This window comes from Faecalibacterium sp. An58 (assembly GCF_002161515.1).
In the GTDB taxonomy this organism is placed as follows: domain Bacteria; phylum Bacillota; class Clostridia; order Oscillospirales; family Ruminococcaceae; genus Faecalibacterium; species Faecalibacterium avium.
The window spans coordinates 1-54,486 of the sequence record NZ_NFHX01000016.1 but is presented as its reverse complement, the minus strand read 5'-3'; the positions used below and the strand labels follow the sequence as shown (position 1 = coordinate 54,486).

The 54,486-nt window shown below is 58.2% G+C and carries 40 protein-coding genes and 1 pseudogene; 25 read left to right on the top strand and 16 right to left on the bottom strand.

What is annotated here, in order from left to right; genetic code table 11:
• Nucleotides 1–37: 37 nt before the first annotated feature.
• Genes B5G12_RS10035 through B5G12_RS10025 form a run of 3 tightly spaced genes read right to left on the bottom strand, consistent with a single transcriptional unit; the run spans nt 38 to nt 3,339 of the window.
• The gene (locus tag B5G12_RS10035) at nt 38–1,378 is read right to left on the bottom strand and encodes a DNA primase family protein (RefSeq protein WP_087324829.1); all 1,341 of its coding nucleotides are present in this window, start codon (nt 1,376–1,378) and stop codon (nt 38–40) included.
• Nucleotides 1,362–2,936 carry a relaxase/mobilization nuclease domain-containing protein gene (locus B5G12_RS10030; protein WP_087324828.1) on the bottom strand — a complete coding sequence of 525 codons (1,575 nt, stop codon included), beginning with the start codon at nt 2,934–2,936 and terminating at the stop codon, nt 1,362–1,364. The genes B5G12_RS10035 and B5G12_RS10030 overlap by 17 nt, the downstream gene beginning before the upstream one ends.
• Nucleotides 2,899–3,339 (bottom strand): plasmid mobilization protein, encoded by a 441-nt coding sequence (locus tag B5G12_RS10025; protein WP_087324830.1) that lies wholly within the window; start codon nt 3,337–3,339, stop codon nt 2,899–2,901. Before B5G12_RS10025 ends, B5G12_RS10030 begins: the two co-directional genes overlap by 38 nt.
• A gap of 275 nt (nt 3,340–3,614) precedes the next feature.
• On the opposite strand from B5G12_RS10025, the gene B5G12_RS14725 reads away from it, so the two are divergent.
• Nucleotides 3,615–3,782: a hypothetical protein gene (locus B5G12_RS14725; RefSeq protein ID WP_162614088.1), complete on the top strand. Its 168-nt coding sequence runs from the start codon at nt 3,615–3,617 to the stop codon at nt 3,780–3,782.
• Nucleotides 3,783–4,117: 335 nt separating this feature from the next.
• On the opposite strand, the gene B5G12_RS10020 is transcribed toward B5G12_RS14725, so the two are convergent.
• Genes B5G12_RS10020 through B5G12_RS10000 form a run of 5 tightly spaced genes read right to left on the bottom strand, consistent with a single transcriptional unit; the run spans nt 4,118 to nt 12,565 of the window.
• Complete coding sequence (locus tag B5G12_RS10020) at nt 4,118–5,128, bottom strand: Abi family protein (protein WP_087324827.1); 1,011 nt, start codon at nt 5,126–5,128, stop codon at nt 4,118–4,120.
• Between the two features lie 6 nt (nt 5,129–5,134).
• Nucleotides 5,135–6,637, bottom strand: coding sequence for a class I SAM-dependent DNA methyltransferase (locus tag B5G12_RS10015; protein WP_087324826.1), 1,503 nt, complete (start codon nt 6,635–6,637; stop codon nt 5,135–5,137).
• Entirely contained in the window at nt 6,634–8,643 is a 2,010-nt protein-coding gene (locus B5G12_RS10010; RefSeq protein WP_087324825.1) for an AAA family ATPase, read from the bottom strand. The genes B5G12_RS10015 and B5G12_RS10010 overlap by 4 nt, the downstream gene beginning before the upstream one ends.
• Nucleotides 8,633–9,811 (bottom strand): restriction endonuclease subunit S, encoded by a 1,179-nt coding sequence (locus B5G12_RS10005; protein WP_087324824.1) that lies wholly within the window; start codon nt 9,809–9,811, stop codon nt 8,633–8,635. The genes B5G12_RS10010 and B5G12_RS10005 overlap by 11 nt, the downstream gene beginning before the upstream one ends.
• Before the next feature lie 15 nt (nt 9,812–9,826).
• On the bottom strand, nt 9,827–12,565 hold the full coding sequence (locus B5G12_RS10000; protein WP_087324823.1) for a type I restriction endonuclease subunit R: 2,739 nt from the start codon (nt 12,563–12,565) through the stop codon (nt 9,827–9,829).
• 227 nt (nt 12,566–12,792) lie between these two features.
• On the opposite strand from B5G12_RS10000, the gene B5G12_RS09995 reads away from it, so the two are divergent.
• Complete coding sequence (locus tag B5G12_RS09995; RefSeq protein ID WP_242956005.1) at nt 12,793–14,913, top strand: recombinase family protein; 2,121 nt, start codon at nt 12,793–12,795, stop codon at nt 14,911–14,913.
• Here B5G12_RS09995 and bilQ read toward each other — a convergent pair.
• Nucleotides 14,876–15,175: pseudogene (bilQ, locus tag B5G12_RS09985) on the bottom strand (bilirubin utilization transcriptional regulator BilQ); the annotation flags it as partial. The gene B5G12_RS09995 and the pseudogene bilQ sit on opposite strands and share 38 nt — an antisense overlap.
• A gap of 181 nt (nt 15,176–15,356) precedes the next feature.
• Between bilQ and B5G12_RS09980 the strand changes: the two are divergent.
• The 16 genes from B5G12_RS09980 (at nt 15,357) to B5G12_RS09905 (ending at nt 36,880) form a co-directional block, all read left to right on the top strand.
• Nucleotides 15,357–15,626, top strand: coding sequence for a hypothetical protein (locus B5G12_RS09980; RefSeq protein WP_191425897.1), 270 nt, complete (start codon nt 15,357–15,359; stop codon nt 15,624–15,626).
• A 277-nt stretch (nt 15,627–15,903) separates the two neighbouring features.
• Nucleotides 15,904–18,735 carry a DNA translocase FtsK gene (locus tag B5G12_RS09975; RefSeq protein ID WP_087324822.1) on the top strand — a complete coding sequence of 944 codons (2,832 nt, stop codon included), beginning with the start codon at nt 15,904–15,906 and terminating at the stop codon, nt 18,733–18,735.
• 29 nt (nt 18,736–18,764) lie between these two features.
• The gene (locus B5G12_RS09970) at nt 18,765–20,807 is read left to right on the top strand and encodes a YgiQ family radical SAM protein (protein WP_087231032.1); all 2,043 of its coding nucleotides are present in this window, start codon (nt 18,765–18,767) and stop codon (nt 20,805–20,807) included.
• On the top strand, nt 20,804–21,955 hold the full coding sequence (locus B5G12_RS09965) for a ComEC/Rec2 family competence protein (RefSeq protein WP_242956004.1): 1,152 nt from the start codon (nt 20,804–20,806) through the stop codon (nt 21,953–21,955). Before B5G12_RS09970 ends, B5G12_RS09965 begins: the two co-directional genes overlap by 4 nt.
• Before the next feature lie 162 nt (nt 21,956–22,117).
• Entirely contained in the window at nt 22,118–22,801 is a 684-nt protein-coding gene (locus B5G12_RS09960; RefSeq protein ID WP_087231029.1) for an amino acid ABC transporter permease, read from the top strand.
• A gap of 14 nt (nt 22,802–22,815) precedes the next feature.
• On the top strand, nt 22,816–23,559 hold the full coding sequence (locus B5G12_RS09955; RefSeq protein ID WP_087231026.1) for an amino acid ABC transporter ATP-binding protein: 744 nt from the start codon (nt 22,816–22,818) through the stop codon (nt 23,557–23,559).
• Between the two features lie 22 nt (nt 23,560–23,581).
• Nucleotides 23,582–24,430, top strand: a complete 849-nt coding sequence (locus tag B5G12_RS09950) for a transporter substrate-binding domain-containing protein (protein WP_087231023.1) — start codon at nt 23,582–23,584, stop codon at nt 24,428–24,430.
• A 125-nt stretch (nt 24,431–24,555) separates the two neighbouring features.
• Complete coding sequence (locus B5G12_RS09945) at nt 24,556–25,188, top strand: DUF4830 domain-containing protein (RefSeq protein ID WP_087324821.1); 633 nt, start codon at nt 24,556–24,558, stop codon at nt 25,186–25,188.
• A gap of 263 nt (nt 25,189–25,451) precedes the next feature.
• Entirely contained in the window at nt 25,452–25,709 is a 258-nt protein-coding gene (locus B5G12_RS09940; protein WP_087324820.1) for an HPr family phosphocarrier protein, read from the top strand.
• Between the two features lie 101 nt (nt 25,710–25,810).
• A complete protein-coding gene (ptsP, locus tag B5G12_RS09935; RefSeq protein WP_087324819.1) occupies nt 25,811–27,550 on the top strand; it encodes a phosphoenolpyruvate--protein phosphotransferase in 1,740 nt (579 codons plus the stop codon).
• Nucleotides 27,551–27,681: 131 nt separating this feature from the next.
• Entirely contained in the window at nt 27,682–29,121 is a 1,440-nt protein-coding gene (locus B5G12_RS09930) for a 6-phospho-beta-glucosidase (RefSeq protein WP_087324818.1), read from the top strand.
• 280 nt (nt 29,122–29,401) lie between these two features.
• A complete protein-coding gene (locus B5G12_RS09925; RefSeq protein ID WP_087324817.1) occupies nt 29,402–30,601 on the top strand; it encodes a cation diffusion facilitator family transporter in 1,200 nt (399 codons plus the stop codon).
• Nucleotides 30,602–31,786, top strand: coding sequence for a pyridoxal phosphate-dependent aminotransferase (locus tag B5G12_RS09920; RefSeq protein ID WP_087324816.1), 1,185 nt, complete (start codon nt 30,602–30,604; stop codon nt 31,784–31,786). It begins immediately after the preceding gene.
• A 51-nt stretch (nt 31,787–31,837) separates the two neighbouring features.
• Nucleotides 31,838–33,052 carry an NADP-dependent isocitrate dehydrogenase gene (locus tag B5G12_RS09915; RefSeq protein WP_087324815.1) on the top strand — a complete coding sequence of 405 codons (1,215 nt, stop codon included), beginning with the start codon at nt 31,838–31,840 and terminating at the stop codon, nt 33,050–33,052.
• A 226-nt stretch (nt 33,053–33,278) separates the two neighbouring features.
• Nucleotides 33,279–35,117 carry an NAD(P)-binding protein gene (locus tag B5G12_RS09910; RefSeq protein WP_087230998.1) on the top strand — a complete coding sequence of 613 codons (1,839 nt, stop codon included), beginning with the start codon at nt 33,279–33,281 and terminating at the stop codon, nt 35,115–35,117.
• On the top strand, nt 35,111–36,880 hold the full coding sequence (locus B5G12_RS09905) for a [FeFe] hydrogenase, group A (RefSeq protein WP_087324814.1): 1,770 nt from the start codon (nt 35,111–35,113) through the stop codon (nt 36,878–36,880). Before B5G12_RS09910 ends, B5G12_RS09905 begins: the two co-directional genes overlap by 7 nt.
• Before the next feature lie 80 nt (nt 36,881–36,960).
• Here the strand turns inward: B5G12_RS09905 and B5G12_RS09900 are convergent, their stop codons facing one another.
• The 7 genes from B5G12_RS09900 to B5G12_RS09870 form a co-directional block, all read right to left on the bottom strand.
• A complete protein-coding gene (locus tag B5G12_RS09900; protein WP_087324813.1) occupies nt 36,961–37,584 on the bottom strand; it encodes a DUF47 domain-containing protein in 624 nt (207 codons plus the stop codon).
• Between the two features lie 40 nt (nt 37,585–37,624).
• Nucleotides 37,625–38,677: an inorganic phosphate transporter gene (locus B5G12_RS09895; protein ID WP_087230989.1), complete on the bottom strand. Its 1,053-nt coding sequence runs from the start codon at nt 38,675–38,677 to the stop codon at nt 37,625–37,627.
• Between the two features lie 344 nt (nt 38,678–39,021).
• Complete coding sequence (locus B5G12_RS09890; protein ID WP_087324812.1) at nt 39,022–39,765, bottom strand: carboxymuconolactone decarboxylase family protein; 744 nt, start codon at nt 39,763–39,765, stop codon at nt 39,022–39,024.
• A gap of 155 nt (nt 39,766–39,920) precedes the next feature.
• A complete protein-coding gene (locus B5G12_RS09885; RefSeq protein ID WP_087324811.1) occupies nt 39,921–40,997 on the bottom strand; it encodes a hypothetical protein in 1,077 nt (358 codons plus the stop codon).
• 67 nt (nt 40,998–41,064) lie between these two features.
• Nucleotides 41,065–44,550, bottom strand: a complete 3,486-nt coding sequence (gene mfd / locus B5G12_RS09880; RefSeq protein ID WP_087324810.1) for a transcription-repair coupling factor — start codon at nt 44,548–44,550, stop codon at nt 41,065–41,067.
• 28 nt (nt 44,551–44,578) lie between these two features.
• On the bottom strand, nt 44,579–45,157 hold the full coding sequence (gene pth, locus B5G12_RS09875) for an aminoacyl-tRNA hydrolase (RefSeq protein ID WP_087324809.1): 579 nt from the start codon (nt 45,155–45,157) through the stop codon (nt 44,579–44,581).
• A 104-nt stretch (nt 45,158–45,261) separates the two neighbouring features.
• The gene (locus B5G12_RS09870; protein ID WP_087324808.1) at nt 45,262–46,035 is read right to left on the bottom strand and encodes a DapH/DapD/GlmU-related protein; all 774 of its coding nucleotides are present in this window, start codon (nt 46,033–46,035) and stop codon (nt 45,262–45,264) included.
• Nucleotides 46,036–46,369: 334 nt separating this feature from the next.
• Here B5G12_RS09870 and ppdK point away from each other — a divergent pair, with 334 nt between their 5' ends.
• The 7 genes from ppdK to B5G12_RS09835 all read left to right on the top strand — a co-directional run bounded on the left by ppdK (nt 46,370) and on the right by B5G12_RS09835 (nt 53,731).
• Nucleotides 46,370–49,036 carry a pyruvate, phosphate dikinase gene (gene ppdK, locus B5G12_RS09865; protein ID WP_087324807.1) on the top strand — a complete coding sequence of 889 codons (2,667 nt, stop codon included), beginning with the start codon at nt 46,370–46,372 and terminating at the stop codon, nt 49,034–49,036.
• Nucleotides 49,037–49,299: 263 nt separating this feature from the next.
• The gene (locus B5G12_RS09860) at nt 49,300–49,656 is read left to right on the top strand and encodes a replication initiator protein A (protein WP_087324806.1); all 357 of its coding nucleotides are present in this window, start codon (nt 49,300–49,302) and stop codon (nt 49,654–49,656) included.
• 210 nt (nt 49,657–49,866) lie between these two features.
• The gene (locus B5G12_RS09855) at nt 49,867–50,736 is read left to right on the top strand and encodes a ParB/RepB/Spo0J family partition protein (protein ID WP_087324805.1); all 870 of its coding nucleotides are present in this window, start codon (nt 49,867–49,869) and stop codon (nt 50,734–50,736) included.
• A 91-nt stretch (nt 50,737–50,827) separates the two neighbouring features.
• Nucleotides 50,828–51,205, top strand: coding sequence for a TnpV protein (locus tag B5G12_RS09850; protein ID WP_087324804.1), 378 nt, complete (start codon nt 50,828–50,830; stop codon nt 51,203–51,205).
• A 16-nt stretch (nt 51,206–51,221) separates the two neighbouring features.
• The gene (locus tag B5G12_RS09845; protein WP_144064134.1) at nt 51,222–51,506 is read left to right on the top strand and encodes a DUF6809 family protein; all 285 of its coding nucleotides are present in this window, start codon (nt 51,222–51,224) and stop codon (nt 51,504–51,506) included.
• 220 nt (nt 51,507–51,726) lie between these two features.
• Nucleotides 51,727–53,073, top strand: coding sequence for an AAA family ATPase (locus B5G12_RS09840; protein WP_087324803.1), 1,347 nt, complete (start codon nt 51,727–51,729; stop codon nt 53,071–53,073).
• A complete protein-coding gene (locus tag B5G12_RS09835) occupies nt 53,063–53,731 on the top strand; it encodes an RloB family protein (protein ID WP_087324802.1) in 669 nt (222 codons plus the stop codon). Before B5G12_RS09840 ends, B5G12_RS09835 begins: the two co-directional genes overlap by 11 nt.
• Nucleotides 53,732–54,486 lie beyond the last annotated feature (755 nt).

Genomic DNA, 54,486 nt, shown 5'->3' with positions numbered 1-54,486 from the left:
CGCGTGGGGCGGGAAATTTTCACTTCCCGCCCCAATTTTATTCGAGGGCGCAATCAGGGCGGACATACACGCCCCGATAGCCCCGGTAGCCGCCCTCGATGTGCTTGGAAAAGCGGATATCATACCGGTCCGCGTTCTTGAAAAGATACTGACTGAACTTCTTTTGCGTCGTCGGCTTTTCCAGGTTGTCGGAGCACCACTTGTTGTAGGCACGGAACAGGTAGGTAGACCTGGCCGACTTCTCCGGGTCAAAGCGGACATACGAACTAGCCTGCATGAACTGGTCGAGGTGGCAGCCGTCCTCCATAGCGGCGGCAAGGTTCTGCTTGGCACGTTCGCTCAGAGTGAAACGGTACTGATTCACCAGAAGCTGCTTCAGCCCTTCCAGTGCCCAGAGCAGAATGCCGGGCAGTTCCTCCGACAGCTTGTCGATCAGGTAAGGGTCATCGGCCCGGCCTTCCGGCTTGTCCTTGACCGAGATCAAAATCTGCCGCCGCCAGAAGCCATCGCTGGTGTCGTGAGCGGCCACCAGATTGCCGTTGCCGAAGCAGAGCAGCCGGGCATAGAGCAGGCCCTGGGTGGCCTGCTTGCCCTTGCGTTCCACGCAGATGCGATCCTCGGCCGTGACGATGGACTTGATATTCCGTGTCTCGGGGAGAGCGGTCATGTTCAGGTCGTCGTCGATCATCACCAGCTTGTGTTCCAGATTGGCGCTGGCGAAGCGGTTGGTTTCCAGCCGAAGGACGGCCTCCATGTGGGCGGCCGGCCCGAGCAGTTTCTTCAAGAGCAGCCCGATGCGGGACTTGCCCTCGCCGCCCTTGCCGGTCAAGATCAGCATCTTCTGCGCCTTGGTGGAAGGGATGAGAAGATAGCCGATATATTCCTGCAAAGTCAAAATATCCTCGGAAATCAGCAGCTCGTCCAGAAATTTCAGCCATTGCATGGGAGGTGCGGCATCCGCCTGATACTCCACCGGGAGCCGGTTCAGACAGAGTTCCTTGTCTGAAACAAAACCACGCTCATCCAGATAATAGGTGCCGTTCTTGAGGTGGATACGGTCGAGCTGCGGCTTCCACTCCTCGCGGTATGCCTCGATCTTGAGGGCCTCCACCAAACGTTTGACCTTTTTGGCAACATCATTGCGGGCGTGATAGCGTATCTCCTGGTGAATCTCGTAGATGAGCTTATCCTCGTCCACTTCGCCATCCAGGTCAAATAAGGTCTGTTTCAGGCACATCAGGGGATGCTTTGCGAGGAAGTACTCGCAGAAGGCGGCCTCCAAAATTTTGCCTTTGTCATCCACCCAGGATGGACCTTCGTCTTCCTCCTCATCCTGCTCGTAGATTTCATCGCGGACATTCTCATTTGTCCAGCTCATGCAACCCTCCTCTCGTCATCTCGCGGCGGCTCTCTGCGCGGTGCAGGGCCTCCAGGTTTTGCTGTGCGGTGGAAAGGTCCAGCCAGGCTTTGTGCGCTTCGCGGTACTTTTGGTAGAACTGCGCCTTTTCGGAAATCAATTCCTCGCGCTCGGCTTTCAGCTGTTTCAGGTTGGGCAGTTTGGTGATTTTTTGAGCCTTGAAATAGGCGGCTGCCACCTGATAAGCTGTCAGCTCGGCGCGGTGTGTTTCCTGATACTCGGCGGGATTCCCGGCGTGCTTAGACTGCTGGGCGATCTTTCGGTTTTGGAGGTAGGCCGAAACGTGGCGGCTGAGTTCCCGGTTTTCGTCGATGCGGGTTTCCAGGTCTTTGACCACCTCGAGCGCTTCGCTGTACTGAGATTGAAGTTCGTCGATACGCTGCGCCAACTCGGCCTCGGTGCTTACGCCGTGCTCCGACAAAAGTGCCACCGACTTTGACAGCTGTTTCAGGTTGAACACCTTGGCCCAGCGCTCATAACCAACGCCTTTGCCTGCGGCCAGCTTGGCCTGAATATCGATCAGGCGGCTGACTTTATCAGGGTTCGGGTCAGCACGGTGGAGAGCAGCGGTTTTCTGGCGTTCGGCATTTTCGGCAAGAACCGCCAGAATGTTCTCCTTGGAAAAATCGTCGCCCAGTTTGCGGGAGGTGATGGGCTTGGTCCGGCCGGCGGTGCGGTAACTGAACCGGCCGCGGCTCTCAGTGAGAGCAATGCCATGCTCCTGCAAAAGCCAAGCGGAGAAGTCCTCAAGATTGGTCGCCTTTCGCAGAACGGAACGGATATTTTTGCGCAGGACGGCTTTCTCGGTTTCATATTTGCTTTGCCGGATGGGCAGGCCGGAAGCTGCGTCCTTTGCATTGGCATAGTCGAGGCGGCGTTGGCCGCGTCGCTGCGCCCAATACTCCCGTTCAGTGATGCGGTCGCCGGAACCTTTCAGCAGGTCGATCTGGTAGAGGCCGACGCTTTGGCAAAGCTCCATGACCTCGGCACGGAGGTGCCGCAGCATGGCCGCCGTACAGCGGTGCTTGCAGCCTTCCTGCCAGTCGCAGGGCTTCTCCATGTGGGACTGACGCTCGATGGTACGGATGCGCAAACTGCCAATCACGATGTGAACATGGATATTGCCCACTCCATTGTGGCCGTCCGGGTGGGCGCAGACAATGGCCGGATGGCCCGGAAAGTTTTCCTTGCAGAATTGCAGGCCCAGAGCTTGCGCCATTTCCAGGGTTAGACCATTGTCGGTTGCGTCCCGCGGGTCAAAGCTGATGATATAGTGATGTGTTTTGACATCGCTGGGTTGTGCATTTTTGCCGTATTTGCGGTTGGCTAATAGGCAGGCCATGGCAAAGGTGTTCTCCCCACATTCCAGCGTGTCCAGCAGATAATTTTCACGGAGTTTAGGCCGGCCGCGCTCATCCAGAATGGGCAAACCGGTGTACTCGTTATGCTGGAAGGTGAGGTAGCGTTCCGCCGCCGAGAGATCAGAGTTCTTCGAGCTTGTATGCTTGATGGTTGCCATACAGTTCTCCGATCGTTTTCTCGGCGTCCAGCCGAAACGATGTGAGGGCCGACAGTTCCGTCAAAAGCTGAGCGCGAAGCTGCTCTGTGTCCCGGCCGCCGGTGTTGAAGTGCCGGGCGAGCTGGTTGAGGTTGCCGCCGATTTTGCCGCATTGTCCCAGCAGGTCAGAGAGGATATTCAGAGCATCTTCTCCGCCGCCAGCAACAAGAACGGTGTGCTGGACAGGTTTCCCCAACAGAGATTGACGAATGAGGTTTGACATGCTGATGTTGAGCCGTTTGCAGCAGAGTTCAAGGGTGAGTTTTTCTTTTTCGGTCACGCGGAATTTGATGATGTGGGTGCGATTGTTGAGGTTGTCATTGTGAGTGGTCGGAAGAATTTTTTCGATGTTCTTGGCGAGTATCAGCCTCCAATCCTTTGGGCGGCGCTGTGAAAAAGCCGCACGGAAACGTAAGTCGAACGAGTGCAAACGGTTCAAAACAAAAGCAGGGTTTGGGGAAGGCACTCCCCAACAAGTACGACCGGTCAGTGAGACGCAATTTCAATTTTTGAAATTGCGGCCACAGGTCGATACTTGCCCTCTACCGCTTCGCTCAAAACACATTTCTGGTAATTGTTTCCGAATTGTTAAGACGAAAAAATAAGTAAAGGGTTCCTGCTCGTATATAGAATCGCCGGTTGACCCGAACGAAGTTCCTGCCCCTGTTTGTGCAGCGGCGTTGGCTGGAAAGCCAGTATCACGTTCGGACGGCTCATGAAATTTTCAAGGTGCAGCTTCCCGGAAAAGAAAAAGACCGCTCCGCAGCAGGCGAAGAATTTTGTCGGGGTAAAACGGCGGCAAAATGATCGGGTGTGTTGCGGGGCGGTAAATCTTTTCATGGAGAACAAACCCTCACTGTGTCGCATTTTACTACGAATCCAGTGGGATTTGTGACAGAGAGTATCACGGTTTGCAGAGTGCGTCAAGATGGTTTTGCAAATTTTATTACGATAAAGCGGCAGAAGTAAGACTTATGCTGCTGATTTGGTCTTAGAACAAGTAAGCATAAAACAAAAAGAGCACAGCCATTTATTGACTGTGCTCTTTCCAACATCCTGTACAAAAGAAAATGCAGGCGACGTCAGTGACGGCCCCTGCACAAAAGATAAATCTTTTTAATACCAAATATATTATATGCGTATCAAATCAGATTGTCAACAACTTTTTTCAAAAAATCAAAAGATGTTGCGACCAATTTATTTCCTGTTGGACCGTCAAAGTAGTCCATGTGCTTTTGCAAACGGCCATGAATCAGCTCTGATAGTTGCGCCATCCGCCGCTTTTTGACAGCAGGACTTACAATTTTTGTATAAGCAAACAGCAAACAGACGATCTCAAACATCGGGCGGCTTGTCAACTTGCTACGTCGTTCACCGGCTGAAATATTCTCAAAGGAGGCGACAAATGCCGAAACTTCAGGCGATGGCTTTGTCGTGCTCGTCCGAGAGAGCACATTCAGAAGGCAGTTATTATGTGCACAAGCGTTGCGCAGACTTTTGACCGGATTCAGAACACGTTGATTCATCAGCGGCTTGAACTGCGGGTTCCGCTCGGCATAAAAGCGGTACAATCGCAGAAATTCTCCGAAACCAATCAGCTCTTCCAGAACCCATACCGGGCAATCAACGGAATAGATTCGCGTTGCAAGATACGACCGTGCACCCTGAGCAGAGAATACTGAACAGACGCCAAAGTACTTTTCGATTAGTTCTCCAGTAAAAGATGCATCGGTTTTTCGTTCGATAGAAGATAAGATTTCCGGATTTTGTGCAAGAAAATTCCGGACAATCGCATAGCCGTCCTCGTCTGAATCAGCCTCCAGTTCGCGCAAAAGCGAGACTTTCAGATCGTGCTCTACATCAATACACATTTCCAGCAGGATTTCGCGCAGGTAGAAGTCCAATGTAGAAAGTTCCGTTAAATATGCAAATTCGAGATTGATGTACTTGCCTTCATTCGGACCGGCAATGTGCTTCGGATAGTTTTTGCGATAGGAAGCTGTCCGCAAATAATTGTTTCGCTGTGAAAAATATTCAACGGCCTGTTCTTCTGACATGATATTAAACTGGATTCCCTTTTCGTCCCGGAGCATCTGCACCAGTTCTACCGCTGTTTTCTTTGGTTTATTCCTGAAATTTTCGATCTTGCTCACATCCCATCAATCGTTCTTTTTCAGTTGACCCATCAATTCCTGAAAACTCTCCAGCGCGCTTTGCAGATTTTCAATAATATCTGCCGCAAGCTCATCCGGTTCGGGAAGATTATTCAAATCGGCAAGAGACTTATCCTTCAGCCAGAAAATATCAAGACTGGTTTTATCCCGTGCCAAAATCTCCTCTAAAGAGAATTTGCGCCAACGGCCCTCCGGGTTTTCAGGCGACCATGTTTCTGTACGCTCATGGCGGTTTTCCGGGTGGTAGCACTTGATAAAATCCTGCAAATCAGCGTCCGTCATCGGATGCTGACGCAGAGTGAAATGAACACTTGTGCGAAAATCGTAGATCCAGACTTCTTTCGTCTGGCGTTCCGGACTGGCGGGACGCTTATCAAAGAAGATCACGTTTGCCTTGACGCCCGGTTTATAGAAGATGCCGGTCGGCAGGCGCAGGATCGTGTGCAAGTCGGTCGTTTCCAGCAGCTTTTTTCGGATGATTTCTCCCGCACCACCCTCAAACAGTACGTTGTCCGGCACAACAACTGCAGCCTTTCCGGTGGGTTTGAGAATCGTATTGATATGCTGGATAAAGTTCAGTTGCTTGTTGGAGCTTGTCGTCCAGAAGTCCTGTCGGTTATAAACAAGGTCTTCTTTTTCTTCCTCCTCGGTTTCGTCTCCCTCGTTGGTAAAAGTAATCGAAGACTTCTTACCAAACGGCGGGTTCGTCAGCACATAATCCACGCGGTATCCGGGGTCCGACAACAGGGCATCCCCGCGCGTAACCGGAACTTTTCCATACAGGTCGCCGATGTTATGCAGATACAGATTCATCAGGCAGAGCTTGAACGTCGCAACCACAAGCTCTGTACCGTAAAACGTTTCGTTCTTCAAAAACTCTTTCTGAGGGCGATCAAGCGCATAGTTGTTTGGGTCTGCAAGGAATGCCTGTGCCGCAAGGAAAAAGCCGCCGCTGCCGCAGCAGGGGTCAGCAATGGTCTTATTGGGTTCCGGGCGCAGGCAGGCAACCATCGCCTTAATGAGCGGGCGAGGGGTAAAATACTGTCCTGCGCCGCTTTTTACGTCCTCTGCATTCTTTTGCAGCAATCCTTCGTAAATCTCGCCCTTCACATCAGAGGACATGGAGACCCATTTTTCCTTGTCTATCATCTGCACCACACGGTACAGGATGGAGACATTGCTGATTTTATTGACAGCGCCCTTGAAGATTTGTCCGAGGATGCCGCCTTCTTCGCCCAGCCGCTCCAGCGTAGCACGGTACTGGTTTTCCAGTTCCGCACCCTTGAGGGTGTTCATATCTGCCCACGAATATCCCTTTGGGATACCGGTTTCCCGCTTATAAGGCGGGCGGGAATATTCATCGGACATTTTCAAAAAGATCAGGTAAGTAAGCTGTTCGAGATAATCGCCGTATGATACGCCGTCATCCCGCAGCGGATTGCAAAGTCCCCATACTTTGGAGACGATATTGGTAGATTGTTCACTCATTCGGATTCCTCAAAAATAATCTTCCGTATTAATCTGAAAAGTTCTACAAAGTTTTCAAAAGAGAACGCATCAGGGTGTTGTTGTATATATTCTACAAATTTCATTTTTGGCAATGCAAGATTTGTAGAACAGGTTTCATCATCAAAACGAAAAACGCGTTCACCACTTGTTCCCTCGATTATTGAAATTTTATCAGGCCCGCACACACTCTTTTTTTCACAATAGATTTTAAGTTTATTGCATAGACCAATTTTATTGAACTCATTTCCTATATATAGGCGTCGCTTTACTCCGGAAATGTCTACTTCAGTTTTAATTTCATTGTCGCTATAATAATGTTCTATACAAATTTTAGGTGTACTTTGTCTAATTTCTGGAATCGGGAGCGTTAAAGAGTAGGTATTATTTCCCCAGCATTTAAATCCCTTTTCATTGTCGCCAAGTCTGTTATTTGTTTCAGAAACATCGCAATCCGCAATAAAAATATAGCATCGTTTGTGTGGGATTTTAGCAACATTTTCACACAGAGATCGAAGCGCAACATCGCCCATTTCAAGTTTTAAATCACCTGAATTGCTATTCTTTGGTTCATACTCCAAAAACTCAAACTTCAAATCAGAGAATATAGAAGAATACCGACTGTCATTTGACAAGACGGAGGCTGCTATTTTCATGTGTTTCCAATCTGTTGCTCCCTCGGTGATAATAAGAGGAACGCCGTCTGGCGGAATGGAGGATATAATACTTTGAATGTCTTCGTTAAATTTCCGAGTCTTTTTGAGATAATCATAAGCACGTAAAAACTCTGAATAACATTCGACATCAATTTTTTGTCCTTTAGGCATTTCGTATACATCAAAGGCATTCTCACCCAGTACTTCTTGCATTCCAAGTAGAAACAGAGGGGAATGTGATGTAATAATAAATTGAATTTTAGGGAACATCGCAACTAATTGCGGCAATACTTCCTTCTGTAATTTACTATGAAGATGAAGTTCAATTTCATCAATTACAACAATCCCTGTGATATCATCCAAACGAACGCTCTTTGTTATGTCATTGTTGTCCGCATAATGAACAATGGTAGCAAACATATTAAAAAGGGCACTTTGACCGGTTGACAGTGAGTCTAACGTAGGACAAATCACACGGTTTGTACTCTTATCTACAATGCGAAATCTTGCACCATTTAGGCTTCTGAGGTTCAAATGAAAATATACATCGTTTCCGAGTATTGTACTGAGTATTTTTTCCAAATTATCACGTGCTTGACGCATCAGTAAAAGATCATCAACGGAAATATGCGCCAATGACAATGAGCCTGCTTCACCGGTAATATCACCACGTGAATCAGCAATTACATCAAGCAGCCATTGTAAGTTCACATTTGATACATCATAAACTGAAATCGGATTTTCAAGGTGACCATTAAACCGCCCCTCAACTGTTGGATGCAAATACGAAGAAGTATTATAATAAGAGTTTCCAAGCCAAACAGGACATTCATATCTATCGGGTCCGAAATAGCAAATTACATTATTATCCCAAATGGATTCAACCTGATGGGATGATGCTTTCAAAAACTTTTCATTGCCCTCTTTTTTTCCGGAAATTGAACCTTCGCTAATATTATTTTGCTTTTTAATGTCATCCAAGGTGACTTTTCCTGATTTGAATATATAAACAGGAGCACTTTCTTCGCTCTCCGTTGAGGTGTACTGTAAAAGAGAGTACATATAGGAAGTGCCTTCATGAATTTCATTTGGCAAAATGGCCTTATAAAAATTGTACCCACCATTTTCTCTGAATGTAGTCACATTTGAAAAATGCTTCCTTGACATTTCGTAAAATGAATCAACGATATTGGACAAAATCGTTGATTTTCCGGTTCCATTTTCTCCAACAAGAATTACTGGTTTAGGATTTCCGTTGCTTGAAAATGAAAAATTGATTTTTACACTTTTAAGTGGGCCAACATTTTCATACGCTAGTTTTTCAAGATACATTGTTCTTCCTTTCAAATTTTTCCTCAAACGCCTGTTTCAAAATGCTCTGCCGAATTGCATCGGCTTGCGCAAGAGCGGCATCAACTGTTTTTTCGATGCTATCGCAAACAGAAAGTCTCTCTGCAATTTGATTTACAAGATGTTCCTGCTCTTTTAATTCAGGGACACAAATCGGTAAATTTGCATAGGCCGAAACATTCAGATGACCCTGTGCAGCTCCGCGCTCGTTCTTTTTAACAATAGCTCTTCCCATAGGAGAATTTGTGTACTGTGCCAGAAATTCTGGAATTATTTTTGCCGTATCTGGCACTGCGATAACAACATCGATTGCGTTATACCCATTATATTGTTCAGGGACAACTGCGGCCATACCCAAATTGGCACCTGAACGTGAAATCAATACATCGTTTGTATGAACTTCACTCCGCAAGTTCAATTCATGTCCATCTTTTGAGATTGTCACCCATTCGGTATCGTCAATATATCCTCTACGAACATTTGAATTACGAAAAGCTCGAACGCCATTTTCGGAAACATAATACTGCGTAGGCTTTATAACAATACCGACTTTTATATCTTTGCAGACATCTTTTATCCGACCCGCTTGCCTGGAAATCGAATCAAAAAAATCTTTCAACACTGCCTGCCGGTACACTGTCAGCTGCTCCTTTGTGGTCTTGAGCGTATCAATGGCTTTATCAAGCTCTGAAAAAAGCTCGTCGATTCGGGCAACGATTTTCAGCTGTTCTTTTATAGGCGGCACCGGAACATCAAGATTCTTTATTGTTTTCTGAGTTATAGCCTTGAATGTTGTTCCCGTTCCTTTTGAGGAAAGCTGTGATTCAAAATAACGAAAATAGTAAAGTAGGTATTTCAAATTCAATGAGCTGTCTGGGCGAATGGCCGCAAGGCCACGGCCAATACAAACTTTTCCGGGAGAGAGGTTAGTAGGCCCAACAGGTGCTCGAACCGAAAGCAAAATATCATTATACTGTGCAATCTTTGTCGGATTTGTGCAATAGACACGCGCATTTGGATAAAGTTCTCCAAAATCAGCTTTTCCCTGAAAGAACGGGATACCATCTCCCACAGTATTATAATATTTTGACTCTGGGGATTGTCCAGCAATTATCGTGGCACAATCCTGCAATTTTTTGACTGGATACATCAAATAGTATTCTCCTTACGCTACTAATTCCTCATTCATTTCGTCCAGAATCTCCTGATACTTTTCTCCAAACACCTCATAGAATCCGCCCAGACCGCCTTTGCTGTCGAACGGCGTGTATTCCAAATCCTTTGGCAGAATGCTCAGGGATGTGATGATATGCTCCTTGATGAGCCGCAGCCATTCCATCTGTTCTGCGGTGAAATGGACAGCACCGGTATTGCGGCGGAACGTCCATTGCTTGAAGTTGTAGTTCACCCGGTCAGAAAAAGGAGAAAGAACGTCCGCATACCCCAATTGGAAACGAATGAGCGAAATCAAGTCGGTGATCTGCACCAGCGTACCCTTTTTCACCTTATCTGGCCGTTTGATGGCATAGCAATCCCATAGACGCTCCACCGTAACACCTTTGGCACAGAGCTTCTGGTACAGTTCCGTCAGGCTTTTCAGAACCATCGGACGATTTTTATATTGCTCGTTGTAGATGATGCGCAGGGCCAGAATTTCATCCTTGTTTTCCTCAATAAAATCCTTGAAGGTCGAAATCACCCGGTCGGCATTTTCCTCCCGATTCGCAGAGTACCCGGCAAACAGAACTTTATCCAGATTGACGCTGTCGATGATCTGGTCGTGGCTGCGGCGGACATTCTCAATAAAGTCACGCACTTCCGGCTTCTGGAACGGCTCAACAGCCTGCTTGATCAGTTCTTTCTGCGCTTTGGCGTTTTGCTCCGGCGTGGGAGAGACTGTTCCGTTTTCAGCGCAGGCTTTGGCATGGATAATATCCTCATCAAAGGCGTTCAGCAAATTCTCAGCTACCTGCTCGGCTGACTTTCCAACCGTCTCCCGGAACTGCTTGTGTTCGCTCCGCTCCATTTTGCAGCTGAGACGAATCACACGGTTTGCAAGCGAGGTCAGCGTGTCCTCATCCCGTGCGCCAAGGGCGATGTTCATCATCAGTTCCTTCATGGAAACGGTAGGCTTCCGTTCCAGTGTGCGGGTCTCGGTCTTTTTGGATTCTGTTACACCCACTGCATCCACGATTACAAAATGATCTTTGTTTTCCGTGGCGGAAGGCGTTACTTTTTGCAGGTCGTCTTTGCTCAGAACACGCGTGCCTCGGCCTTTCATCTGCTCAAAGTAATTCCGGCTACGCACATCCCGCATAAAAAGCAGACATTCAATGGGCTTCACATCTGTTCCGGTGGCAATCATATCGACCGTGACAGCAATGCGAGGGTAATAATCGTTACGGAACGAGCTGAGGACAGCCTCTGCATTCTGCACACTGTATGTGATTTTCCGGCAGAAGTCGTTGCCCTCGCCAAACTCTTCCCGGACGATCTGCACGATATCGTCTGCATGGCTGTCTGTCTTGGCAAAAATCAAGGTCTTGGGCACTTCCTTGCGGTGCGGGAACAGCTCGGTATAAAGTTTTTCTTTGAACGTGCGAATCACTGCCCGAATCTGACTTGGATTCACGATATTTTTATCCAGCTGAGACTGGGTATAGAATACATCCTCGTCCATCTGTGCCCACCGCTTTTCGCGGGTCAGGCGATCGCGGTGCTCGATCATCTGCTTCATGATGAATGCACCGTTTTTCGTGACACTGGTTTCGATCAGATAGATGTCCTCGCCGACATTAACGCCATCCAGCACAGCTTGTTCCCGCGTATACTCACTGACTAAGTTTTGGTTGAAGTAGCCAATCGTCCGGGCGTCCGGCGTGGCAGTCAGACCGATGATAAACGCATCAAAATAGGACAGCACCTGACTCCAGACGTTATAAATGGAGCGGTGGCACTCGTCTACGATGATGCAATCAAAAAATTCTGGTGGAATTTTGGCATTGTACACAACTTCTTTGGGGACTTTGCTTTCTGCCGTGACATACTCTGCAAACGGTGTTTCTTCTGCCTTTTCGTCCAGTTCTTCACCTTTGAGGATAGAATACATCCGCTGGATCGTGCTAATGCAGATTTGCGCATCCGAAGAGATATAAGAGCTTTTCAGCCGTTGGACATTATACAACTCCGAGAAATTCCGTGGGTCGTCATTGGGCTTGTATGCCAGAAATTCACGTTCTGCCTGCTCTCCAAGGCTGCGCGTGTCCACAAGAAAGAGGATGTGATTCATTCTGCCGTATTTCAGCAGCCGGTACGCCGCCGTAATTGCCGTAAAGGTTTTTCCTGCGCCGGTCGCCATCTGCACCAGTGCATGCGGACGGTTATTTGCAAAGGAATCGTCCAGTCCATGAATCGCTTTAATCTGGCATTTCCGGAAACCGGTCTCATCCAGCGGCGGAAGCCGTTTCAGATTATTGCGAACCGTATCCGACTCGCCCAGCCACCGATTCAGTGTCTCCGGTCGATGGAATGAAAAGATTTCTCTGGAACGGTATTTAATATCGGCATAGTCGGTGAAACGCACCAGCTTGCTGGTCGCTTCATAGACAAACCGGACTCGGTATTCCTGTTTCACCCATTTGAAGCGGCTGTTTGCATATCGTCCGGACTGGCCCTCAACGCCGGTCAGAACCTCTCCTTTTTCATCTTTTTTTGCCTCAGCAACACCCACCGGCATTCCATCAACGAACAGTGCGTAATCCACAGGTCCAGTACTGGTCGGAAATTCGCACACTGCCACCCCAAGCGCAGCAGTCAGGTTCAGTGTTCTCATATTCTGAATGACCCAGCCGCTTTCCTGCAACTTTTTGTCAATTTGTTCCCGTGCTTTTGCTTCCGGAGTCATGATGCCGCACCTGCCTTACTTTAAAACAAACAATCACTGACCTTTCTATTTTACTAAGAAGGTGAGAATATTACAAGTCTCTTATCCCAGAAATCCAAGGCATTTGAACTTTAGACGATTTTTCTCGAAACCTTGCAATTATTCCAGAATTATGGTATATACATTATACGAAAGTTGATTGAATGAACGCTCTACGGTTCAATAATGTATAAAGTGAGGTGTCCGCCATGACTGCCGTGATCTATGCTCGCTATTCCAGTGACAATCAGCGCGAAGAATCCATTGAGGGCCAGATCCGCGAGTGCACCGCCTATGCTGAGAAGAACGGTATCACAGTGGTCAAGCACTATATTGACCGGGCGATTTCGGCCAAAACGGACAACCGGCCTCAGTTTCAGCAGATGATCAAGGACAGCGAGCGCAAGCTGTTCGACATCGTTTTGGTCTGGAAGCTGGACCGCTTCGCCCGCAACCGCTATGACAGCGCCCGCTACAAAACGCAGCTCAAAAAGAATGGGGTCAAGCTCATGTCCGCCACCGAAATTATCTCGGACGGGCCGGAGGGCATCATCCTGGAGTCGGTGCTGGAGGGCTATGCCGAATATTACTCCGCCGACCTGTCTGAGAAGGTGGTGCGTGGTATGACCGAGAATGCGCTCAAAGGAAAGTATAACGGCGGGGCTGTCCCCATCGGTTACGTCATTGATGCAGAGCAGCGTTTTCAGCCCGATTCCTTTACTGCATCCTTTGTCGCAGAAGCCTTCAAGCGGTACAATGAGGGCGCGACCATGACGGAGATTCGGGACTGGCTCAACGAGCACCATGTTAAAAATCCGCGCGGCGGTCCCATGACCTACAACACCGTCCAGCATATGCTGAACAATCGCCGGTACATCGGGGAGCTGAAATACCGCGATATTTTGATTACGGATGCCATCCCGCCGCTTGTTTCAGCCAAACTGTTTCAGGAGGTGCAGGAGAAGATGGCAAAAAACAAAAAGGCCCCTGCCCGTCGCAAGGCAGAGGACGACTATCTTCTGACGACCAAACTATTCTGCGGTCACTGCGGCGCGCTGATGTTCGGTGAGAGCGGCACCAGCCGTACCGGTGACGTGCACCGCTACTACAAGTGCGCAGCCGCCAAGAAGAGAAAGACCTGCACTAAGAAAACCGTCCGCAAGCAGTGGCTGGAAGACCTGGTGGTCAACGAAACCATGAAGCTGATTCGGGACAACGCAGTCATCGACTCACTCGTCGCGGCAGTCATGGAGTTGCAAAACAAAGAGAGCACCAGCCTGCCCCTCTATGAGAAGCAGCTGCGGGAGACCGAGACCGGCATCCAGAATATGCTCAACGCCATCCAGGCCGGCATCCTGACCAGTTCCACCAAAGAACGTTTGGAAGCCCTAGAGGCGCAGAAGAAGGATCTGGAAACCAAAATCGCCGAGGAGAAACTGGCCAAGCCTGTGATGAAGGAGGAATTCGTCCGCTTCTGGCTGCTGCACTTCCGCAAACTGGACCTGTCCCAAAAGGAACAGCGGCAGGCGCTGATTGACACCTTCATCAATGCTATTTACCTCTATGACGATAAAGTGCTGATTACCTTCAACTACAAAGAAGGGACGGAGACCATTTCTTTCGGCGAGGCTACCGAAGCCGCGACAAAGGAAAAAAGTTCGGATATAGATTGCCTTGCTGCACCAAAAGCCCAGAGCCGCAAGGCCCTGGGCTTTTTGCTGCGCCGCAAAGGCTTGGCAGACAGGCCGCCAAAGCGGCGGCAAAACAAAAACCCTGCGCTTTCCCACAGGAAAAGTGCAGGGACCAAAAGGAGGCGGCGTTCAGCGCAGCTGCTGCCACTGGCTCTTGAGGAACAGCCCGGTGATGCCGGGCACCAGGGCCGCGCCGATCAGGGACATCAGGATAGCGGTGGGAGCGCCCAGCAGCTGGATGTTCTGGGCGGCGCCCACCAGGAACGAGCCCACGGCACAGACGCACATGACCAGATACCCGGCCTTGCGCTGGGCGAACAGCAGCGCGCACAGCCCTGCGATGGACACTACGGCGATGGCCACGGACAGCCAGCGGCCTTCGGACAGATTGAGAGCGGTGGTGCACACGCAGAGCACCAGTGCGAACCACAGCCAGATCTTTGTTGCTTTTTTCATAAGACGGATCCTCCGATGATCGATAGGGAATGGGGGTGCGGGGTCAGTCCCGCGGGGCACAGGGGGGCTGCGCAGCGGGCTGCGGCAGGACCTTTTGGAGCAGCTCCAGCAGGGTCTGCTGCTCCTGGGCGGTCAGGGCGGCCATCCGCTGCCGGTCCCAGTCAAAAAACACCTGGTGGCTGACGGCGAAGGCCTCCTGGCCCTTTTCGGTCAGGTGCAGCCGGTGGCTGCGGCCCTCCTTCTCTTTGGTGAGGAAGCCGCTTTCCACCAGCTTTGTGATGCTCCGCTGCGAGTGTCCCCAGTCCAGGTGCAGGGCCCTGGTCAGCTCTGCGGGAGTGGCGCCCGGGTGCTTGCCTACATAGAGCAGAAAATACAGCAGGCCGAAATGCAGCCCCAGTTTTTCCAGCTTCCCGCTGGTATAGGCGGTGAAATCCCGGTGCAGCATGGCGGCGCAGAGTGCAAGAGTCTGATGCATGGAAAAGCTCCTCTCCTGGACTTGACTCGGTCAAGTATACACGTATAACTTGACTTTGTCAAGTGCAAATACAAAATCCGTTCCCGCCGGCAGTCCCACGATCGCCGGGGCCGTCATAGTATGGGTAAAACCCTGAAAGGAGCTTTTGGTTATGAAACGTGCGACAGCCCTTTTCCTCAGTGCGGCCCTGGCTCTGGGCCTGGCAGCCTGTGAGTTCCCCTGGTGCCCCAGTTCTTCCGGCCCGGGGTCTTCCGGTACATCCTCGTCCCAGCCCGCCTCCTCCGAGCCTGCGTCCTCCGAGCCTGCCTCCTCTGAGCCCGCATCCTCCCTGCCTGCGCCGTCGGAGCCTGCGTCTTCTGTGCCGGCATCTTCGGTCCCGGACTCTGTGCCGGAAGCGGGCAGCGGTTCCCAGGCGGGCTGAGCGGCCGAGGACGCTGGGACTGTAAGAGGGCCTGCCGTCTGTCTGGTACAGGCGGCGGGCCCTTTCACTGCGCAAAAAACGCCCCGCCTCCTGTTTGCCATTTTGCCCGGCCCGTGATACAATAAAAGAATCGATCGGATCGTCAAAAAGTCCCGCCCGGCTGTGCATCCGGGCTGCAGTTCGGACCAAACGGGAGGCTGCGGCGGATGGCCCGGCGTTTTTGGCTTTTTATATAGATGGAGATTCAGATTTTTTGCAAAAGAGGTACTGGGAGAGAATGGCAAAAAGGAAACGAAAATCCGGTGCCCGGGGCAAGAGCGCCCGGGCCAAACAGCAGGTGCGCCGCCGACTGCTGGCCAGCAGCGCTACCCTGTTTGCAGGGATATTGCTGCTGCTGCTGGCGTTTGTGGACGGACAGGCAGCCTGGCACACCGTGCACGATCTCTTGTTCGGGATATTTGGCGCGGGCAGTTTTGTGCTGGGCCCCGCCGTGTGCTATATGGCGGTGCTCACCGCGCAGGACAGGCCCGTGCTGGGCAGCGTGGGCAAGCTGGCGCTGGGACTGGTGTTCCTCAGCGGGGCGGCGGTGGTCTTTTCGGACATCCCGGCCCAGGGGATGACGGTGGCCCAGATGGGGGTGGCCTGCTACGACAACGGGGTCAACGCCTGGTTTGGGGGCGGCTCGATGGGCGGACTGCTGGGCGGCACGCTGCTGCTGCTGTGCGGACGCCCGGCGGCCAACCTGATCGTGGTGGCCCTGGCGGCCTGCGCCAGCTGTTATGTCTTTGACGTGACCCCTGCCGATGTCTGGCAGTGGCTGGCAGGCGTGGCGGGAGGCGCCAAAGAAAAAGGGCTGGAAGTGTATGCCGACGGCCGCGCCGCCGCCCAGGAGCGCCGGGCTGCCCGTCTGGCTGCCCGCGCCCAGGCGGAAGCCGAGGCCGAGGCCATGGAGGATGAGGAGGACAGCGGCTATCTGGACGACGGGGACCTGCCCGGCCCCGACCCGGCCCTGGACCCGGACGCAGGCCAGGGCTTCCACATCGGGATGCCGGCCTGGCTGTCCCACATTTTTGGGCATGGCCGGCTGCCGGATGAGAACGGCAGCACCCAGCCGCCCCAGCGCCCCGAGACCCCGCTGCACTCGGCGGCGGTCAGCCATCCCCGGGCCCCCTTCGACATCGACCTGGGACCCGACCCCGCGGCGGTGTCGGACGGGGGAAGCGAACCCATCGAACCCATCATCACCGGGCCGGGAGGCACCTTTGGGCTCAATCCGCTGCGCAGCGAGCCCCGGCCCGCAAACCATGCGCCCCTGTATGACCAGGACAAGGACGAGGGCACGGCGGCGCCGGCGCAGCCCCAGCGGCCTGTGCCGCCCCCTGCGCCCGCTGTGACACCGGTGGCTCCGCCGCCGGCTCCGGCCGCGCCGGCAGGGCAGGGGACGCAGGCTGCGCCCCCCGCCGCCTGCCCGCCGGAGGAGGCGGAGGAGGACGGCTGGATCCGGATCGACGAGGAGCCTGCGGACGCCGGGGAAGGCGGCGATATCGCCACCCTGGTGGCCGCTGCCATGGAAAAGCCCGCCGACGCGGAACAGGCGGCCGCTGCAGCGGCCCCCGCCCCCGAGGAAGCCGAGGTCCCCGCCACCTATGAGTACCCGCCCATCGAGCTGTTTGACAAGCCCGCCGAGGAGACCGACGAGGGGGCCCAGACCGAGCTGAAGGCCAACGCCCAAAAGCTGGTGGATACCCTCGAGAGCTTCGGGGTCAAGACCCGGGTGCTGGATATCTCCCGGGGCCCGGCGGTCACCCGCTATGAGGTGCAGCCCATGGCCGGCGTCAAGATCAGCCGCATCACATCCCTGGCCGACGACCTGGCCCTCAACCTGGCGGTGGCGGACATCCGGATGGAGGCGCCCATCCCCGGCAAGCCTGCCGTGGGCATCGAGGTGCCCAACCGCAGGCGCGCTTCGGTGAGCATCCGCAGCATCTTTGAGAGCCAGAGCTTCCGCCATATGACCAGCCCCCTCACCATCGCCCTGGGCAAGGACATTGCCGGCGTGGCCCAGGTGGCCGACCTGTGCAAGATGCCCCACCTGCTGATCGCGGGCAGCACCGGCAGCGGCAAGTCGGTGTGCGTCAACAGCATCATCATGAGCCTGGTGTTCCGCTCGGGGCCGGAGGATGTCAAGCTGATCCTCATCGACCCCAAGGTGGTGGAACTGGCCGAATACAACGGCATCCCCCACCTGCTGATGCCGGTGATCACCGAGCCCAAAAAGGCGGCCGGCGCCCTCAGCTCGGCGGTGGCGGAGATGGAGCGGCGCTACCGCCTGTTCGCCGACAACAACGTCCGCGATATCAAGACCTTCAACAAGCTGGCGGCCTCCGACCCCATGCTGGAAAAGCTGCCCTACATCGCCATCGTCATCGATGAGCTGGCCGACCTGATGATGGTGGTGGGCAAGGATGTGGAAGACTCGATCTGCCGCATCGCCCAGAAAGCCCGCGCCGCAGGGATGCATCTGATCGTGGCCACCCAGCGCCCCAGCGTGGACGTCATCACCGGCCTGATCAAGGCCAACATCCCCAGCCGCATCGCCTTCGCGGTGTCCAGCCAGGTGGACAGCCGCACCATCCTGGACGGCGCCGGGGCAGAGAAGCTGCTGGGCATGGGCGATATGCTGTTCATGCCGGTGGGCGCGCCCAAGCCCATCCGCATCCAGGGCACCTACGTCACCGACGAGGAGATCAGCCGGGTGCTGACCTTCATCAAGGCGTCGGGCACCGTCCAGTACGACGAGGCCATGATCCGGGCCATGGAGGAGCACACCATCCAGGACAAGGGCGCCAAGGACAGGGATGACGACGGCGGCGAGGCCGACGATCCCATGTTCAAGGCTGCGGTGGAGGTGGTCATCGATGCGGGCCAGGCCTCCACCAGCCTGCTGCAGCGGCGGTGCAAACTGGGCTATGCCCGGGCCGCCCGCATCATGGACGAGATGGAACAGAAAGGGGTCATCGGCCCCTACGAGGGGGCCAAGCCCCGGGCGGTGCTGATCAGCCGCCAGCAGTGGCTTGAGATGAACCTGAACAGCCCCGACGAACCGTGACCCATACACACCCCGAACAAGGAGCACCTATGAGCAATACGACCACGACGGCCGGGTATCCGGCCTATACCGAATTCCTGCCCATCTGCCGGGCGGACATGGACGAGCGCGGCTGGGACCAGCTGGACTTTGTAGTGGTGGGCGGGGACGCCTATGTGGACCACCCCAGCTTTGGCACCGCCATCATCAGCCGGCTGCTGGAAGCAGAGGGCTACCGGGTGGGCGTGCTGGCCCAGCCCCGCTACACCGACTGCGAGGATTTCAAGCGGTTCGGCAAACCCAAATACGGCTTTTTCATCGGCGGCGGCAACGTGGACAGCATGGTCAGCCACTATTCGGTGGCCAAGATCCCCCGGGCCGAGGATGAATACTCCCCCGGCGGCAGGGCGGGGGCGCGGCCCGACCGCAGCGCCACCGTCTATACCCGGCTGGCCAAGGAGGCATACCCCGACCTGCCGGTCATCCTGGGCGGTCTGGAGGCGTCTCTGCGGCGGTTCGCCCACTACGACTACTGGCTGGACACCGTGCTGCCCAGCATCGCGGAGGACGCGGGCGCCGACCTGATCAGCTTCGGGATGGGGGAACACCAGACCGTCGAGATCGCCCGGCGGCTGGCGGCAGGGGAGGATATCTCCACCATCACCGATGTGGCCGGCACCTGCTACATGACCGACTTTGAGCACCTGCCGCCCCGCTATGTGGAGTGCGCCGGCTTTAAAAAAGTGGCCGCCGACAAGGTGGCCTATGCCCGGGCCTGCCGCATCCAGATGGACAACCAGGACGTGGTGAGCGGGCAGATCATCGTACAGAAACAGAGCGAGCGGTATCTGGTGCAGAACATCCCCGCCAAGCCCCTGGTGCGCTGGGAGCTGGACAAGGTCTACGCCCTGCCCTACACCCGGCGCTACCACCCGGTGTACGAGTCCATGGGCGGGGTGCCTGCCATCCGGGAGGTGCAGTTCTCCATCATCCAGAACCGGGGCTGCTTTGGCGGATGCAACTTCTGCGCCATCCAGCTGCACCAGGGCCGGCGGGTGACCAGCCGCAGCGCCGACAGCATCGTGGCCGAGGCCGAGCGGATGACCCACGAGCCCGACTTCAAGGGCTACATCCACGATGTGGGAGGCCCCACCGCCAACTTCCGCTTCCCCTCCTGCGGGCAGCAGATGACCAAGGGGATGTGCACCGGGGGCAAGCACTGCCTGGCCCCCCAGCCCTGTTCCCACCTGATCGTGGACCACAAGGACTATCTGGACATCCTGCGGCGGGTGCGGGCTTTGCCGGGGGTCAAGAAGGTGTTCGTCCGCAGCGGCATCCGGTTCGACTATCTGATGGCCGACCCCGACGATACCTTTTTCAAGGAGCTGGTGGAATACCATGTGTCGGGTCAGCTCAAGGTGGCCCCCGAACACTGCGCCCCCAATACTCTGGCCTATATGGGCAAGCCTCCCATCGAGGTGTTCGACCGGTTCAAGGACAAGTTCTATGAGCTCAGCCGCCGGGCGGGCAAAAAGCAGTACCTGGTGCCCTACCTGATGTCCAGCCATCCGGGCAGCACCCTGAAGGATGCGGTCTATCTGGCCGAGTACCTGTACAAAAACCATATGCGTCCCGAGCAGGTGCAGGACTTCTATCCCACCCCCGGCACCGTCAGCACCTGTATGTTCTACACCGGGCTGGACCCCTACACCCTCAAGCCGGTGTTTGTGGAAAAGACCGCAGAGGGCAAGGCGCTGCAGCGGGCCCTGCTGCAATACTACGAGCCGCGGAACGCCGAAAAGGTGGTCAAGGCCCTCAAGCTGACCCACCGGGAGGACCTGATCCCCCTGCTGGTGCCTGCCGCAGGCCGGCGGGCGGTGCAGCGCAGCGCCCGAAAGGCCCAGGCCCGGGATGTGACCATCCACCCCGACGGCAGCTACACCGTCCACCCGCCCAGGGGCAGGCAGGGCAGGACGAACGCGGGGGCACAGCGGCAGCCCGCCCCGGGCGCCCGCTTTGCGCCCCGCACCGCCCCCAAAAAAGATCATGCAAAGAAGGAGAGCGGGGCAGGTCCCCGCAAGGGTAAAAAATGATGGAACAGAATCGACACTCCCTCCCGGCCGGGCTGCTGCGCCGCCTGGCGTCTCTGGCTCTGGCGGTTTCCCTGGCCCTCGGCCTGGCGGGCTGCGAGGACGCGCTGGCGGCCCTGCAGGACGCTGCGGCCGCCCCGTCCTCCAGTACGGCGCAGCCGGTCCAGCCCGCGGCGGAAGGGGCCTTTTCGGTCAACTTCATCGACGTGGGACAGGCCCTGAGCGTCCTGATCACCTGCGACGGCCAGAGTATGCTGTACGACGGCGGCAATGTGGAGGACGGCAGCCTGGTGGTGTCCTATCTGCAGAGCAAGGGGGTCAGCCGGCTGGAATACGTCATTTGCAGCCACGCCCACGAGGACCATGTGGGGGGCCTGGCGGCGGTGCTGGCCAAATTCCCGGCGGGGCACGTCTACGCCCCGGTGGCCCAGGCCGATACACAGTGCTTTTCGGACTTCGTCAAGTACGCCCAGCAGCAGGGCCTGGCGGTGGAGGTGCCCTCCGTGGGCACCAGCTGGCAGCTGGGCAGCGCCACCGTGCAGATCATCGGGCCGGTGGCCCAGTATGACGACACCAACGATACCTCCCTGGTGGTGCGGATCGACTACGGCCAGACCAGCTTCCTGCTGACCGGCGACATGGAGCAGGACGCCGAGGACGATCTGGTGGCCTCGGGGGCGCCGGTGGATGTGGACGTGCTGCAGGTAGGCCACCACGGCAGCGAGACCTCCACCGGGTACGTCTTCCTCAATGCGGTGCTGCCCGAGGTGGGGGTCATCTCGGTGGGGACCGGCAACAGCTACGGCCACCCCAGCGAGGCGGCCCTCAGCCGCCTGCGCGACGCCGGGGTGGACGTGTGGCGCACCGACCTGTCGGGCACCATCACCATCTCCAGCGACGGCGCCAACTACACCGTCTCCAGCGAGCGGTATGTGCCGCCCGAGCAGCAGAACCCCACCACCGCCGATGGCAGCGGCCAGCAGAGCAGCAGCCCCCAGACCATCCAGGCCTATATCGGCAACGTCAACTCCAAAAAATTCCATCTGCCCAGCTGCTCGAACCTCCCCGACCCCGCCAACCAGGTGCTGTTCTCCAGCTATGAGCAGGCGGTGCAGGCCGGATATACCCCCTGCTCCAACTGCCTGGGCTGAGGCTGCGCAGATATACCCCATGCCCTAGAAGTATGGTAGGATATACGGGATAGGTATTTGCCTTCCGGCCCGGCCGGTGTTATAGTAGGAAAGCCGGTTTGGGCCATGGGCCGCAGGCCGGCCTGTGGAGATGCATCCCGAAAGAAAAGGTTGTTTTTGTCTATGTTGGAAACGCTATTGCAAAACCGCACCGTTCAGGTGCTGATCGACTCATTCCCCCGCATCCTGGTGCCGGGCCTGGCCGTCACCATCCCGCTGACGGTGCTGTCCTTTGCCTTTGCCATGGTGATCGCGGCGGCGGTGGCGCTGGTGCAGTACGCCCGTGTGCCGGTGCTGCGGCAGCTGGCCCGGGTGTACATCTGGGTGGTGCGGGGCACCCCGCTGCTGGTGCAGCTGTTCATCATCTTTTACGGGCTGCCCAGTATGGGCATCGTGCTGGACGCCTTCCCCACGGCGGTGATCGCCTTTTCCATCAACGAGGGGGCCTACTGCGCCGAGACCATCCGCGCCGCGCTGGAGTCGGTGCCGTCCGGCCAGCTGGAGGCGGGCTACTGCGTGGGGATGTCCTGGGGGCAGGTGATGCGCCGCATCATCATGCCGCAGGCCCTGCGCACCGCCTTCCCGCCCCTGTCCAACTCCCTCATCGGGATGGTGAAGGACACCTCCCTGGCCGCCAATATCACGGTGGCGGAGATGTTCATGGCCACCCAGCGGGTGGCGTCCTATACCTACCAGTTCCTGCCGGTGTACTGTGAGCTGGCGGTGATCTATCTGATCTTCTGCACCGTGCTGACCTGGGTGCAGAAGAAGGGCGAAAAATACCTCAACGCCCACGGATTCAACTAAAGGAGGCCTGACCCATGCCCATGCTGGAAGTAAGCGACATCCATAAATCCTTCGGGGAGCGGGAGGTGCTCAAGGGGGTCAGCCTGTCGGTGGACAAGGGCTCGGTGGTGGCCATCCTGGGGCCTTCGGGTTCGGGCAAGACCACCCTGCTGCGCTGCATCAACTTCCTGGAGAAGGCGGACAGCGGCAGCCTGACCTTTGACGGGGAACCGTTCGACCTGGCCCGCATCTCCCGCGCAGACACCGCCCGCCTGCGCCGCAAGACCGCCTTTGTGTTCCAAAGCTACAACCTGTTCCGCAACAAGACGGTGCTGCAAAATGTCACCGAGGGGCTGGTGGTAGCCCGCCGGATGCACAAGGCACAGGCGGAGGAGATCGCGGTGCAGATGCTGCAAAAGGTGGGGATGGCCGACCGGTGCAGCCAGTATCCCCACCAGCTGTCGGGGGGACAGCAGCAGCGGGTGGCCATTGCCCGGGCCCTGGCCACCAGCCCCGAGATCATCTATTTCGACGAGCCCACCTCCGCGCTGGACCCCGAGCTGACCGGCGAGGTGCTGGACGTCATGCGGCAGCTGGCCGCCGAGGGGATGACCATGCTGGTGGTCACCCATGAGATGGGCTTTGCCCGGGATGTGTCCAGCCATGTCATCTTCATGGAGGATGGCCGCATCGTGGAGAGCGCCCCCTCGGCCCAGTTCTTTGCCGCGCCCCGGCAGGAGCGCACCCGCGCTTTCCTGAGCCGGATCGCCAACCGATAATGCTACAAATGAGGATCGATCTATGAAAAGAAGGAACTTTATTTCGATGATGGCGGTACTGGCCGCCGCAGGTGTGCTGGAGCTGAGCGGCTGCTCGTCTTCCGGCAGCAGCGCTGCCGCAGGCAGCGGCGCCGGGACCGCTTCCAGCGCGCCGGCCGACCGGCTGGAGGAGATCCGCCAGCGCGGCACCCTGATCGTGGCGCTGGAGGGCGCCTGGTCTCCCTGGTGCTACCACGACGATACCGATACCCTGGTGGGCTACGATGTGGAAGTGTCCCGCGCCATCGCCCAGCAGCTGGGGGTAGAGCCCGAATATGTGGAGGGCGAATGGGACGGCCTGTTTGCGGGCCTGGACGCCGGCCGCTATGACATCGTCTGCAACGGCGTGGAGGTGACCGAGGAACGGGCCAAGAGCTACGACTTCTCACAGCCGTACGCCTACATCCATACCGCGCTGGCGGTGCGGTCGGACAACACCGATATCACCAGCTTTGAGGACCTGGCGGGCAAGACCACCGCCAACTCCATCGCCAGCACCTACATGACCCTGGCCGAGAGCTATGGGGCCGAAGTGCTGGGGGTGGACACCCTGGATGAGACCATCCAGATGCTGCTGGCAGGCCGTGTGGACGCCACCCTCAACGCCGACGTCTCGTTCTACGACTATCTGAACGTCCATCCCGACGCGGCCTTCAAGATCGTCGCCCAGACCGATGACGCCTCCCATGTCTGCATCCCGGTGCGCAAGGCGCCCGAGAGCGCCAGCCTGCTGGCCGCCGTCAATGAGGCCATCGACACCCTGCGGGCCGACGGCACCCTGGCAGAGATCTCGGAAAAATATTTCGGCAGCGACATCTCCTCGGAGGCCTGAGCTGCCCCTGCCGCCCCCCTGTGCCTATAAAGGACACAGGGGTTTTGTTTTGCCATGCATAGCCCGGCGTCCCGGGGCATAAGCTGTACCCAGTGAACGAGCACAGTGTGGGGGAGGCGGAACCTATGTTTGTATTGACACTCAACCGGGCGCGGCTGCGCCAGATCGGCGTGGGAGCCATGTGCTGCGCGGTGGTGGTGTGCAGCGCCCTGCTGGGGCGGTATATCAGCACCCGCACCGTCGAGACGGCAGCCAGCCCCGGGGGCAGGATCGAGTCGGCCCAGGACATCCAGACCTGGTTTACCGGGTATGGGCTGGAGGTGGACGGGGCGTCCATCACGGCCGACAAGGTCAAGATACCCCGCAAATGGGACGACAGCTTTTCGGCATTCAACGAGGTGGTGGCCCAGAGCGGATTGGATCTGTCCCGCTATAAGGGCAAGACAGTGGAAAAGTGGCAGGCGCTGATCCCGTCTGCCTCCAACGGGCAGGAGAGCTGCTATGGAGTGCTGCTGGTGTACAAGAAAAAGCCGGTGGGCGCCTACCTGCTCGCCAAGCCTTCGGGCGTGGTGACCGGTCTGGGCGACGCGCAGGCCGCCATGGCCGACGCCCAGCAGGAGGCGGCCGCAGCGGCGGCTTCCCAGGAGGCGGCGGCCAGCGTCCCGGCAGAAGCGGCGGCCCAGCTCCAGGAGGCGCAGGAGAGCACGGCGCCTTACATCGACCTGCCTCTGGATGCCAACGGGTATCCGGTGGAATGAAGGGCCCAAAGGCCCCGCCCATCCCCCAAAAGGGGCCAGATGGGCGGGGCCTTGCGGCTGTTTTGGGAAGGCGCCGGCCGGGACACGGAAAGTTCTGTGAAAAAACCACAAAAAACAAAGTAAAAAATTGGCAAATTGAAAGGGTGAAAAAATCAGGTGCAGGGTTTATAATAAAGATATCCACAGTCGTGCATGCCTGTATGCACATGGTTTGGGGGGCGGGGCGCCCCGCCCTGAGTTTACGTTATAAGGAGAAATGATCTATGAAGGAATTCCAGTATACTATTAAGGATGCCTGCGGCATCCACGCACGCCCTGCCGGCCTGCTGGTCAAGGTGGTCAAGAGCCACGCCAGCACCGCCACCCTGGAGAAGGACGGCAAGAGCTGTGATATGCGCAAGCTGATGGCGCTGATGGGCATGGGCGTCAAGCAGGGCGATACCGTCACCGTCAAGGTTGAGGGCGACGATGAGGATGCCGCTGTGGCCGATATCGAGAAGTTCATGACCGAGAACCTCTAAATCTACACATTTTTAGCCCTCGCGGTTCTCTGCGGGGGCTTTTTTAAAGGCAGGGCGGGCCCATGGAGGGGGCCGCGCTGTAAAGAAAGGATGAGAATGTAATGCAGGTAGGCACTGGTAAAAGCGTATTGAACGGCATTGCCATCGGCAAGATCAAGATCTACAAGAAAAAAGATACCACCATCTCCACCACCCCCGTCACCGACACCGGCGCGGAGCTGCTGCGCTTTGAGGACGCCCAGCAGAAGGCGATCGCCCAGCAGACCGCCCTGTATGAGAAGGCCCTGGAGGAGGCAGGCGAGGACATCGCGGAGGTGTTCAACATCCACGCCATGATGCTGGAGGATGACGACTTTGTGGACGCCATCAAAGAGATCATCACCAAGCAGAAGATGTGCGCAGAGTATGCAGTCAAAACGGCCGGCACCAACCAGGCGGCCGTCTTTGCCGCCATGGACGACCCCTATCTGCAGGCCCGCAGCGCCGATGTGATGGACATCGCCCAGGCCATGCTGGACATCCTGCAGGGCACCGATGTGGACAGCATGCAGGGCACGGAACCCTCCATCCTGGTGGCCGAGGATCTGGCCCCCTCCGAGACGGTGCGGATGGACAAGAGCCTGCTTCTGGGCTTTATCACCCGGGAGGGCAGCACCAACAGCCACACAGCCATCCTGGCCCGCAGCATGAACATCCCCGCCCTGATCCAGTGCAAGGAGATCGACGACAGCTGGGACGGCAAGATGGCGGTCATCGACGGCTACAACGCCTGCGTCTATGTGGACCCCACCGCCGACCTGCTCAAGAGCCTGCAGAAGCGCCAGCAGGAGGACAAAAAGAAACTGGCCCTGCTGCAGGAGCTGAAAGGCAAGACCAACACCACCCTGGACGGCACCACCATCAACGTCTATGCCAACATCGGCGGCATTGGGGACGTGGGCGCTGTGCAGCAGAATGACGCCGGCGGCGTGGGCCTGTTCCGCTCCGAGTTCGTCTATCTGAACAGCAAGGACTATCCCACGGAGGAATACCAGTTCGAGGCATACAAGCAGGTGGTGGAGACCCTGGCCCCCAAGAAGGTCATCATCCGCACCTGCGACATCGGCGCGGACAAGACGGTGGACTACATGAAGCTGGACCACGAGGAGAACCCGGCTTTGGGCTACCGTGCCATCCGCATCTGCCTGACCCGCAAGGACTTCTTCAAGACCCAGCTGCGGGCGCTGCTGCGGGCTTCGGCCTACGGCAACCTGGGCATCATGTTCCCCATGATCACCAGCCTGCGCGAACTCCACGACGCCAAGAACATCCTGGACGAGTGCAAGGTGGAGCTGGCTGCCGAGGGCAAGAAGATGGGCGACATCGAAGTGGGCACCATGATCGAGACTCCGGCCGCCGTGCTGGTGGCGGATGACCTGGCCGAGGAGTGCGATTTCTTCTCGATCGGGACCAACGACCTGACCCAGTACACCTGCGCGCTGGACCGCCAGAACGCCAAGCTGGAGCCCTTTGCCAACCCCCATCACCCCGCCGTGCTGCGTGAGATCAAGATGACCATCGACGCGGGCCACCGCCATGGCATTTGGGTGGGCATCTGCGGCGAGCTGGGCGCGGATACGTCCCTCACCGAGACCTTCCTGCGGATGGGCGTGGACGAGCTGTCGGTCAACCCCAAGAGCATCCTGCCGGTGCGCAAGAAGATCCGTAGCATCGACCTGTCCAAGCCCGCCGCTGCGGTGGTGGACGAGGAGGCCGGCGAGGCCGAACCCCAGGCAGAGGCTCCCAAGGCGGAAGCCGTGCCCAAGGCCAAATCCAAAGCCAAGGCTGAGCCGAAGGCTTAAGGAAAAGAGAATACGGCGTGTCTTTGGAGGTCCGCTGCCCCGCCGGCGGCGGCCGATACACGCCGGCCAGCCGCCCCCAAAGGGCTTTTGCCTTTGGGGGCGTTTTTTGAGATAGGATAAGGAGGTAAACCATGTCTTTGCCGAAGGATTTCTTATGGGGCGGCGCTACCGCTGCCAACCAGTGTGAGGGCGCTTATGACGAGGGGGGCCGGGGCCTGTCCACGGTGGATGTCATCCCCTTTGGGCCCGACCGTATGCCGGTGATGCGGGGCGAGAAAAAGATGCTGGCCTGCGACGCAGAGCACAGCTATCCCGCACACCAGGCCATCGACCTGTACCACCACTACAAGGAAGACATCAAGCTGTTTGCAGAGATGGGCTTCAAGTGCTACCGGCTGTCCATCGCATGGACCCGCATCCTGCCGAACGGGGACGACGACACTCCCAACGAGGAGGGCCTAGCCTTCTATGACAGTCTGTTCGACGAATGCCATAAGTATGGCATCGAGCCGCTGGTGACCATCTGCCACTTCGATACCCCCATCGCCCTCATCAAGAAGTATGGCGGCTGGAAGGACCGCCGGATGATCGGCGCTTACCTGAAATACTGCGCTGCCATCTTTGGCCGGTACAAGAACAAGGTGAAGTACTGGCTGACCTTCAATGAGATCAATATGCTGCTCCATCTGCCCTTTATGGGAGCGGGCATCCTGTTTGAGCCGGGGGAGGACCCCACCGAGGTCCAGTACCGGGCTGCCCACTACGAGATCGTGGCCAGCGCCAAGGCGGTGCGGATGGCCCACGAGATGATGCCGGGGGCCATGGTAGGCTGTATGCTGGCCGCAGGCCAGTATTACCCCCGCACCTGCAGCCCCAGGGATATCTGGGCCGCCCAGGAAGCCGACCGGGACAACTACTTCTTCATTGACGCCCAGGCCCGGGGCGCTTACCCCGTATGGGCCAAAAAGCGGATGGAGCGGGCCGGCATCCAGCTGGACTGCACCCCCGAGGATGAGGCGGATATGCAGGCCGGCACGGTGGATTTCATCTCTTTCAGCTACTACTCCAGCCGGTGCGTCAGCGCCGACCCCGAGATGCTGGCCAAGGAGGGCGCCTCCGGCAATGCGGCCTTCGGCGGGGTCAAGAACCCCTATCTGAAGACCAGCGAGTGGGGCTGGGCCATCGATCCCGAGGGCCTGCGCACCACCATGAACAGCCTGTATGACCGCTATCAGAAGCCCCTGTTCATTGTGGAGAACGGTCTGGGCGCGGTGGACAAGGTGGAGCCGGACGGCAGCATCCACGACAGCTACCGCATCGAGTATATGCGCGCCCACATCCGCGCCCTGATCCAGGCGGTGGATGAGGACGGCCTGCCGGTGATGGGCTACACCATGTGGGGCCCCATCGACCTGGTCAGCGCCTCCACCGGCGAGATGAAAAAGCGCTATGGCTTCATCTATGTGGACAAGGACAACGAGGGCAACGGCACGCTGGCCCGCAGCCGGAAGGACAGCTTCTACTGGTACAAGAAGGTCATCGCCACCAACGGCGAGGATCTGGGGGATTGAACCGAAAGGATAAAATCTGATAAAATATCTGAATAGGAATCGAATCCGGGCGCCCGGCCGCAAGGCTGGGCGCCTTTCTGTGTATCCCGGCCGGCGGGGCGGGGAAGGAAAAAGGGAGAGAAGGGGGCGTTTTTCCCTGCGGGAGGGCAAAAATTTGGCCAAAGCACTTTTCAACAGTAAAGCAACATGTTATACTTAAATCCACAGTCGCGGAAAAAGGCCAAGACTGTCAACAAAAGGTATATTTGTATGATGCCTGTACGGAAGGGAGATCGTTTCATTGACACAGCTGCTGATACGCACCTTTGTCAAGGATTATCAGAACAAGCAGGACCCCGCCGTCCGCCAGCGCTATGGCCGTCTGGCGGGCCTTGTGGGGGTGGTGTGCAATGTGCTGCTGTTTGCGGGCAAGCTGACGGTGGGCACCCTGTTCGGCTCCATCGCCATCACCGCCGACGCCGTCAACAACCTGTCCGACGCGTCCTCCAGCGTGGTCAGCCTGATCGGCTTCAAGCTGGCGGCCAAGGGCCCCGACGCCGAGCACCCCTACGGTCACGCCCGCTATGAGTACCTGGCGGGCCTGGCCGTCAGCACCATGATCATGGCCATCGGTCTGACCCTGCTGAAAGATTCGGCCGCCAAAGTGCTGCACCCCGAGCCGGTGGGATTCAGTCTGCTGACGGTGGCGGTCCTGTGCGCCTCCATCCTGGTCAAGATCTGGATGAGCTTTTTCAACCGGCGGGTGGGCCTCGCCATCGAGTCCGAGACCCTGATCGCCACGGCGGCCGACAGCCGCAACGATGTGATCTCCACCAGCGTGGTGCTGCTGTCGGCGGTGCTGTGCAATGCCACCGGCCTGGACGTCATCGACGGCGTCATGGGCGTGGGCGTGGCCGCCTTCATCCTGTGGTCGGGCTGGGGCCTGGTGCGGGACACCCTGAGCCCCCTGCTGGGGGAGACCCCCTCTCCGGAGCTGGTGGAGGAGCTGGAGAAGAAGGTGCTGTCCTACCCCCGGGTGCTGGGCGTGCACGACCTGATGGTCCACGACTATGGGCCGGGGCGGCAGTTCGCCTCGCTGCACGTGGAGTTCCCCACCGAAGTGGACCCCTTGGAGGCTCACGACCTGATCGACAACATCGAGCGGGATGTGCGGGAGGAAATGCACATCCTGCTGACCATCCACTACGACCCCATCGTCACCTCGGACGCCCGGGTGGGGGTGCTGCGGGCCCGGCTGAACCAGGAGGCCAAGGGCATCGACCCGGCCCTGTCCATCCACGACCTGCGGCTGGTGCCGGGGCCTACCCACACCAATGTGCTGTTTGACCTGGTGTTCCCGGCGGGGTATACCGGGGACGAAAAAGCGGTCCGGCAGAAGCTGGAGGACTTTGTGGCCGGCCAGGACCCGGCCTATATCTGCAAGATCAAGGTGGAGCAGAGCTATGTGGCTGCCCCGCCCGCCAAAAAGGGGGAAGCGTAAATGCTCAATGAGACTTACCGCCGGATGCTGGCGAACAAGAGCGTCATCCGGGAAACAGCCGCCTACGGCCACCAGCGGGCCGCCCAGATCGGCTATGAAAACGTCTTTGATTACTCGCTGGGCAATCCCAGCGTGCCCTGTCCGCCGGCGTTTACGGCGGCCATGCAGGATCTGCTGGCCCACGAGGACCCGGTGAGCCTCCACGGCTACTGCCCCAACCAGGGAGACCCGGGGTTCCGCATGGCCGCTGCCGCCCACCTGAAGGCCCATTTTGGCCTGCCCTATGAGCAGAAGCACATCTTTCCCACCACAGGGGCGGCAGGGGCCATTGCCCACGCCCTGCGGGCCGTCACGGCGCCCGGGGATGAGGTGCTCACCTTCGCGCCCTACTTCCCCGAGTATGGGCCTTATGTGGCGGGCACCGGCGCGGCCCTCAAGGTGGTGCCTGCCCAGCCCCCGGTGTTCCAGCCCAACCTCGAAGCCTTCGAGGCCATGCTGACCCCCCGGGTGACCGCCGTCCTGATCAACACCCCCAACAACCCCACCGGCGTGGTCTATTCGGCCCAGACCCTAGTGCAGATGGCGCAGATCCTCACCCAAAAGAGCCAGGCCTATGGCCATGTCATCTACCTGGTCAGCGACGAGCCCTATCGGGATATCGTCTTTGACGGCAAGACGGTGCCCTATCCGGCGTCCTTCTACCCCCACACCCTGACCTGCTTCTCCTTTTCCAAGAGCCTGAGCCTGCCCGGGGAGCGTCTGGGCTATGTGGCGGTGGCGCCCGGCTGCGAAGGGGCGGATGTGCTGGTGGATATGATGGTGCAGATCTCCCGGTTCACCGGGCACAACTGCCCGCCCAGCATCATCCAGAAGGCGGCGGCCCGCTGCCTGGAGGTGACCAGCGACCTGTCGGTGTACCAGACCAACATGGACATCCTCTACGATGCCCTGAAAAACCTGGGCTTTGCGGTGGAGCGCCCCGGCGGCACCTTCTATATCTTCCCCAGGGCGCTGGAAGCGGACGCCAACGCCTTCTGCCGCAAGGCCAGGGAATTCGACCTGCTGCTGGTGCCCAGCGATACCTTTGGGGTGCAGGGCTATGTCCGGCTGGCCTACTGCATCGAGACCGAAAAGGTGCGCCGCAGCCTGCCCGCCCTGGAGCGCCTGGCGGCTGCATATCAGTAAACGCTCCGTTTAAAACGGCGTGATAGATTACCGAGAGGAAGGGAATGAACCATGGAAAAGATCAAAATGACCACCCCCCTGGTGGAAATGGACGGCGATGAGATGACCCGCATCCTTTGGCGCAGCATCAAGGATGAGCTGATTTTGCCCTTTGTGGACCTCAAGACCGAGTATTACGATCTGGGCCTGCCCAACCGGGACGCCACCGGGGACCAGGTGACGATGGACGCGGCGCTGGCCAACAAGAAATACGGCGTGTCGGTCAAGTGCGCCACCATCACCCCCAACGCCCAGCGGATGGACGAGTACAAGCTGCACGAGATGTGGAAGAGCCCCAACGGCACCATCCGCGCCGTGCTGGACGGCACCGTCTTCCGGGCGCCCATCATGATCGACTGCATCAAGCCGGTGGTGCGCACCTGGAAAAAGCCCATCACCATCGCGCGTCACGCCTACGGCGACGTGTACAAGTGCACCGAATTCCGCGTGCCGGGTCCCGGCCGGGCCGAGCTGCGGTTCACCGGCGAGGACGGCGCTAAGCAGGAAGCGGTGATCTACGACTTCGAGTGCCCCGGCGTGCTGCAGGGCAGCTACAACAAGGATGATTCCATCGCCAGTTTTGCCCGCAGCTGCTTTGCCTATGCCCTGGATGCCGGGCAGGATCTGTGGTTCGGCGCCAAGGACACCATCTCCAAGAAATACGACCACACCTTCAAGGACATCTTCCAGGAGATCTACGACGCCGAATACAAGGACAAGTTCGAGGCTGCCGGCATCACCTACTTTTACAGCCTGATCGATGACATCGTGGCCCGGGTCATCCGCAGCGAGGGCGGCTTCATCTGGGCCTGCAAGAACTACGACGGCGATGTGATGAGCGACATGGTCTCCACCGCCTTCGGCTCCCTGGCCATGATGACCAGCGTCCTGGTCAGCCCCGACGGCAAATATGAGTACGAGGCCGCCCACGGCACCGTCACCCGCCACTACTACCGCTGGCTGAAGGGGGAAAAGACCTCCACCAACCCCATGGCCACCATTTTTGCCTGGACCGGCGCGTTGAAGAAGCGGGGCGAGCTGGACGGTCTGCCCGACCTGGTGGCCTTTGGCCAGGCGCTGGAGGAAGCCAGCCTCCAGACCCTGAACGAGGGCGTCATGACCAAGGACCTGTGCGCCCTGGCCGAGGGCATCACCCCCACCCCGGTGGACAGCGACAGCTTTATCAAGGCCATCCGCCAGCGTCTGGAAGCCAAGCTGGGCGCATAAGCAGAGCGGTCCGTTTTTGGATCCGGAATATACCCGGCCTGTGCGGGCGGGGCTGCCTTTTGCCGGGCAGCCCCGCTTTTTTTGCAAAAACTTGCCTTTGGCAAACTTTTCAGGTACAATAGGGGCAGTTGTCAACTTGCATGATATCCGAGACAGGATAGGAACAAGTTTTGCAAAACCTGCAAAAAGAAAGCCGAACGATAGGACGGATAGGAGGAAAGGACCTTTGAAACGACTGGTGATCGAGACGCCCCGCCAGTCCCAGCGGGTGCTGGAGGGGCTTTACCGGGATATGGAACGCCGGATCGCTTCCAGCCCTCTGGGGCTGTGCCCGGTGGATATGGCTCTGAACTTTCTGCGGCTGTGCCATGCCCAGACCTGCGGCAAGTGCGTGCCCTGCCGGGTGGGCCTGGGCCAGCTGACCCAGATGCTGGAGAACGTGCTGGACGGCGAGGGAGGCCCCGAGCTGATCGACTGCATCGAGAGCACCGCCCAGGTCATCCTGGACACGGCGGATTGCGCCATCGGTTATGAGGCGGCCCGGATGGTGCTGCAGGGAGTGCGCGGCTTCCGGGACGATTATGAGGAGCATCTGCTGCGGGGCCGCTGCATCTGCGGGCTGCAGCATTCGATCCCCTGTACGGTGGTCTGCCCGGCCCATGTGGACGTGCCCGGCTACATCGCCCTGGTCAAGGCCGGCCGGTATGAGGATGCCGTCCGCCTCATCCGCAAGGACAACCCCTTCCCGGCGGTGTGCGGCTATGTCTGCGAGCATCCCTGCGAGGCCCGCTGCCGCCGCCATATGGTGGATGACGCCGTCAACATCTGCGGCATCAAGCGGTACGCGGTGGACCACGCAGGGCCCATCGCCCCGCCTCCCTGCGCAGAGCCCACCGGCAAAAAGGTGGCCGTCGTGGGCGGCGGCCCCGGCGGCCTGACCGCGGCCTACTTCCTGACCCTGATGGGTCACCGGGCCGTGGTGTATGAGCAGCGCCACAAACTGGGCGGGATGCTGCGGTACGGCATCCCCGACTACCGCCTGCCCCCCAAGGTGCTGGACAAGGACATCCAGTACATCCTGGATGCCGGGGTGGAAGTGGTGCTGGACACCGAGGTGGGCGGCCCGGACCTGTCCCTGGAGCAGCTGAAGGCGCAGTATGACGCGGTGTATATCTCGATCGGCGCCCATGACGACAAAAAGCTGGGCATCGAAGGGGAGGACAGCCGCGGCGTGGTCAGCGCCGTGCGGATGCTGCGGGAGTGCGGCGAAGGGAACATCCCCGACCTGGCGGGCAAGCGGGTGGTGGTCATCGGGGGCGGCAACGTCGCCATGGATGCCACCCGCACCAGCCTGCGGCTGGGCGCCGCCCATGTCACCTGCGTGTACCGCCGCCGGGTGGAGGATATGACCGCCCTGCCGGAGGAGATCGACGAGGCCAAGGCCGAGGGGGGCGAGATCCTGCCCCTGCACGCCCCGGCCCGGATCGAGGCGGACGAGAACGGCCGGGTGGCGGCGCTGTGGGCCCAGCCCCAGATCATCGGGCGGGTGGGCTCGGACGGGCGCCCCGGCCCCAAGAAAGCCAACACCCCGCCGGTGCGCATCCCCTGCGACTATGTGATCGTGGCCATCGGCCAGGCCATCCATACCAAGCCCTTTGAGGCGGGCGGCATCGGCACCCGCTGGGGCGCCATCCACGCCGAGAGCTCGTCCTTTGTGCCGGGCAGCGGCAATGTCTTTGCCGGGGGCGACGCGGTGTCCGGGCCGGCCACCGTCATCCGCGCCGTGGCGGCCGGCAAGGTGGCGGCAGACAACATCGACAGCTTCCTGGGCTTCCATCACACCATCACGGTGGATGTGGACGTGCCCGCGCCCCATCTGACCAACAGCCCGGCCTGCGGGCGGGTCAACCTGAGCAGCCGCCACATCGCCCGGATCGCCGGGGATTTCGAGCTGGTCACCCAGGGGATGACCGAGGAGGAATGCCAGCAGGAGTGCGGCCGCTGCCTGCGGTGCGACCACTTTGGCTACGGCGTCTTTAAGGGAGGGAGAAACATCAAATGGTAACGCTGAAGATCGACAACAAGACCGTCTGCGTGCCCGAGGGGACCACCATCCTGGACGCGGCGCTGTCGGCGGGGGTGCACATCCCGCACCTGTGCTACCTGAAAGGGATCAACGAGATCGGCGCCTGCCGTCTGTGCTGCGTGGAGGTGGCGGGAGAGGAAAAGCTGATCCCCGCCTGCAACAACGTGGTATCGGAGGGGATGGTGGTGCGGACCACCAACGCCCGGGTGCGCCGGGCCCGCCGGACCAACCTGCAGCTGATCCTCAGCCGGCACGATGCCAAATGCGCCCTCTGCGTGCGCAGCGGCAACTGTGAATTGCAGACCCTGGCCAATGACCTGGGCCTGAGTGAGAACCCCTTCCAGGAGACCTTGCCCAGCGAAAAGCTGCGCCGGTGGGACCGCACCTTCCCTCTCATCCGGGACGCCACCAAGTGCATCGAGTGTATGCGCTGCATCCAGATCTGCGACAAGGTGCAGAGTTTGAACGTCTGGGATCTGGTGGCCACCGGCAGCCACACCCGCGTGAACGTATCGGACAACCGCACCATCCGCGAGGCGGACTGTTCGCTGTGCGGCCAGTGCATCACCCACTGTCCGGTGGGGGCCCTGCGGGAGCGGGACGATGTACAGGCGGTGCTGCGCGCCATCGAGGACCCCAACACGGTGACGGTGGTGCAGATCGCGCCGGCCGTCCGGACCGCCTGGGGCGAGGCCTTTGGGCTGGAGCCGGAGCAGGCCACCGTCAACCGGCTGGCCGGGGCATTGCGGCAGGTGGGCTTTGACTATGTGTTCGATACCAGCTATTCCGCCGACCTGACCATCATGGAGGAGAGCGCCGAGTTCCTGGACCGGCTGGGCAAAGGAGAGCTGGAGCAGTACCCCATGTTCACCAGCTGCTGCCCGGGCTGGGTGCGGTTCCTCAAGAGCCAGTTCCCCCAGCTGGTGGGGCAGCTGTCCACCGCCAAGAGCCCCCAGCAGATGTTCGGCGCGGTGGTCAAACACTGGTTCGCCAGGCAGATCAAGACGCCCCCCGAGCGGATCTGCTGCGTATCGGTGATGCCCTGCGTGGCCAAAAAGGCCGAGAGCGCCCTGTCCACCATGAAGAGCCCCAGCGGGCTGCCCGATGTGGACTATGTGCTGACCACCCGTGAGGTGGTGCGCCTGCTGCGGGCCGAGCACGTGCAGGTGGCCTCGGTGCTGGAGACCCCCTTCGACCGGCTGCTGGGAGATTACAGCGGCGCGGGCGTCATATTCGGCGCCACCGGCGGCGTGATGGAAGCCGCGTTGCGCACCGCTTACTACCGCGTGACCGGCCACAATCCCCGGCCCGATTCGTTCCGCAGCGTGCGGGAGGCCCGCCGGGGCGACAGCCGGGCCTGGCGGGAAGCCGAGTTCGAGATCGCGGACACCACCGTCCGGGTGGCTGTGGCCAGCGGCCTGGGCAATGCCAGGGCCCTGTGCGAGGCCATCCTGAAAGGGGAGGTGAAGGTCCAGTTCGTGGAGATCATGGCCTGCCCCGGCGGCTGCGCAGGGGGCGGCGGCCAGCCCATCCACTGCGACGACATCGAGCGGGCCCACGAGCGCGGCCAGGTGCTGTACGGGTTGGACCGTTCGAGCGCGGTGCGTTTCAGCCATGAGAACGCCGACGTGCTGGCCCTCTACCGGGACGAGCTGGACCAGCCCCTCAGCCACGAGGCCGAAGCCTGGCTACACACCGACCACTTTGCCTGGCAAATGCCGGACAGCCCTGCCGGCCGGTGAACAAAATACGATCGCGAATAAAAAGAAAGGGACAGCCCTGCGGGGCTGTCCTTTTTGTATGGGTCTTGTTTTCTGTCCACTCAGGAGTTCTTCATCACGATGTTCTCCACCTGGTCGGCGATCTCCTCGCAGGCGTCGGCGCACTTTTCCAGGTAGGTGTAGATCTCCTCCCAGGCCAGCACCTCGCGGATGTCCAGCTGGGTGACGTGCAGCTCGCGCATATTGGCGATGAACAGCCGGTCGCTCTCCTCTTCCAGGGAGTTGATCTTGATGATGTAATCCTTCAGCTTTTTGGAGTGCCTGAAGTCGGCGAACTCCTCCATCAGGTGGCACACTTCCTCGCAGCTGCGGATCACCACATCCAGCATATTCATGGCGCCGGTGCGGATGGACTGGATGTTGTGGATGTACAGCCGGATGCATACCTCCTCCAGCTTGTCCACCAGGGTGTCGATGCTGCCGCTCAGATCGGCGATGTCCTCCCGCTCGATGGGGGTGATGAAGGCCTTGGCCAGCTTGTCGGTCATGGCGTGGCGCTTTTTGTCGGCCGCGTGCTCGATCTCGTGCAGCTGGTCTGCCCACTGGGACATATGAGAGGGGTCAAAGCTGTGGAAGATCTCTTTCAGCAGCTGGGCGGCCTGGCTGGCGTACTGGGCGCACGCGATGAAATTGTCAAAATAAATGGCATCCTGCTTTTTCGACATATCCGTATTTCTCCTTTTTCTTATAACAGGCAGAGGGGGCTTACCAGATCTGCATAAAGATCTTGGCCATAACAAAGCTGATCAGGCCGCAGCCGGGGAAGGTGAAGATCCAGGTCAGCATCATATCCTTGACGACGCCGTAGTTGATGGCGGACAGCCGCTTGACGGCGCCCACGCCCATGATGGCGCTGGTCTTGGTGTGGGTGGTGGAAACGGGGATACCGAACAGGCTGGAGAACAGCAGGCAGGCGGCGCCGGCCAGGTCGGCACAGAAGCCCTGGTAACGCTCCAGCTTGACCATGTCCATGCCCACCGATTTGATGATCTTTTCACCGCCCACGCTGGTGCCCAGGGCCATCACCACGCTGCACAGCAGCATCAGCCAGACGGGGATCTCCATGCCGGCCACCGAGTTCTGGCCGTGGGAGAAGGCCAGGCCCAAGAACAGCACGCCGATGAACTTCTGGCCGTCCTGCGCGCCGTGCATGAAGCTCATGCCTGCGGCGCCGGCGATCTGGGCCACCCGGAAAAACCGGTTGGCGGCGCGCAGCTCGATGTTGCGGCACAGGATGGTGACCAGCTTGCAGATGAGCCAGCCGGAGGCGAAACCCAGCAGCAGGCTGAGGGCCAGACCGTACAGCACCTTGACCCACTCGTTGAAGTTGATGCCGCCCACGCCCCCCTGGATGGCGATGGCCGCGCCGGACAGGCCGGCGATCAGGCTGTGGCTCTCGCTGGTGGGGATGCCAAAGATGGAGGCGCCCACGCTGTATACCACGATGGAAAGCAGCGCTGCGCACAGGGCGATGAGGGCGCTGGAAGTGTCGGCGCCGAAATCCACCATGTTGCTGATGGTGGAGGCCACCGAGCTGTTGATCTGGGTCATGACAAAAACGCCCAGGAAGTTGAACAGGGCGCTCATCCAGATGGCCTGCCGCACACCGAGGCAGCGGGTGGTCACACAGGTGGCGATGGCGTTGGGGGCATCCGTCCAGCCGTTGACGAAGATGACACCCAGCGTGAACGCCACCGTGATGATCAGGATCGGGTTGCCGACCAGCTGACCCCAGAACGAGGTAAATGACAGATCCATAAAATTGATACAGACTCCTTTCGGCAGGTCCAGCGGGGCGATGCAGGCCGCAGTGCGGCCCGGAAAAGGCCCCGGGACAGAAAACGAAGCGCCCCTGTCGGGCCGAAGCCGCAAAACATCCAAGAGCTGAGATCTTTTGCATGAGCCCATGCACAAAAATCTTACATCTATTTTACTTGATTTATATTTGATTTGCAAGAATGATGTCGCATCATGGGTGTGAAGTGACAGAAAGAAACAAAAAAAGCAGCGGTAACACGTGTGAAACCGCTGCTTTTCTTGAGTGTTTTACCTAAGTTTTACGAACTTTTTACATTGCGGAACGTCTTTCGGGGGCGGACAGGTCAGGGCAGGAGGGCGTAATCCTCCGCGGAGACCGGCTCGCACCACTCATTGTGGCAATTCTGGCCGGGCACCTCGATGGCCACATGGGAGAACCAGCTGTCTTTGGCGGCGCCGTGCCAGTGCTTGACCCCCGCGGGGATGGACACTGCATCGCCGGGCTGCAGGGGCTGGGCGGGCTTGCCCCACTCCTGATACCAGCCGCGGCCGTCGGTGCACAGCAGGATCTGCCCGCCGCCCTGATCGGCGTGGTGGATGTGCCAGTTGTTGCGGCAGCCCGGTTCAAAGGTCACATTGGCGGCGAATACGCCGTTTTCGCCGGTGATGGGCTTGAGGTAGCTGTGGCCCACGAAATACTGCGCGTAGGCGTCGTTGGGCTGGCCCAGTCCGAAGAGGCCGCCGTGGGGCTCCTGGGCGGGCGCTGCGTCGGCCCAGACCTCTTTGGCCATCCGGAAGGCGGCCCATGCCTTGGGCCAGCCTGCGTAGAAGGCCGCGTGGGTGAGGATCTCAGCGATCTGGTCCCGGGTGATGCCGTTCTTTTTGGCGTTTTCCAGGTGATGCCGGAACGAGGTATCGGTAAGGCCCTGCGCCATCAGGGCCACCACCGTGATGAGGGAGCGGTCCCGCAGGGAGAGCTTGTCCTCCCGGCTCCACACTTCGCCGAACAGCACATCGTCGTTCAGCTGGGCAAATTTGGGGGCGAAATCCCCGAGCTGGTCCCGCCCTGCCGTCTGTTTGACTGCCATATGTTTCATTGCCTCCATTCGATGGTCTGACATAAAAGGAACTCTGCCGGCTTTATTGTACCCCCGCAGGGGCCAAAAGTCGAATGCTTATCCTGCATCGTCAAACATACGTCAGGGGAATAAAAGAGGCAGGGCGTGCACCCTGCCTAAAGCGGTCAGACGCTGGTTTTGATCTTGCGGGCGGGGAGCTTTGCTGTGGCGCTGCTGTCCAGGCTGACTTCCAGGGCCTCGCCGGCCTGGGCGATGTCCTGGGTCACAAGGGTGGTGCCCAGATCGGACAGGACGGTGGAGCGCACCGTGTCCAGCGTCAGGGTCTCCAGGGGGTCCTGGCGCATGGCGATGAGCAGGGAGGTGCCCCCGTACTCCACCGCGGCGGTCTGGCCGAATTCCAGCTGCATGAGGGTCTGGGTGTCCTCCTCCGAGAAGGAGCCCTGCATCTCGCTCAGGCTGATGAAGCTGTTGTTCATCTGGTCGGCGGCTTCCTCGGCGGTGATCTCGGTGCCCAGCACGGCGTAGATGTCGGGCAGGGCGGCGATCACGGCGTCGTCAAAGGTAGCGGGGGTGCTGTCCGCGATGGCCTGGCCGGCCAGGTCCAGCATCTGGGCGGTCTGTTCCTCGTCCGCAAAGGCGAAGGTGGACAGATTGTACAGCGGGACGGTGGTGTAGCGGATGTAGAGCATCTCGTTTTCCAGGTGGTCGGTCAGCTGCTCGTCGGTGAGAGGGGTCTCGCCCTCTGCGCCGTAGATCAGGTCCACCAGGGCGGCCTGCTTGAACAGGTTCTGCTCATAGCTGCGGAGAGTCTGCTCCCCGATGCCGTTGGCGGCGTAGAGGTCGCCGTAGTTCTCCAGCAGCTGGTCGGCATAGCTGTCGGCCTGGGCGGCCGCGTCGGGGTCCAGTTCGCCTCCCAGCTGGGCAAAGCGGTCCTCCACCGCCACATAGCGGCGCAGGTCCTCCAGGGTGGCGTCCGCCACAAAGTCACGGACGGTGACGCTCTCCCCGTCCTCGGTGGTGATGGTCTGGCCCAGGAAGGACCCGACGTTGGAGGGGTCCTGGTCCTCGCCGGCCAGCTGGGCGGCCTGCTGGTATGCGTCGAACTGGGCCAGCAGGTACAGGCCCGAAGAGATCTCCTGGCCGCCGATGGTCCCCACCGTGTCGGGGGTGGAGATGGTGCAGCCTGCCAGGGAGAAGCAGAGCGCCAGCGCGCTGGCCAGCGCAAGAAGTTTCCGTTTCATGTGATAGCTCCTTTGATTGTATTTGAGCGGGAGAATGCATCCAGTATAAACCGGAGGCGGTGCGGCGTCAAGACGTTGGGGGCGGGGCAGCGGGCTTTTTGTCCCGGATGGAGGCCATGGCCTGGAGCAGCTGCTGCAGCAGTTCCAGCGGCTTTTCCTCCCCCCGCAGCGTGACCGACAGGTAGGGCTTGGCCCCGGCGCCGGCGGTGACCCGGCCTCCGAAGGCGGTGAGCAGCCCGCGGATCATGGGCAGCTCCAGCGTCTCCAGCGAGAGGGTCAGCAGGTCCTTTTTCTGGGTGACCTCGTATACCCCCACCGAGGCGGCCAGCACCCGCACCAGGGAGACGTTGACCAGGTCGCTGACCGAAGCGGGCGGGTCGCCGTAGCGGTCGATCAGTTCATCCAGCACGTCGGCGGCGTCGGCAGGGCTCTGGATGGCGGCGATGCGGCGGTAAGCCTCGATCCGGCCGGGGCCGTCGGGGATGTACCGCTCGGGGATATAGGCGTCCACCCGCAGGTCCACCAGACACTCGCTCTTGTCCCGCTGCACGGGTTCGCCCCGGGCGGCGGCGATGGCCTGGTTGAGCATCTTCATATAGAGGTCATAGCCCACCGCCTCCATGTGGCCGTGCTGGCTGTGGCCCAGCAGGTTGCCCGCGCCCCGGATCTGCAGGTCCCGCATGGCGATGCGGAAGCCCGAACCGAAGGCGGTGAACTCCCGGATGGCGCTCAGCCGCTTTTGGGCCACGTCGGAGAGGGTCTTGTCCCGGCGGAAGGTGAAATAGGCGTAGGCCTTCCGGCCGCTGCGCCCCACCCGGCCCCGCAGCTGGTACAGCTGGGCCAGGCCCATCCGGTCGGCGTCCTCGATGATCAGGGTGTTGCAGTTGCGCACGTCGATGCCGGTCTCGATGAGGGTGGTGCACACCAGCACGTCCAGTTCCCCGTTGAGCAGTTTCTGCCAGACGGGGTTCAGCTCATCCTCGGTCATTTTGCCGTGGGCGATGCCCACCCGGGCCCGGGGCGCCATCTGCTGCACCCGGGCGGCGGTGGCCTCGATGTTGTCCACCCGGTTGTGCAGGTAGTACACCTGCCCGCCCCGGGCCAGCTCCTTGCGGATGGCCTCGGCCAGGATCACTTGGTTGTACTCCAGCACGAAGGTCTCCACCGGCTGCCGTTCAAAGGGCGGCTCCTCGATGGTGGACATATCCCGGATGCCGCTCATGGCCATGCTGAGGGTGCGGGGGATGGGGGTGGCGGACAGGGTCAGCATATCCACCCCGATGAAGGTCTCCTTCAATTTTTCCTTGTGGCGCACCCCGAAGCGCTGTTCCTCGTCGATGATGACCAGGCCCAGGTCGTGGAACCGCACGTCCTTGGACAGCAGCCGGTGGGTGCCCACGATGATGTCCACGCTCCCGGCCTGCAGGCCCCGCAGGGCCTCTTTCTGCTGCTTGGCGGTGCGGAACCGGCTGAGCAGCTCCACCCTGACCGGGAACGCCTCCATCCGGGACAGGATGGTGTTGTAGTGCTGCCAGGCCAGCAGGGTGGTGGGGGCCAGCAGGGCGCACTGTTTGCCCCCCATGATGCACTTGAAGGCGGCCCGCAGGGCCACCTCGGTCTTGCCTACGCCCACGTCGCCGCACAGCAGCCGGTCCATGGGCCAGGGGTGCTCCATGTCGTTCTTGATCTCGGCGGTGGCGGCCAGCTGGTCCTCGGTCTCGTCGTACTCGAAGCGGGCCTCGAAGTCCTGCTGCCATTCGCCGTCGGCGGGGAAGGCGAAACCCTTGGCCTGCTTGCGCCGGGCATAGAGCTGGATCAGCTCCTGGGCCATCTCCTCGGTGGCCTTCTTGACCCGGGCCCGGGTGCGCTGCCACTCGCCGCCGCCCAGCTTGGCCAGCTTGACCTTGTCCTCATCCCCGGGGGGCGTGTAGCGGCTGAGCAGGTCCAGCTGGGTCACCGGCACATACAGCACGTCCGAGCCGGAATACTGGACCTTGAGATAATCCTTGGTGGTGCCCTGCACCTCCAGCCGCTGGATGCCGGCATACATACCGATGCCGTGGCTCTGGTGCACCACATAGTCCCCCGGCTTGACGTCGGCCAGGCTGGAGAGGGCGTCCTTGTTCTTTTTGCGCTTGCGGGCCTGGGCCTCGCCCTCGTCCAGGCCATGGCGGCGGCTGGTGAGGACGGCGCACCGGGCGAAGGGCAGGGTGCATCCGGCGTTCAGGTGGCCGGGCAGCACCTGCACCAGCCCCGGGGCCGGGCGGATGTCCCGGCTCATGCTGACGGAATAGCCCTTGTCGGCCAGGTCCCGGGTGAGGGCGGCGGCGCCTTTGGGGGTGCCGCAGTAGAGGGTGACCGCATACCCCTGCTGGACCAGGGGGTCCAGGTCCTCCAGCAGGCTGCGCAGCTCCCCGTTCCAGCCGGGAGAGGCGTGGGCCTCGGCGTTGATGAGGTCCTTGAGCTGGAACTCGTTCATCCCCCGCAGGAAGTTTTCGCACAGGAGGGTGGGCAGCCGGCCCGCGGCGATGACCAGGTCGTCCATGGTCTGGTACAGCACGTCCAGGCCGGGGCAGATCACCCCTTCTTCCAGCAGGCCGGTCAGCTCCTCGCTGCGGCGGTACTGGGCGGCCTTCTGGGCGTCCCGGATGCCGCCCACCTCGTCCAGCAGGAGCAGGGGAGCGTCCATGTGGTCCAGCAGGGTGGCGGGGGTGGGATACCGCAGGCCGTAGTATTTGTCCATAGCCTCGGGCATCAGCCCGGCGTCCAGCTGGTCCAGGTCGTGGGCCATGGCCTTTTCCAGGGCAGCGCGGTGCTTGCCCCGGGCCTTTTTGATGGCCTGGCGCAGGGCGCCGGCGGTCTCGGCGGTGCTGCCGAACAGCACCTCCCGGGCAGGGGAGAGGTAGATCTTTTGCAGTGAGGCGTCCCGGCGCTGGCTCATCAGATCAAAGGAGGAGATGGAATCGATCTCATCGTCCCAAAACTCCAGCCGGGCCGGAGACTGCATATCCGGAGGGAAGATGTCCACGATGTCGCCCCGGACGCTGAACTGGCCCGGGCCCTCCACCTGGGAGCGGCGGACATAGCCCGCGGCGAACAGACGCTGCACCAGCCCTTCCCGGGAGAACTGCATCCCCGGCTTGAGGGTGAGGGTGTTGGCCATGAACTCGGCCCGGGGGACGGTGTATTGCAGCAGGGCCTCCACCGGGACGCAGACGGCGGCCAGCCGCCCCCCTGCCAGGGCGCCCAGCACCGACAGCCGGCGGTATTCGTATTCCCGGCCGGCGCCCTCCACCGGGCGGAGCATGAAGTCCCGCGGGGGAAAGACGTCTGCCGCCACGCCCAGCGCCTTCAGGTCCTCGGCAAAGTGGGTGGCCTCGGCCTCGCCGGGGGTCACGATGCACAAGGGGCGGCCCAGGTCCCGGGCCAGCAGTCCATAGACCAGGGCGCGTCCGGCGGGGGGCAGGCCGAACAGGGCGGCCGGGCCCGGAGAGGCCAGGGCGGCGGCGATCTTTTGGTATTCAGGGGTCTGTTTCAGCAGGGCCTCGTACATATACGTTCACCTCACAGTCTGCGGGCGGTCAGCGGTTGTAGCGGTTTTGCGCCTCCCCCAGCTTGCCGTCCATGATGAGGCGGGCGGCTGCCTCGATGTCGGGGCGGCGGCCGGCCACAGCCTTGGCCTCCTCCTCCGAAAAGCGGCCCAGCACCCAGTCGGCCAGGTCGTAGTCGGGGCGGGGCTTTTCCCCCACGCCGATGCGGATGCGGGGAAAGGCCTCGGTGCCCAGCCGGGCGATGATGCTCTTGAGGCCATTGTGCCCCCCGGCCGAGCCGGAGGGCCGGATGCGCAGCTTGCCGGGGGCCTGGGTGATGTCGTCGCACAGGACGATGACGTGGCCGGCCGGGATCTTGAAAAAGGATGCCAGGGGGGCAATGGAGTCCCCCGACAGATTCATATAGGTGAGGGGTTTGAGCAGGCAGACCTTGTGGCCGCCCACTTCCCCCTGGCCCCACAGCCCCTGGAACTTGGCCTTGGTGACCGGGATCTCCCACTTGCCGGCCAGGTAGTCCAGAGCGGCGAACCCGGCGTTGTGGCGGGTGCCCTCGTATTTGGCCTCGGGGTTGCCCAGGCCGGCGATCAGCCAGATGTCGTTTGTTGTCATAAAGCGTTTCCGTTCGTGTGTCGTTCGTTTGGGCAGACAAAAAGGGAACCGGGCTGCGCGCCGCGCAGCCGCAGATCCCCCTTTGTCCTGCGGTGGATGGGCGTTCAGTCCTGCCGGGCCTGTTCGTCGGCCAGCTGCTGGGCTTCCAGCCGCTGTTTCTTCTGGATATAGGCCTCCATTTTGGGCACGGCCCAGCCCTCGACGTTGGCCTGGCGGCCCCGCTCGATGGCCAGGGCCCCCGCGGGCACATCCTGGGTGACGGTGCTGCCGGCGGCGGTGTAGGCGCCGTCCCCCACCGAGACGGGGGCGACGAGGTTGGTGTTGCAGCCGATGAAGCAGTAGTCCCCGATGGTGGTGCGGTATTTGGACTGGCCGTCGTAGTTGCAGGTGACGGTGCCGCAGCCGAAGTTGCAGTATTTGCCTACGTCGCTGTCCCCGATGTAGGTCAGGTGGCTGACGGTGTTGCCCCGGGCAAAGTGGGAGTTCTTGGTCTCCACATAGGCGCCCAGGTGGACGCCGTAATCGGTGGCGGTGCCCGCCCGCACATGGGTGAAGGGCCCGATGGCATTGTGGGGCCCGATGCAGGAGGAGTAGACCTGGCTGGCGTTGACGGTGGTGCCCTCGCCGACCTGGCTGTCCTCGATCAGGCTGTTGGGGCCGATGACGCAGCCGGGGCCGATGACGGTGGACCCCCGCAGGATGGTGCCGGGCAGGATGCGGGCCCCCGGTGCGATCTGGACGGTGTCCTCGATGACCACGGTGGTGCTGTCGATCAGGACCCCGTTGGCGATATGCCGCAGCAGGATCTCCATGCGGGCCTGCTCGGCGGCTTCCAGCGCGGCGCGTGCGGCGCACAGCGCCTGGGTGTTGTCTTTCATATCAAAAGGCCTCCTTACAATGAGCGAAAAAGGGACCTTGCACCCTCCGCCCGGCCGGCCATGACCGGCCGCCGGAGGAGGATGGGACGGCCCCGGAAAGGAACATCCGAACCTATCCCAGTTTATATTAACGTAAAAGCTGCATTTTTTCAAGGGAAATGCACAAATTTATTGATACAAAATCGGCAGATTTTAGTCCCGAACAGCTGGATTTTGTGCGCTTAGTCTGGTATAATATTTTCGCATGCAGTGAACGTTACACAAAAAACGAACAATGGGTATGCCCCGGGCTGTAAGGGCCCGGGCCGAATCAAAACGGGAGGTAAATGAATCCATGAGCAAAAAGTATCTCTACTACTTCAGCGAGGGAAATGAAGCCTTCGGCGGCGACAAGACCACGATGAAGAACATCCTGGGCGGCAAGGGCTCCGGTCTGGCTGAGATGACCGCGGCCGGCATGCCGGTGCCCCAGGGCTTCACCATCACCACCGAGGCCTGCACCCAGTACTATGCCGACGGCCGTCAGATCAACGACGAGATCACCGCTGACATCTTCGAGCACGTCAAGGGCCTGGAGAAGATCACCGGCAAGACCTTCGGCGACAACTCCAACCCCCTGCTGGTGTCGGTCCGTTCGGGCGCACGTCAGTCCATGCCCGGCATGATGGACACCATCCTGAACCTGGGCCTGAACGATGAGGCCGTGGAGGGTCTGGCCAAGAAGACCAACAACCCCCGCTTTGCCTACGACTGCTACCGCCGTTTCGTCCAGATGTTCGCGGACGTGGTCATGATGGTCCCCAAGAGCCTGTTCGAGGTGGAGATCGACAAGATGAAGGAGGCCAAGGGCTACAAGTCCGACGCCGACCTGACTGCCGACGACCTGAAGGAACTGGTGGGTGTCTTCAAGAAGATCTATGAGGACAACGAGGGCCGTCCCTTCCCCCAGGATCCCAACGAGCAGCTGATCGAGGCGGTCAAGGCCGTGTTCCGCAGCTGGGATAACCCCCGTGCCAACGTTTACCGCAAGATGAACGAGATCCCCTACGAGTGGGGCACCGCTGTCAACGTGCAGCAGATGGCCTTCGGCAACTCGGGCGACCGCTCGGGCACCGGCGTGGCCTTCACCCGTGACCCCGCCACCGGCGCCAAGAAGCTGATGGGCGAGTACCTGATCAACGCCCAGGGCGAGGACGTCGTGGCCGGCGTGCGCACTCCCTTCCCCATCAGCCACCTGCAGGAGCAGATGCCCGAGGTGTACGAGGAGTTCGTCAACATCGCCAACCGTCTGGAGAAGTACTTCCGCGATATGCAGGACATGGAGTTCACCATCGAGGACGGCCACCTGTATATGCTGCAGACCCGCAACGGCAAGCGCACCGCACAGGCTGCTCTGCAGATCGCCTGCGACCTGGTGGACGAGGGCATGATCACCGAGCGCGAGGCTGTGCTGCGCGTGGAGCCCAAGCAGCTGGACACCCTGCTGCATCCCCAGTTCGATGCCGCTGCCCTGAAGGCCGCTGAGGTCGTGGGCAAGGGCCTGGCTGCTTCTCCCGGTTCCGCCTGCGGCCAGATCGTCTTCTCCGCCGAGGAGGCCGAGGAGATGGTCAAGTCCGGCAAGATGAAGAAGGTCGTCCTGGTCCGTCTGGAGACTTCCCCCGAGGATATCGTGGGCATGCAGGTCTCTCAGGGCATCCTGACCGTCCGCGGCGGCATGACCAGCCACGCTGCCGTTGTGGCCCGCGGCATGGGCACCTGCTGCGTTTCCGGCTGCGGCAACGACAACGACGTCAAGATCGACGAGGAGGCCAAGACCTTCGAGCTGAACGGCCACAAGTTCGTCAGCGGCGACTGGATCTCCATCGACGGCTCCACCGGCAACATCTACGCCGAGCAGATCCCCACCGTGGCTGCTACCGGCAACAAGAACTTCAACCGCTTCATGGGCTGGGCTGACGCTGCCCGCCAGATGCTGGTCATGACCAACGCCGACAACCCCCGCGACGCACAGCAGGCTGTGGACATGGGCGCTGAGGGCATCGGCCTGTGCCGTACCGAGCATATGTTCTTCGCGGAGGACCGCATCAAGGCTGTCCGCGAGATGATCTGCGCCCGCACCGTTGAGGAGCGCGAGGCTGCTCTGGCCAAGGTCGAGCCCTATCAGCAGAGCGACTTTGAGGCCATGTACCGCATCATGGGCGAGCGTCCCATGACCATCCGTTACCTGGATCCTCCTCTGCACGAGTTCCTGCCCAGCAAGGAAGAGGACATCGCCGAGCTGGCCAAGGATATGGGCATGAGCTTCGAGGAGCTGAAGAACGTGGTGGAGAGCCTGCATGAGTTCAACCCCATGATGGGCCACCGCGGCTGCCGTCTGGCTGTCACCTACCCCGAGATCGCTGTCATGCAGACCCGTGCCGTCATCAAGGCTGCCCTGAAGGTCAGCGCTGAGACCGGCAAGATGATCACTCCGCACATCATGATCCCCCTGGTGGGCGAGGTCAAGGAGCTGAAGTTCGTCAAGGACGTCGTGGTCAAGACCGCTGACGAGCTGATCGCTGAGGCTGGCGTGGACATGAAGTACCAGGTCGGCACCATGATCGAGATCCCCCGCGCCGCTCTGACTGCCGGTGAGATCGCCAAGGAAGCCGAGTTCTTCAGCTTCGGCACCAACGACCTGACCCAGATGACCTTCGGCTTCAGCCGTGACGACGCTGCCAAGTTCCTGGGCGCTTACTACGATCACAAGATCTACGAGAGCGATCCGTTCCAGCACCTGGATCAGGTGGGCGTTGGCAAGCTGGTCAAGATGGCCGCTACCGACGGCCGCGCCACCCGCCCCGACATCGGCCTGGGCATCTGCGGTGAGCACGGCGGCGATCCTTCCTCCATCGAGTTCTGCCACAACATCGGCCTGGACTACGTGAGCTGCTCGCCCTACCGTGTGCCCATCGCCCGTCTGGCCGCCGCTCAGGCTGCAATTAAAAACCCGAGGAAATAAGAGCTATCTTTCCTTCGACCATAATTTGACGTTTTGTGAGGCTTCTGCCTGGTGCAAACGGGCTGATTATCCATTTCGTCACAGTTCCTGGAAGGATATGACCCTCTCGGTCAACCTGGATTTGAATTAAAATCTCAGACGGAGGCAGTGAAAGCTGCCTCCGTTTTGATTTGTCCCGATAAGCGTTTGCGTGTTTCAAAACCCGCAGACGCTTTTTTATTTTGTCCACAACCAAAAGACGGCGAAAGCCAGGAGGTGCGCGTATGGGTGATTTCTTTTACGGCGAACAGGCAAACATCTTTTCTTTCTACCGGTTCCCCAAGGCGCTATTTACCGATAGCCGCTTCCGGGGGATTTCGGTGGAGGCCAAGGTCCTCTATGGTCTCCTGCTGGACCGGATGGGGCTCTCGGTGAAGAACGGGTGGAAGGATGAAGAAGGGAGGGTATATATCATTTTCACGGTGGAGGCCATCATGGAGCATCTGGGATGCAGCAACAAAAAAGCGGTGGGCCTGCTGCGGGAGCTGGACGAGAAGGCCGGCCTGATCGAGCGCAGGCGGCAGGGCCAGGGCCGGCCCAGCCTGATCTATGTGAAGACCTTCATGGATGCCCTAGGATGACGATTCTGGAAGTGTCGGAAGTTCACTTCCGGCGGTGTAGGTTTTACACTTCCAGAAGTGTAGAATCTACACTCTAATAAGAATGATAGAACCATACAGAGTAGAACGAGAATGATCCTTTCCTTTCCGGGCGGGGGAGGCCGGAACCAACCAATTTCACGACTCTGGGCAGATGCCCGGAGCCTTGTTTTTCACAGGAGGTGACGCCCTATGTTGAAAAAGAAGCTGGAGACTGCTGCACAGGGAGAACAGATTCAACAGGTCCCTGTGGCAGAACTCCACCCCTTCAAAGATCATCCCTTTAAGGTGCTGGACGATGAAGCCATGCTGAAAACAGTGGAGAGCATGGCCCGGTTCGGCGTATTGAATCCGCTGATTGTCCGCCCCCGGGCGGAAGGTGGCTATGAGATCATCTCAGGCCACCGGCGGCAGCACGCAGCCCAGCTGGCGGGCCTGAAAACTCTGCCGGTCATTGTCCGCCAGCTGGACGACGATCAGGCCATTTTGCAGATGGTGGAAAGCAATCTGCAGCGGGAAACCATCCGCCCCAGTGAACGGGCCTTCGCCTACAAGATGAAGATGGAAGTCCTGAAACACCAGGGAGCCAGGACGGATTTAACTTTGAGCCAAGTTGGCGAGAAGTTATGGAGTGTGACACAAGTAGGGGCCGCGGCCCAGGAGAGTGAGCGCCAGGTTCACCGCTATATCCGTCTCACCCACCTGATTCCCGAACTGCTGGAACTGGTAGACCAAAAGAAAATTTCCTTCAATCCCGCTGTGGAGCTGTCCTATCTGACAGCTGCCGAACAGCGGGATTTTTTGCAGGCCATGGAGGACAGCAAGCACCCGCCGTCCCTATCCCAAGCCCAACGTATTAAGAAACTGAGCAAGGCAGGTGAGTGCAGCTATGATGCCATTCTGGATATCATGAAGAACGCCCAGCTGGATCGGCTGACCCTGAAAAACGAAGCCATCCGGAAATACTTTCCGAGATCCTACACCCCGCGCCAGATGGAGGAAACCATTGTAAGGCTTTTGGAGCAGTGGCACAGGAAGCGCCAACGCAGCCAGGAGCGCTGAAACAGAAGCCGCGACATCCTTCCTTTCCACACAGCGGCCCTGCTATAATGAAGCCGAAAGAAGGCAGCAGCAAAACAGAAAGGAGCAGACTATGAAAGAACTGAGACAAACCATCCAGGAACACGGCATCCGGTATCAGTTGGAAGGAGATTATTATCTCCCGGTTCTGGAACTGCCGGAAGAAAACCGCCTCATTGGCCGCTGGGGGCGGCTCCATAAAGCGTATTTGAAAAATCACAGACCGGTCCTGTATCAGTCACTGCTTTTGTCCGGGAAGCTTTATACAGTGCTGGCTGACCTGAATGAGCAGGCGACTGAACGGTGCAGCTGTATTATCCGGCAGATGGCAGAAGCTGAAGGCATCACCGAGGAACTGAAAGCAAATGACCCTATGTGCTGGGTGCAGGCGATGAACTCCATCCGCAGCCGGGCGGAGGAGATCATCCAAGTCGAGATAATTTACTGTTGAAGGGGAGGGCAGAGCAATGATTCTGGAAGCGATTTATAACGGAGACTTTTACCCCAGCGAAACAGTTGTGCCGAAGTCCGAAAAGTACCGGAACGCACTGAGAGCCTGCGAGAAGATTATGGACCAGTTGGCCCAGAAGCTGACAAAGGAGGACTACGACCTGGTGGAAACGCTCCTGGATCAATCCTCCATCGCCCAGTGCGAGGAAAGCGAGTGCCACTTCAAGGTCGGCTTCTCGGCGGGGCTGCTGGTGCAGCAGGAGGCAGAAAAACAGATCCAAACGAAGAGCTATGATGAGTGACGCAAAAGCGGCAGGTGCTTCGGTGAGAAGTGCCTGCCGCTTTTATTGTATTAGCAAGGAAACATAAAAATGGGAAAACTTCTCCGCTCCAAAAATTCAAGTTATTTGTAATATGATTGATGATTTTGCGATAAAATTACAAAATCGTTGAATAATTCTACTGGCTTTGGTATAATGTTGATATAAATTGTGCGTTAGTTGCAGAATGGGGGATAGACATATGCTGCTTGAATTTCGAGCAAAAAATTTCAAAACTTACCGGCAAGAGTTAGTTTTTTCCATGAAGCCGGTTCCTAAGCAAAAAGAATTGAACTATAGCATTCTCAAAGAAAAAGTGGGACGTAGCACCTATAAGGCACTGAGTTCAGCAGTGATATATGGACCAAATGCAGCGGGTAAGACCAACATAATGGGAGCAATGGATTGTTTTAAATGTATCGTTCTACGTGGAAATCTTCACAATGACGAAAAGCTAGCGTCTCCGAATGTGTCGGCATATCAGCTTGAGTTAATTCCGAATAATACTTTAACTAAATCTGAACCTGTTGAATTTGCAGTCGAGTTTGTAGATGATGGATTGCATATTTCGTACTCATTTAAAGCAGATCTAGGAAACTTTTTGCAAGCGGATTATCCTCGCAAAGTAACATCTGAGCAGTTAATTGTTAACAATGCAAGTGTTTTTGTACGGGAAAATAGCGGTCAACTAAAAATTGGAAATTTAAAGGGAATTAAACATGATTTTGCACCTGCTGTATGTGATAATTTAGAAAGTGCAAAAGCTTTAGCAGAAGGTAATCTCGCATCAGACGAGCTATTTTTAATGAATGGCTTTAAGACAATTTTTGCACCACACCTTGTTGCTCGTATAACTGATTGGCTCAAGAAAAAATTTATGATTGTATATCGTGCCGATGCAATTAGTGCAATACACCGTATAGGTCAGAAAAAGGACACTCTGTATGTAGATCGTTCGATAACTGATGCGGCGCGGCAATTTGGAGTGAATGGAAATCAACTTGGGTATGTAATACGTAGTGAGGGTGAAGAGCCTGTTCTTTGTTCAGTATTTGATAATCCGAGAAAAAAATCAGCGCGAGTATTGTCGGCAGAGATATTTGAGTCCTATGGAACGATACGTTTTATTAATCTTTTCCCTATAGTGGCCGGTGCATTAGTTAACGGAGGAACGCTAGTAGTAGATGAATTTGATGCTTCTATTCATCCTATGGCGATTATGAGTTTGGTGAATATTTTTCATAATGATGAAATAAATATTCATCATGCGCAGCTTATATTTAATACGCATAATCCGATTTTTTTGAATTCAAACCTTTATCGCCGTGATGAAATTAAATTTGTAGAACGAGATGAAACTACTCATACGAGTATTCAATATTCATTGGGAGATTTTGGAACTGCTAGTCCTTCTGGTGTTCGTAAAGGTGAGGATTATTTAAAGAATTATTTTGTAGATAGGTATGGAGCAATTCGTGATGTGGACTTTTCTCCTATTTTCCGTCAGATTATAAAAGGTGAACAGGCGGAGGATCAGGATGAAAGTTAAAACGGGAAAGACTTTTTATTTTTCTGTTGAAGGACAAACTGAAAAATTATATCTTCAATGGCTTCAACAAGTTATTAATCAGGCAATGGAGCAACGTTCAATTCCAAATCCAAATGTTAAATTCCAAGTCAAAATTGAAAAAAATCCAGTATCTTATGTTAAGAATATTGTAAGTGTTGATAAGATTGTAGTAACGCATGTGTTTGACTATGAAAGCGAAGATGAAGAACATGTTAAACAGTTTCGAGACACACTAGACAAAATGAAAAAAGCTTCTACACTAGGTAAGAAAATAAAATACCAGATGGGATATTCAAATTTTACCTTTGAATTATGGATGATTTTGCATAAAATGGAGTGCAACGTCTCCTTGGCGCATCGTAAGAAGTATCTCCAACCACTTAATCAGGCGTATGGAACACAATTTCAAAGCTTGGATGAGTATAAGCAAGAAGATAACTTTAAAAGATTGCTTGAATCGCTAGATCTGGATAATGTATGCGAAGCAATTCGACGTGCCAAGCAAATTATGGAAGAAAATGCAAATCGGCGATATAGGCTCCAAAAGTATAAGGGATTTGAATACTATAATGAGAATCCATCCCTTTCATTACATATAATTATTGAAAAAATTCTAAAAGATTGTGGACTAATGTAAAGGTGAAATGGAGTACAGATATAGTGGTGGATTGCATTCATTTAAAAAGTGACCATTGAAGCATTCATATCCTTTGCAGCTATAAATGGCTTACTAAATGCCAAAGGAATCAAGATTCTCTGCAAGCAATCATGAAATGGGGAAAGGAGAATTGTGGCGTTCCATTACAAATTCGTGAAGTTTAGAATGTGGCTCTAGTGAGTAATTCATATCAGTGGCAGCGAATGCCATGCTTGAAAAGTTTGTGCTTTTATGATTGTGTTTTTTAGTTTTAAGGTTTTCGTTATCTAGTTGCGGCAAGCAATGCGTCTGGCTATCCACTCTGCCAGATGCCGCTTGTTGGGGCTCCCCCAAACCCCAGTATACGCAGAAAGTATTCTGCGGCTGCGCGTTCAGAGAACGCTTTTTCTGCATCTAAGAATCTTGAAAATCACCTGATTCAAAAAAGAGTCAGGTGATTTTTTGTTCAATGAGAAGAAGTATCATTTGATTTGTCGCCTCCTCACATAAAATTCAATTCCAAAAGTTTTAGATCACGATATGTTACGCTGGATGTTATGTGGTGCATAGTTCTATGCTAACTTAAGAAAACTTCTTGCCATATTATGAAATTTTAATTATACTGAAGATACGATACTGTTAGCGTTCAGCTGAAAAAACCATTTGGGGTTCAATAGAAATCACCAATTCCGGATCAACAGAAAAAGCCATTACCCCAAACCTTTCAAATCCTTTATACTGAACGGTGACCAAAC

Excerpts from the sequence above, each read along its gene's own strand:
- B5G12_RS09855 (WP_087324805.1), top strand. The coding sequence starts at position 49,867 with ATGTTGAAAAAGAAGCTGGAGACTGCTGCACAGGGAGAACAGATTCAA.
- B5G12_RS09905 (WP_087324814.1), top strand. The coding sequence starts at position 35,111 with ATGGTAACGCTGAAGATCGACAACAAGACCGTCTGCGTGCCCGAGGGG.
- B5G12_RS10015 (WP_087324826.1), bottom strand. The coding sequence starts at position 6,637 with ATGAGTGAACAATCTACCAATATCGTCTCCAAAGTATGGGGACTTTGC.
- ppdK (WP_087324807.1), top strand. The coding sequence starts at position 46,370 with ATGAGCAAAAAGTATCTCTACTACTTCAGCGAGGGAAATGAAGCCTTC.
- B5G12_RS09835 (WP_087324802.1), top strand. The coding sequence starts at position 53,063 with ATGAAAGTTAAAACGGGAAAGACTTTTTATTTTTCTGTTGAAGGACAA.
- B5G12_RS09885 (WP_087324811.1), bottom strand. The coding sequence starts at position 40,997 with ATGAAACGGAAACTTCTTGCGCTGGCCAGCGCGCTGGCGCTCTGCTTC.
- mfd (WP_087324810.1), bottom strand. The coding sequence starts at position 44,550 with ATGTACGAGGCCCTGCTGAAACAGACCCCTGAATACCAAAAGATCGCC.
- B5G12_RS09920 (WP_087324816.1), top strand. The coding sequence starts at position 30,602 with ATGCTCAATGAGACTTACCGCCGGATGCTGGCGAACAAGAGCGTCATC.
- B5G12_RS09845 (WP_144064134.1), top strand. The coding sequence starts at position 51,222 with ATGATTCTGGAAGCGATTTATAACGGAGACTTTTACCCCAGCGAAACA.
- B5G12_RS10000 (WP_087324823.1), bottom strand. The coding sequence starts at position 12,565 with ATGACTCCGGAAGCAAAAGCACGGGAACAAATTGACAAAAAGTTGCAG.
- ptsP (WP_087324819.1), top strand. The coding sequence starts at position 25,811 with ATGCAGGTAGGCACTGGTAAAAGCGTATTGAACGGCATTGCCATCGGC.
- B5G12_RS10035 (WP_087324829.1), bottom strand. The coding sequence starts at position 1,378 with ATGAGCTGGACAAATGAGAATGTCCGCGATGAAATCTACGAGCAGGAT.
- B5G12_RS09895 (WP_087230989.1), bottom strand. The coding sequence starts at position 38,677 with ATGGATCTGTCATTTACCTCGTTCTGGGGTCAGCTGGTCGGCAACCCG.
- B5G12_RS09870 (WP_087324808.1), bottom strand. The coding sequence starts at position 46,035 with ATGAAAGACAACACCCAGGCGCTGTGCGCCGCACGCGCCGCGCTGGAA.
- B5G12_RS09915 (WP_087324815.1), top strand. The coding sequence starts at position 31,838 with ATGGAAAAGATCAAAATGACCACCCCCCTGGTGGAAATGGACGGCGAT.
- B5G12_RS09980 (WP_191425897.1), top strand. The coding sequence starts at position 15,357 with ATGAAACGTGCGACAGCCCTTTTCCTCAGTGCGGCCCTGGCTCTGGGC.
- B5G12_RS09890 (WP_087324812.1), bottom strand. The coding sequence starts at position 39,765 with ATGGCAGTCAAACAGACGGCAGGGCGGGACCAGCTCGGGGATTTCGCC.
- B5G12_RS09860 (WP_087324806.1), top strand. The coding sequence starts at position 49,300 with ATGGGTGATTTCTTTTACGGCGAACAGGCAAACATCTTTTCTTTCTAC.
- B5G12_RS09960 (WP_087231029.1), top strand. The coding sequence starts at position 22,118 with ATGTTGGAAACGCTATTGCAAAACCGCACCGTTCAGGTGCTGATCGAC.
- B5G12_RS09955 (WP_087231026.1), top strand. The coding sequence starts at position 22,816 with ATGCCCATGCTGGAAGTAAGCGACATCCATAAATCCTTCGGGGAGCGG.
- B5G12_RS09950 (WP_087231023.1), top strand. The coding sequence starts at position 23,582 with ATGAAAAGAAGGAACTTTATTTCGATGATGGCGGTACTGGCCGCCGCA.
- B5G12_RS10030 (WP_087324828.1), bottom strand. The coding sequence starts at position 2,936 with ATGGCAACCATCAAGCATACAAGCTCGAAGAACTCTGATCTCTCGGCG.
- B5G12_RS09930 (WP_087324818.1), top strand. The coding sequence starts at position 27,682 with ATGTCTTTGCCGAAGGATTTCTTATGGGGCGGCGCTACCGCTGCCAAC.
- B5G12_RS09995 (WP_242956005.1), top strand. The coding sequence starts at position 12,793 with ATGACTGCCGTGATCTATGCTCGCTATTCCAGTGACAATCAGCGCGAA.
- B5G12_RS10010 (WP_087324825.1), bottom strand. The coding sequence starts at position 8,643 with ATGTATCTTGAAAAACTAGCGTATGAAAATGTTGGCCCACTTAAAAGT.
- B5G12_RS09900 (WP_087324813.1), bottom strand. The coding sequence starts at position 37,584 with ATGTCGAAAAAGCAGGATGCCATTTATTTTGACAATTTCATCGCGTGC.
- B5G12_RS09940 (WP_087324820.1), top strand. The coding sequence starts at position 25,452 with ATGAAGGAATTCCAGTATACTATTAAGGATGCCTGCGGCATCCACGCA.
- B5G12_RS10005 (WP_087324824.1), bottom strand. The coding sequence starts at position 9,811 with ATGTATCCAGTCAAAAAATTGCAGGATTGTGCCACGATAATTGCTGGA.
- B5G12_RS09840 (WP_087324803.1), top strand. The coding sequence starts at position 51,727 with ATGCTGCTTGAATTTCGAGCAAAAAATTTCAAAACTTACCGGCAAGAG.
- B5G12_RS09975 (WP_087324822.1), top strand. The coding sequence starts at position 15,904 with ATGGCAAAAAGGAAACGAAAATCCGGTGCCCGGGGCAAGAGCGCCCGG.
- B5G12_RS09970 (WP_087231032.1), top strand. The coding sequence starts at position 18,765 with ATGAGCAATACGACCACGACGGCCGGGTATCCGGCCTATACCGAATTC.
- B5G12_RS09850 (WP_087324804.1), top strand. The coding sequence starts at position 50,828 with ATGAAAGAACTGAGACAAACCATCCAGGAACACGGCATCCGGTATCAG.
- B5G12_RS09945 (WP_087324821.1), top strand. The coding sequence starts at position 24,556 with ATGTTTGTATTGACACTCAACCGGGCGCGGCTGCGCCAGATCGGCGTG.
- B5G12_RS09965 (WP_242956004.1), top strand. The coding sequence starts at position 20,804 with ATGATGGAACAGAATCGACACTCCCTCCCGGCCGGGCTGCTGCGCCGC.
- pth (WP_087324809.1), bottom strand. The coding sequence starts at position 45,157 with ATGACAACAAACGACATCTGGCTGATCGCCGGCCTGGGCAACCCCGAG.